At 72.3% G+C, this 57671-nt stretch carries 42 protein-coding genes, 1 tRNA gene and 1 pseudogene; 34 read left to right on the plus strand and 10 right to left on the minus strand.

The window, feature by feature from the left end; translation table 11 throughout:
• Nucleotides 1-132: 132 nt before the first annotated feature.
• The 26 genes from ACZ63F_RS12935 (at nucleotide 133) to ACZ63F_RS13060 (ending at nucleotide 27794) form a co-directional block, all read left to right on the plus strand.
• Entirely contained in the window at nucleotides 133-543 is a 411-nt protein-coding gene (locus ACZ63F_RS12935) for a nitroreductase family deazaflavin-dependent oxidoreductase (protein WP_352365638.1), read from the plus strand.
• Entirely contained in the window at nucleotides 540-1130 is a 591-nt protein-coding gene (locus ACZ63F_RS12940; protein WP_469710555.1) for an NADPH-dependent FMN reductase, read from the plus strand. The genes ACZ63F_RS12935 and ACZ63F_RS12940 overlap by 4 nt, the downstream gene beginning before the upstream one ends.
• A gap of 251 nt (nucleotides 1131-1381) precedes the next feature.
• Nucleotides 1382-2686 (plus strand): cation:proton antiporter, encoded by a 1305-nt coding sequence (locus tag ACZ63F_RS12945; protein WP_469710557.1) that lies wholly within the window; start codon nucleotides 1382-1384, stop codon nucleotides 2684-2686.
• 156 nt (nucleotides 2687-2842) lie between these two features.
• Entirely contained in the window at nucleotides 2843-3502 is a 660-nt protein-coding gene (locus tag ACZ63F_RS12950; protein WP_469710559.1) for a hemerythrin domain-containing protein, read from the plus strand.
• A 66-nt stretch (nucleotides 3503-3568) separates the two neighbouring features.
• Nucleotides 3569-5038, plus strand: a complete 1470-nt coding sequence (locus ACZ63F_RS12955) for an MFS transporter (RefSeq protein WP_469710561.1) — start codon at nucleotides 3569-3571, stop codon at nucleotides 5036-5038.
• Nucleotides 5039-5185: 147 nt separating this feature from the next.
• The gene (locus ACZ63F_RS12960; protein ID WP_469711359.1) at nucleotides 5186-6106 is read left to right on the plus strand and encodes a MarR family winged helix-turn-helix transcriptional regulator; all 921 of its coding nucleotides are present in this window, start codon (nucleotides 5186-5188) and stop codon (nucleotides 6104-6106) included.
• 172 nt (nucleotides 6107-6278) lie between these two features.
• Nucleotides 6279-7994 (plus strand): NAD(P)/FAD-dependent oxidoreductase, encoded by a 1716-nt coding sequence (locus ACZ63F_RS12965; RefSeq protein ID WP_469710563.1) that lies wholly within the window; start codon nucleotides 6279-6281, stop codon nucleotides 7992-7994.
• A 31-nt stretch (nucleotides 7995-8025) separates the two neighbouring features.
• On the plus strand, nucleotides 8026-8595 hold the full coding sequence (locus ACZ63F_RS12970) for a flavin reductase family protein (RefSeq protein WP_469710564.1): 570 nt from the start codon (nucleotides 8026-8028) through the stop codon (nucleotides 8593-8595).
• Nucleotide 8596: 1 nt separating this feature from the next.
• Nucleotides 8597-10360, plus strand: coding sequence for an acetyl/propionyl/methylcrotonyl-CoA carboxylase subunit alpha (locus ACZ63F_RS12975; RefSeq protein WP_469710566.1), 1764 nt, complete (start codon nucleotides 8597-8599; stop codon nucleotides 10358-10360).
• A gap of 26 nt (nucleotides 10361-10386) precedes the next feature.
• Nucleotides 10387-11325: a hypothetical protein gene (locus tag ACZ63F_RS12980; protein ID WP_469710568.1), complete on the plus strand. Its 939-nt coding sequence runs from the start codon at nucleotides 10387-10389 to the stop codon at nucleotides 11323-11325.
• An 82-nt stretch (nucleotides 11326-11407) separates the two neighbouring features.
• Complete coding sequence (locus ACZ63F_RS12985; RefSeq protein ID WP_469710570.1) at nucleotides 11408-12865, plus strand: FAD-dependent monooxygenase; 1458 nt, start codon at nucleotides 11408-11410, stop codon at nucleotides 12863-12865.
• Nucleotides 12866-12987: 122 nt separating this feature from the next.
• The gene (locus tag ACZ63F_RS12990) at nucleotides 12988-13317 is read left to right on the plus strand and encodes a TcmI family type II polyketide cyclase (RefSeq protein WP_352365657.1); all 330 of its coding nucleotides are present in this window, start codon (nucleotides 12988-12990) and stop codon (nucleotides 13315-13317) included.
• Complete coding sequence (locus ACZ63F_RS12995) at nucleotides 13314-14588, plus strand: beta-ketoacyl-[acyl-carrier-protein] synthase family protein (protein ID WP_469710572.1); 1275 nt, start codon at nucleotides 13314-13316, stop codon at nucleotides 14586-14588. Before ACZ63F_RS12990 ends, ACZ63F_RS12995 begins: the two co-directional genes overlap by 4 nt.
• Nucleotides 14585-15793 carry a ketosynthase chain-length factor gene (locus tag ACZ63F_RS13000; protein ID WP_469710575.1) on the plus strand — a complete coding sequence of 403 codons (1209 nt, stop codon included), beginning with the start codon at nucleotides 14585-14587 and terminating at the stop codon, nucleotides 15791-15793. Before ACZ63F_RS12995 ends, ACZ63F_RS13000 begins: the two co-directional genes overlap by 4 nt.
• Nucleotides 15794-16209: 416 nt before the next feature.
• On the plus strand, nucleotides 16210-16482 hold the full coding sequence (locus ACZ63F_RS13005) for an acyl carrier protein (RefSeq protein WP_469710577.1): 273 nt from the start codon (nucleotides 16210-16212) through the stop codon (nucleotides 16480-16482).
• Nucleotides 16483-16567: 85 nt separating this feature from the next.
• Entirely contained in the window at nucleotides 16568-17353 is a 786-nt protein-coding gene (gene fabG, locus ACZ63F_RS13010) for a 3-oxoacyl-ACP reductase FabG (protein ID WP_457698370.1), read from the plus strand.
• Between the two features lie 29 nt (nucleotides 17354-17382).
• Nucleotides 17383-18321 (plus strand): aromatase/cyclase, encoded by a 939-nt coding sequence (locus ACZ63F_RS13015; RefSeq protein ID WP_352365666.1) that lies wholly within the window; start codon nucleotides 17383-17385, stop codon nucleotides 18319-18321.
• Between the two features lie 3 nt (nucleotides 18322-18324).
• Entirely contained in the window at nucleotides 18325-20583 is a 2259-nt protein-coding gene (locus ACZ63F_RS13020; RefSeq protein ID WP_469710580.1) for an SDR family oxidoreductase, read from the plus strand.
• A gap of 4 nt (nucleotides 20584-20587) precedes the next feature.
• Nucleotides 20588-22144: an MFS transporter gene (locus ACZ63F_RS13025; RefSeq protein ID WP_469710582.1), complete on the plus strand. Its 1557-nt coding sequence runs from the start codon at nucleotides 20588-20590 to the stop codon at nucleotides 22142-22144.
• Between the two features lie 2 nt (nucleotides 22145-22146).
• Complete coding sequence (locus tag ACZ63F_RS13030) at nucleotides 22147-22602, plus strand: acyl carrier protein (protein WP_352365672.1); 456 nt, start codon at nucleotides 22147-22149, stop codon at nucleotides 22600-22602.
• Between the two features lie 8 nt (nucleotides 22603-22610).
• A complete protein-coding gene (locus ACZ63F_RS13035; protein ID WP_469710583.1) occupies nucleotides 22611-23459 on the plus strand; it encodes a 4'-phosphopantetheinyl transferase family protein in 849 nt (282 codons plus the stop codon).
• A gap of 7 nt (nucleotides 23460-23466) precedes the next feature.
• A complete protein-coding gene (locus ACZ63F_RS13040; RefSeq protein ID WP_469710585.1) occupies nucleotides 23467-25086 on the plus strand; it encodes an acyl-CoA carboxylase subunit beta in 1620 nt (539 codons plus the stop codon).
• Nucleotides 25083-25328 (plus strand): acyl-CoA carboxylase subunit epsilon, encoded by a 246-nt coding sequence (locus ACZ63F_RS13045; RefSeq protein WP_469710587.1) that lies wholly within the window; start codon nucleotides 25083-25085, stop codon nucleotides 25326-25328. The genes ACZ63F_RS13040 and ACZ63F_RS13045 overlap by 4 nt, the downstream gene beginning before the upstream one ends.
• Before the next feature lie 657 nt (nucleotides 25329-25985).
• Nucleotides 25986-26558 (plus strand): nuclear transport factor 2 family protein, encoded by a 573-nt coding sequence (locus ACZ63F_RS13050; RefSeq protein ID WP_469710589.1) that lies wholly within the window; start codon nucleotides 25986-25988, stop codon nucleotides 26556-26558.
• A 7-nt stretch (nucleotides 26559-26565) separates the two neighbouring features.
• Complete coding sequence (locus ACZ63F_RS13055) at nucleotides 26566-26874, plus strand: acyl carrier protein (protein WP_351500880.1); 309 nt, start codon at nucleotides 26566-26568, stop codon at nucleotides 26872-26874.
• 266 nt (nucleotides 26875-27140) lie between these two features.
• Complete coding sequence (locus ACZ63F_RS13060) at nucleotides 27141-27794, plus strand: GAF and ANTAR domain-containing protein (RefSeq protein ID WP_469711363.1); 654 nt, start codon at nucleotides 27141-27143, stop codon at nucleotides 27792-27794.
• Nucleotides 27795-28009: 215 nt separating this feature from the next.
• Here the strand turns inward: ACZ63F_RS13060 and ACZ63F_RS13065 are convergent, their stop codons facing one another.
• The 5 genes from ACZ63F_RS13065 to ACZ63F_RS13085 all read right to left on the minus strand — a co-directional run bounded on the left by ACZ63F_RS13065 (nucleotide 28010) and on the right by ACZ63F_RS13085 (nucleotide 40920).
• The gene (locus tag ACZ63F_RS13065; protein ID WP_469710591.1) at nucleotides 28010-32353 is read right to left on the minus strand and encodes an FtsK/SpoIIIE domain-containing protein; all 4344 of its coding nucleotides are present in this window, start codon (nucleotides 32351-32353) and stop codon (nucleotides 28010-28012) included.
• A gap of 34 nt (nucleotides 32354-32387) precedes the next feature.
• Nucleotides 32388-34397 (minus strand): metallophosphoesterase family protein, encoded by a 2010-nt coding sequence (locus ACZ63F_RS13070; protein ID WP_469710592.1) that lies wholly within the window; start codon nucleotides 34395-34397, stop codon nucleotides 32388-32390.
• Nucleotides 34394-39679 (minus strand): FtsK/SpoIIIE domain-containing protein, encoded by a 5286-nt coding sequence (locus ACZ63F_RS13075; protein ID WP_469710595.1) that lies wholly within the window; start codon nucleotides 39677-39679, stop codon nucleotides 34394-34396. The genes ACZ63F_RS13070 and ACZ63F_RS13075 overlap by 4 nt, the downstream gene beginning before the upstream one ends.
• A 138-nt stretch (nucleotides 39680-39817) precedes the next feature.
• Nucleotides 39818-40429 carry an SLATT domain-containing protein gene (locus tag ACZ63F_RS13080; protein WP_469710597.1) on the minus strand — a complete coding sequence of 204 codons (612 nt, stop codon included), beginning with the start codon at nucleotides 40427-40429 and terminating at the stop codon, nucleotides 39818-39820.
• Nucleotides 40430-40847: 418 nt separating this feature from the next.
• A tRNA-Arg gene (locus ACZ63F_RS13085) sits at nucleotides 40848-40920 on the minus strand.
• 321 nt (nucleotides 40921-41241) lie between these two features.
• Here ACZ63F_RS13085 and ACZ63F_RS13090 point away from each other — a divergent pair.
• The 5 genes from ACZ63F_RS13090 (at nucleotide 41242) to ACZ63F_RS13110 (ending at nucleotide 48183) form a co-directional block, all read left to right on the plus strand.
• Nucleotides 41242-42849 (plus strand): dynamin family protein, encoded by a 1608-nt coding sequence (locus ACZ63F_RS13090; protein ID WP_469710599.1) that lies wholly within the window; start codon nucleotides 41242-41244, stop codon nucleotides 42847-42849.
• A gap of 39 nt (nucleotides 42850-42888) precedes the next feature.
• Nucleotides 42889-45102: a YfjP family GTPase gene (locus ACZ63F_RS13095; RefSeq protein ID WP_469711365.1), complete on the plus strand. Its 2214-nt coding sequence runs from the start codon at nucleotides 42889-42891 to the stop codon at nucleotides 45100-45102.
• A gap of 279 nt (nucleotides 45103-45381) precedes the next feature.
• On the plus strand, nucleotides 45382-45855 hold the full coding sequence (locus ACZ63F_RS13100; protein ID WP_469710601.1) for a single-stranded DNA-binding protein: 474 nt from the start codon (nucleotides 45382-45384) through the stop codon (nucleotides 45853-45855).
• 462 nt (nucleotides 45856-46317) lie between these two features.
• Nucleotides 46318-47763: a Cys-Gln thioester bond-forming surface protein gene (locus tag ACZ63F_RS13105; protein ID WP_469710603.1), complete on the plus strand. Its 1446-nt coding sequence runs from the start codon at nucleotides 46318-46320 to the stop codon at nucleotides 47761-47763.
• Between the two features lie 24 nt (nucleotides 47764-47787).
• Nucleotides 47788-48183, plus strand: coding sequence for a hypothetical protein (locus ACZ63F_RS13110; protein WP_469710605.1), 396 nt, complete (start codon nucleotides 47788-47790; stop codon nucleotides 48181-48183).
• An 11-nt stretch (nucleotides 48184-48194) separates the two neighbouring features.
• On the opposite strand, the gene ACZ63F_RS13115 is transcribed toward ACZ63F_RS13110, so the two are convergent.
• The gene (locus tag ACZ63F_RS13115; RefSeq protein ID WP_469710608.1) at nucleotides 48195-49280 is read right to left on the minus strand and encodes a zinc-dependent alcohol dehydrogenase family protein; all 1086 of its coding nucleotides are present in this window, start codon (nucleotides 49278-49280) and stop codon (nucleotides 48195-48197) included.
• Nucleotides 49277-50071 carry a ferritin-like domain-containing protein gene (locus ACZ63F_RS13120; protein ID WP_469710609.1) on the minus strand — a complete coding sequence of 265 codons (795 nt, stop codon included), beginning with the start codon at nucleotides 50069-50071 and terminating at the stop codon, nucleotides 49277-49279. The genes ACZ63F_RS13115 and ACZ63F_RS13120 overlap by 4 nt, the downstream gene beginning before the upstream one ends.
• Nucleotides 50072-50475: 404 nt before the next feature.
• On the opposite strand from ACZ63F_RS13120, the gene ACZ63F_RS13125 reads away from it, so the two are divergent.
• On the plus strand, nucleotides 50476-50697 hold the full coding sequence (locus ACZ63F_RS13125) for a hypothetical protein (protein ID WP_469710610.1): 222 nt from the start codon (nucleotides 50476-50478) through the stop codon (nucleotides 50695-50697).
• A 643-nt stretch (nucleotides 50698-51340) separates the two neighbouring features.
• On the opposite strand, the gene ACZ63F_RS13130 is transcribed toward ACZ63F_RS13125, so the two are convergent.
• Nucleotides 51341-51505, minus strand: a complete 165-nt coding sequence (locus ACZ63F_RS13130; RefSeq protein ID WP_469710612.1) for a hypothetical protein — start codon at nucleotides 51503-51505, stop codon at nucleotides 51341-51343.
• Between the two features lie 251 nt (nucleotides 51506-51756).
• On the minus strand, nucleotides 51757-52572 hold the full coding sequence (locus ACZ63F_RS13135; RefSeq protein ID WP_469710614.1) for a phosphotransferase family protein: 816 nt from the start codon (nucleotides 52570-52572) through the stop codon (nucleotides 51757-51759).
• Between the two features lie 200 nt (nucleotides 52573-52772).
• Between ACZ63F_RS13135 and ACZ63F_RS13140 the strand changes: the two are divergent.
• Nucleotides 52773-54013 (plus strand): annotated as a pseudogene (locus ACZ63F_RS13140) (IS256 family transposase).
• 117 nt (nucleotides 54014-54130) lie between these two features.
• Here ACZ63F_RS13140 and ACZ63F_RS13145 read toward each other — a convergent pair.
• Nucleotides 54131-56431 (minus strand): YncE family protein, encoded by a 2301-nt coding sequence (locus ACZ63F_RS13145; RefSeq protein WP_469710616.1) that lies wholly within the window; start codon nucleotides 56429-56431, stop codon nucleotides 54131-54133.
• A gap of 223 nt (nucleotides 56432-56654) precedes the next feature.
• Between ACZ63F_RS13145 and ACZ63F_RS13150 the strand changes: the two genes are divergently transcribed.
• Complete coding sequence (locus tag ACZ63F_RS13150; RefSeq protein WP_469710617.1) at nucleotides 56655-57011, plus strand: hypothetical protein; 357 nt, start codon at nucleotides 56655-56657, stop codon at nucleotides 57009-57011.
• Nucleotides 57012-57671: the final 660 nt, after the last annotated feature.

Below are 57671 nucleotides of genomic sequence, written 5' to 3' on the forward strand. Positions count from 1 at the left end.
CCCCCCCCCCCCCCCCCCCCCCCCCCCCCCCCCCCCCCCCCCCCCCCCCCCCCCCCCCCCCCCCCCCCCCCCCCCCCCCCCCCCCCCCCCCGCCGCCATGGAATCGACGTGCCCTACGGAGGGACCTGAGACATGCCGATCGACAGGAAAGTCGCCCGCTTCAACCGGCGGTTCGCCAACCACTTCGTCGGGCCGCTGTTCAGCCGGCTGCCCGGTTTCGGGAAGGTGCACCACCGCGGCCGCAAGTCGGGGCGCGAGTTCGCCACCCCCGTCAAGCTGTTCCGGCGCGGTGCGGACATCGTCATCACACTGCCGTACGGGCCGGGCTCCGACTGGGTCAAGAACGTACTGGCGGCGGGCGGCTGCGAGATCACCACGCGCGGCCGCCGGATCCGGGTCACCGCGCCGGTGGTCTTCACCGACGACGGTACGACGAAGATGCCCGCCCTGACCCGGCGGATCCTCTCCCGCGTCGAGGCCACCGAGTTCCTCGCGCTGACGCCGGTCGCAGAACCGGCGCGGCTGCGGGCGGCCCGGCCGTGACCGCCGCCGGTCCGGTCACCCGGCCGGTCCGGGTGGCGCTGCTGGTCGGCTCCGCCCGCGACGGGCGGCTCGCCCCGGACGTCGCGGGCTGGTTCGCGCGGGTCGCCGCCCGCCGCGACGACCTGGTCCTGGACGTGGTCGACGTGGCCGAGCACCTGCTGCCGGCGAGCCTCGACGAGGCCGACCCGCGGGCGGCGGCGCTGCGGCCCCGGCTGGGCGGGGCTGAGGCGTACGTGGTCGTCGTACCGGAGTACAACCGGAGCGTTCCGGGGCCGCTGAAGACCCTCATCGACAGCTTCCAGACCGAGTGGCAGGCCAAGCCGGTCGGGTTCGTCGGCTACGGCCTCGGCATGGCGGGCGGGGTGCGGGCGATCGAGCATCTGCGGCAGATCTTCGCCGAGTTCCACTGCGTGGGGATGAAGGACGTCGTGACGTTCCCGCGGGTGCTGGAGCACTACGGTGCCGACGGCACGTTTCCCGCGGAGCCGGAGGGTGCCGAGGCCGCGGCCAAGCTGATGCTGGACCAGCTCACGTGGTGGGCGACGGCGCTGCGCGACGCCAAGTCCGCGCGCCCCTACGGGACGTGAGAGTTCCGGCGCCGACAACGCGCCCCGCAAGGGGGCGCGGGGAACTGCGCGGCCAGCCACGTCGGACCTGCGGCCGTCCCACCACGGAGCGCGGCACTTCGTGCGCATTTCGCGGTGCCTCGCATGGTTGTCGGGCGACCGCGGCGCCGTCGTGGCTGATCGCGCAGTTCCTCCCCCAGCCTTCGGCCGGGGGGACCCCCAGCGCCCCTGACGGGGCGCGTCACCTGATCCCCCTTCATGAGGAGAACGCGATGGCTGCCGCCGCCCCCGACCCGCTCACCCCTCTTCTCGTCGCCGTGCCCGTGGTGATCCTCGCCTGCAGGGCCGGGGCCCAGCTGCTCAGGCGGCTCGGGCAACCCCCCGTCGTCGGCGAGATACTCGTCGGCATCCTGTTCGGCCCGTCCCTGCTGGGCTGGCTCTGGCCCGGTGCCCAGACGTGGCTGTTCCCGCAGTCGGCGCTGCCCTACATCGGCGTGCTCGGGAACATCGGCCTGCTCGTGTTCATGTTCCTCGTCGGACTCGAACTCGACCTGAAGTCCCTGCGCGGCCACAGCAGAACGGCCGTCGCCGTGTCCCAGGCCGGGATCGCGCTGCCGCTGCTGCTCGGCACGCTGCTCGCCCTCGGCATGTACGGCGACTTCGCTCCGCCCGGCACCGAGAAACTGCCGTTCGTGCTGTTCATCGCGGTGTCGATGAGCATCACCGCGTTCCCGGTGCTGGCCCGCATCCTCACCGACCGGGGCCTGTACCGGACCCGGATCGGCGCGCTCGCCATGGCCAGCGCGGCCGTGGACGACGTCAGCGCCTGGTGCCTGCTGGCCGCGGTGGTGGCGGTGACGAAGAGCCACTCGCCGCTGGAGGCCCTGACCACCGCCGGGTACGCGCTCGTCTTCGCCGCCGTGATGTTCCTCGTCGTACGGCCGCTGCTGGCCAGGTGGGCCGCGCGGGCGGAACGCCGGTACGCCGACGCGGTCGTGCTGGTGGTGCTGTTCAGCGGGCTGAGCCTGGCCGCGTTCGCCACCGACCGGATCGGGGTGCACGCGCTGTTCGGCGCCTTCCTGTTCGGCGTGGTCACCCCGCGCGGCAGCCGGCGGATCGAGGTCACCGCGGCCCGGATGCGGGCCTTCGCGGTGCCGGTGCTGCTGCCGCTGTTCTTCGTCAGCACCGGTCTGAAGACCGACGTGGGGCTGCTCGGCGGCAGCGGCACCCAGTGGCTGTGGGCGGGGGCCGTGCTCGCCGTCGCCGTGGCCGGCAAGTGGGGCGGCGGCACGCTCGCCGCACGGCTCTCCGGCCGGGACTGGCGGGACTCCATGTCGCTGGGCGCGCTGATGAACTGCCGTGGCCTGACCGAGCTGATCGTGCTCAACATCGGGCTCGGTCTCGGGGTCATCGGGCCGGAGCTGTTCACGGTCCTCGTGCTGATGGCGCTGCTCACCACGGCCATGACCACCCCGGCGCTGACCCGGATCCGCAAGGGGATCGACGAGGAGCCCGAGCGGGAGACGGCCGGAACCGGCCAGGACGAACCCGCTCTGGAGATCGCGAGAACCCGCTGACCTGCGCCTGCGGGCGGGGCAGCGGCGTCAGCCGCCGACCGGCGAACAGTTCCGGCCCTGATGGTTGGAAGATTGCTAGTTGGAAGCTTGATGGATAAGCAAGTTGACGATACTCTCGCAGTACGACGCAGCAGTGAGGCAGTGAGGGAGAGAACGATGAGCCAGGACTTCAAGAACCTCGACATGACGATGATGTTCGCCATCCACGACGCGCTCCGCCGCGAGCTGGAGCGGATCGCCCGGATCACCGCGCGGGTCGACGAGGACCCCCGGCACGTCCTGAGCACCGCGGTCGGCTGGGAGCTCTTCAAGAAGTTCCTGACCGTCCACCACACCTCCGAGGACGTGAAGATCTGGCCGGTCATGGAGACCGCGCTGGCCGGCCAGAGCTCCGAACTGGCCCTGCTCGCGGACATGGAGGCCGAGCACGGCGTCATCGACCCGCTGCTCGCCGACATCGACGCCGCCCTCGCCGACCGCGACTCCGGCCTGGAGCGCCTGACCGGCCTGACCGACACCCTCCACACCAAGCTCGGCGCCCACCTCGACCACGAGGAGCGGGACGCGCTGCAGCTGATGGACATCACGCTCTCCCAGGAGCAGTGGCAGGACTTCTCCGCCGAACAGCGCACCCGGATCGGCGACGACTCCGCCCGCTACCTGCCCTGGATGCTCGACGACATCGACGCCGCGAAGGTCGCGCACATCCTCGGCAAGATGCCCGAGCCGCTGCGCAACGCCTACGAGAACGACTGGCGCAAGGCCTACGAGGACCTCGCCATCTGGACCCCCAGGACCGCCACCACCAGCCGCTGACCGGATCCCCCCGGGTTCCGCTCCGCCCGACACCCCCCAACCCTGAGACAGACACGGAGACATCTCATGTCGCTGCAAGACCGCACTCAGGCCGTCCCCAAGGCCGCGGCCCCGCCGCAGCAGGACGGCAAGCTCGGACTCGCGTTACTCGTGATCGCCGCGGCCCAGCTCATGCTCGTCCTCGACAACACGATCGTCGCCGTCGCCCTGCCCAGCATGCAGAGCGCCCTCGGGCTCAGCGAGTCCGGCCTCGGCTGGATCGTCACCGCCTACGCCCTGGCCTTCGGCGGTCTGCTGCTGGCCGGCGGCCGCGCCGGTGACCTCTTCGGCCGCCGCCGGGTCTTCCGCACCGGCCTGGTGCTGTTCACCGCCGCCTCGCTGCTCGGCGGCCTCGCCCAGAGCGGCGAACTGCTCATCGCCGCCCGTGTGATCCAGGGTGCGGGCGCCGCCATCGCCGCGCCCACCGCCCTGTCGCTGCTGGCCACCACCTTCCCGGCCGGCCCCGCCCGCAACAAGGCGCTCGGTGTCTACGGCGCGATGGGCGGCCTCGGTTCGGTCGTCGGCCTGCTGCTCGGCGGCGCGCTCACCGAGTACCTGAGCTGGCGCTGGGTGATGTTCGTGAACATCCCGATCGCCCTGGCCGTCCTGTTCGGCACCGGCGTCCTCGTCGAGGGCGAGCGCGAGCGCGGCAAGGTCGACGTGCCCGGCGCGCTCACCGCCACCCTGGGCTTCGGCTCGCTCGTCTACGCCATCAACCGCGCCGGCGACAAGGGCTTCGGCGACAGCGTCACCCTGACCGCGCTGGGCGCAGCGCTCGTCCTGATCCTCGCCTTCGTCCTGATCCAGCGCGCGAGCAAGGCGCCGATGATCCCGAGCGGGGTGCTCGCCGACAAGAGCCGCGTCGGCGCCAACCTGATCATGTTCCTGGTCGGCGCGGGCATGCTCGCCACCTTCTACTTCCTCACCCTCTACATGCAGCTCGTCAAGGGCTACGCCCCGATGGTCACCGGCGTCGCCTACCTGCCCTTCGCCCTCGGCATGGGCATCGCGGCCGGCGGTGTCGGCCCGCAGCTGCTCGCCAAGCTGCCCGAGCGCAACGTGATCGCCCTCGGTCTGCTGATCGGCACCGCCGGCATGGTCTGGTTCAGCTTCATCGAGCCCGGTCAGACCCCGTGGGCCGCGCTGCTGCCGGCCCAGCTGGTGGCCGGTCTCGGCCTCGGCATGGTCTTCGTGGCCGTCACCATCGTCAGTGTCCGCGGGGTCGCCCCGCAGGCCACCGGCGCGGCCTCCGGACTGGTCAACACCGCCCAGCAGATCGGCGGCGCCATCGGCCTGGCGGCCCTCGCCGCGGCGGCCACCGCCATCACCGACCACGAGCTGCCGGGCAGCGTCCCGCACGCCCTCACCACCGGCTACTCGTACGGGTTCCTGCTCGGCGGCGGCTTCTACCTGCTGGCCCTGATCGTGGCCCTGGCCACCCTCCCGGGCACCCGCCCCCAGCACCAGGACGCCGAGCACCCGCCCGTCGCCCTGTGACCGACCCCGGCGGCCCCGCCCTGACGACCCGGGCGGGGCCGCCGGTTCCCCGGCGCCGCGCCGGTACCGGTACTGGTCGGGGGCCGTCGATATACTCGGGCAGGAGGTGCTGTCTTGCGGTACGAGAGCGACGACGATCGCGGTCCGGTGACCCGGGCCGAGCAGACCGCGGAGGTCCCAGGCGTCCTCCCGGACGCGCTCACCGACTTCATCGGCTACCTCCTGCGCCGCGTCTACGCGCAGTTCGCCGCCACCGACGACGGCGGCGGCAGCGACCCCCGCGACTTCCTGGTCCTCGACGCGCTCACCGGCCGCGACTGGGAGTCCCAGCTCGACCTCGCCGAGCGGCTCGGCATCAACCGCACCATCATGGTCGGCGTCATCGACCGCCTGGAGGCCCGCGGCGAGGTCCGGCGCACCCGCAACCCCGACAACCGGCGCCAGTACGTGCTCTCCCTGACCGACAAGGGGCGCGAGGCCGTCGAGGCCAGCCGGCGGGCGGTCGCCGAGCGGGACGCCCGGCTCACCGCCGTACTGACGGACGAGGAGACCGCCCGGCTCGACGAGCTGCTGGGCCGGCTGCTGCCCGAGTCCGCGCAGCCCCTCGTGCAGGGCACCGAGTACCTGGTCGGCCAGGCCCACCACCGGCTGCGCAAGCACGGCGACGACAAGCTGGCCGGCACCGGTCTGCGGGTGCGGCACTACGGCCCGCTGTCCGCCCTGGACGTGCTCGGGCCCATCGCCCAGCAGCGGCTCGCCGAACTGCTCGCCATCACCGGACCCGCCGCCTCCCAGCTCGTCGACGAACTCGTCAGGCTGGGCCTGGTGCGCCGCGGCCGCGACCCGCACGACCGGCGCCGCTACGCCCTCGAAGTCACCGACCTCGGCCGCGAGCAGCTCGGTGTCGTGGCCCGGGCCGTCGCGGAGCTCGCCGCGGACGTCTCCGCCATGCTCGGCCCCGGCGGCGAGGACGAACTGCGGGAACTCCTGCTGAAACTCCTCGCCCCGACACATTCAGGTCCGGCATTCGCCGAGAACACCAAGTCATCCGTTTCCGCCAGGGGTTGACCCTCTGGCCAAAGGATGTCACGCTTAATTCAGCGGATACTCCGTGCCCTTTTCCGGACCCTTTCCCAGGCTCTTCGCACCGCCCTTCCGAATTCCTTGCGGAAGGGCCGCGAGGGGCCTTTTTTCATGCTGATTTCCCGTTGCGCACCGCCCCTCGACGAAGGAGACAGTCATGGTCGCCCAGAAGACCGACGGCGCGCCGGAACCGGCGCGCACACCCGAGGACATGACCTTCGACGTCATCATCCTCGGCTCGGGTCTCGCCGGCTCCGTCACCGGTGCCGTCCTGGCCAAGCACGGCGCCAAGGTGCTGCTGGTCGACGCCGCCGCGCACCCGCGCTTCGCCATCGGCGAGTCCATGACCCCGCAGCTCGTGGAATGGATCCACATCCTCGCCGAACGCCACGACATTCCCGAGCTGAAAAGCCTCGCGAGCGTCGAGGCCTCCACCCGCGACATCGGCCCGACCTTCGGCACGAAGGCCCACTTCGGCTTCATGAAGCACGAGGTCGGAAAAGAGCCGAACCCGCGCGAGGCCACCCAGCTCGCCCTGCCGAAGATATTCCACCAGAACAGCCACATGTTCCGGCAGGACAGCGACTCCTTCATGTTCCACGTCGCCGTCAAGTACGGCTGCACCCCCCGGCAGAACTGGCGTGCGAACGAGGTCGACTTCGACGACGACGGCGTCACCGTCCTCGGACGCAGCGCCGCCCCCGGCGCCGAGCCCGAGCGGTACCGGGCCAAGTACCTGGTGGACGCCTCCGGCTTCCGCTCCCCGCTCGCCGACAAGTTCGACCTGCGCGACAAGCCCACCGCCCGCTTCAAGCACCACTCCCGCTCGATGTTCACGCACTACGTCGGCATCAAGCGGTTCGACGACGTCAGCGGCCACCCCCAGGACCTGCGCCCGCCGGCCGACTGGCACACCGGCACCATGCACCACCTCATCGAGCGCGGCTGGTTCTGGATCATCCCCTTCGACAACCACCCCAAGTCCCGCAACCCGCTGTGCAGCGTCGGCCTGACGATGGACGAGCGCACCTACCCCAAGCCGAAGGACCTCACCCCGGAGCAGGAGTTCCAGTCCTTCCTCGACAAGTACCCGGCGGTAAAGCGCCAGTTCGACGGCGCCACCCGGGTCCGCGAGTGGATCTCCACCGACCGGCTGCAGTACTCCTCCAAGCAGACCATCGGCGACCGCTGGTGCCTGATGTCGCACGCGGCCGGCTTCCTCGACCCGCTGTTCTCCCGCGGCCTGTCCAACACCATGGAGGTCGTCGACGCGCTCACCTCCCGGCTGATCCCCGCCCTCGAGGACGGCGACTTCTCCGCCGAGCGCTTCGAGTACGTCGAGCGCGTCGAGCAGGGTCTGCTCCAGTACAACGACGACCTGGTCAACAGCTCCTTCATCGCCTTCTCGCACTTCCGGCTCTGGAACGCGGTCTTCCGGGTCTGGGGCTCCTTCATCACCCCCGGCACCATGCGGCTGACCCGGGCCCGCCTCAAGCACTTCAAGGACCACGACACCCGCCACTTCGACGAGCTGGAGAACGTGTCCCACCCCGGCCTGTGGTGGCCGCAGAGCGACTCCTTCAAGCGGATCCTGGAGGCCACCGCCGAGACCTGCGAGAAGTACGAGGCCGGCGCGCTCACCGGCGACGAGGCCGCCGACATCGTCTTCGGGCTGCTCAAGGAGTCCCCGGTCGTCAACCCGGTCTTCGGCTGGAAGGACGAGGAGAAGCGGTTCATCTACCCCTCCACGCTGACCATGGCCCGCTTCCTGTACTGGGCCTCCGTCGAGGCCCCTGCCGAGATGAACAGCGTCGGCCGCGAGTTCCTGCTCGGCATCCTCAAGGCCGGTGCGAAGGTCCGCAAGCTCCTCTGACCCCTCCCAGCCAAGCCAGAAAGGGATCCGCATGTCCGCAGCAGCGCGGTCGCTGACCCGCGCCGAAGAGACCCGGCCCGTCGAACCGCTGGATCTGCGCCGCGTGTGCGGCCTGTTCACGACCGGCGTCACGGTCATCACCACCGGCCCCGACGGCGACGCGGACGGCACCACCGTCAACTCGTTCACCTCGGTCTCGCTGGAACCCCCGCTGGTGCTGTTCTGTCTGCACCACCAGTCCCGGCTGCACACGCTCCTGGAGCGCAGCGGCGGCTTTACGGTCAACTTCCTGTCAGGACGGCAGCAGCCGCTGGCCCGGCACTTCGCCGGACGCCGGGCCACCTCCGGCGCCGGCGCCTTCGAGGGCGTGCCGCACCACTTCACCGAGGACGGGCTGCCCGTGCTCAGCGAGGCCCTCGCCCACCTGACCTGCACCACGGTCGACGTGCACACCGCAGGGGACCACGACATCGTCATCGGCGAGGTGGTGGAGCTGGGCGTCCCCGAGCACGGCCTGGAACCGCTGATCTTCTTCGACGGCTCCCTGGGCCCGCTGGAGACCGGCGCGGACCGCTTCCAGCACGCCCGGCAGGCGTCCTGACATGCGCAGGGTGCTCATCGCCAACCGTGGCGAGATAGCCGTACGCGTGGCCAGAGCCTGCCGGGACGCCGGGATGTCGAGCGTCGCCGTCTACGCGGACCCGGACCGCGACGCCCTGCACGTCCGGGCCGCCGACGCGGCCTTCGCGCTGGGCGGTGACACCCCGGCCACCAGCTACCTGGACATCGGCAAGGTCCTGCGGGCCGCCCGGGAGACCGGCGCGGACGCGGTCCACCCCGGCTACGGCTTCCTCTCGGAGAACGCCGAGTTCGCGCAGGCGGTCCTGGACGCGGGCCTGACCTGGATCGGCCCGCCGCCGCAGGCCATCCGCGACCTGGGCGACAAGGTGGCCGCCCGGCACATCGCCCAGCGCGCCGGCGCCCCGCTGGTGGCCGGGACCCCGGACCCGGTGAGCGGCGCCGACGAGGTCGTGGCGTTCGCCGAGGAGCACGGCCTGCCGATCGCCATCAAGGCGGCCTTCGGCGGCGGCGGGCGCGGGCTGAAGGTCGCCCGCACCCTGGAGGAGGTGCCGGAGCTCTATGAGTCGGCGGTGCGGGAGGCGGTGGCCGCCTTCGGACGCGGCGAGTGCTTCGTGGAGCGCTACCTGGACCGGCCGCGGCACGTGGAGACGCAGTGCCTCGCGGACCGGTACGGCAACGTCGTGGTCGTATCGACCCGTGACTGCTCGCTGCAGCGCCGCCACCAGAAACTGGTGGAGGAGGCTCCGGCACCGTTCCTGACCCCGGAGCAGACCGCGGAGCTGTACCGGGCGTCCAAGGCCATCCTGCGCGAGGCCGGCTATGTCGGTGCGGGCACCTGCGAGTTCCTGGTCGGCCAGGACGGCACGATCTCCTTCCTTGAGGTCAACACCCGCCTCCAGGTCGAGCACCCGGTGACCGAGGAGGTCGCCGGCATCGACCTGGTCCGCGAGATGTTCCGCATCGCCGACGGCGAGGAGCTCGGCTACGGCGACCCGGAGCTGCGCGGCCATTCCTTCGAGTTCCGCATCAACGGCGAGGACCCCGGCCGGGGCTTCCTGCCCGCCCCCGGCACGGTGACGGTCTTCGAGCCGCCGTCGGGTCCGGGGGTACGGCTGGACGCCGGCGTGGAGTCGGGCAGCGTGATCGGCCCGGCCTGGGACTCGCTCCTCGCCAAGCTGATCGTCACCGGCCGCACCCGTGCCGAGGCGCTGGAGCGGGCCGCGCGGGCGCTCGACGAGTTCCGCGTCGAGGGGATGGCCACGGCGATCCCCTTCCACCGCGCGGTCGTCAGGGACCCGGCCTTCACCGCGGCCCCCTTCCGCATCCACACCCGCTGGATCGAGACCGAGTTCGTCAACAAGATCGAGGCCTTCGCGGCGGCCCCGGCCGCCGGTGCCGAGACCGAGCAGGCCGGGCGCGAGACGGTGGTCGTCGAGGTCGGCGGGCACCGTCTCGAGGTCTCGCTGCCGGCGGTGCTGGGAAGGGTGCCCGACCGGACGCTCGTGGCGGCCGCCGCCGCGCCCCGGTCCCGCCGCCGCACCGCCGGCGGTGCCGCGCCCGCCGCCTCCGGGGACACGCTCACCTCCCCCATGCAGGGCACCGTCGTCAAGGTCGCCGTGGCCGAAGGGCAGACGGTCGAGAAGGGCGACCTGGTCGTCGTACTCGAGGCCATGAAGATGGAGCAGCCGCTCACCGCGCACCGCTCCGGCACCGTGACCGGGATCGCCGCCGAGGTGGGCCAGGCCCTCGCCGCCGGTGCCGCGGTCTGCGACATCAAGGACTGATCCAGACCCATCGAGGACTGATCGTTGTGGCAGCACTCACCTATTCCGACGCCATGAACGGTGCCCTGGAGCGGCTGCGTTCCGTGGGGTACGAGCACGGGCGCAGCTTCGTCAACCACGCGCCGATGGCCGCCGAGGCCCTGGCCCACATGGGGTACGCCGACGAGGTGCCCGGCTGGGTGGAGGGCCATCTGCGCGGCCACACCTTCCACGACGTGCCCGAGCGGCGGTTCGCCCTCGACCCGGCCGACGAGGCCGACTGGCGGCAGGCGCTCGGCGCGTTCGGCCGGGTCGCCGACTGGACCGCCCTGTTCGAGCGGGAGCTGGCCGAGGGCGAGTGGACCGATGTCCTGGCCCGCTGGTGGCCCCGGCTGCTGCCCGGCCTGTCCGGTGTGCTCACGCACGGCGTGATCCGCACCGCGCACGCGGTCCGGGCGGTGGTGACCGCCGGGCCCGACAGCCGCCTGCAGCTGGCCGAACTGGCACACGGGCTGGGGTACTGGGCGGCCAGGTACTCCGAGGGCGGAGTGGTGGTCCAGGAGGGCGCGGGCGAGGGCGGTGACGTCCTGGGGGCGCTGGACGAGCTCGTCGCCGAGTTCTCCGGGATCTACGCCACGCTCTCCCTCCCGCACCCGATCCCGCTGATCCACTCGGTCACCGGGCCCGCCGCCGTACGGCTGGTGGTGGAGCACCTGCCGGCGGAGCAGCGGTGGCCGTCGTACCGGGTGGCGCGGGCCGTCAGCCGCACGATGCTCGACTGGTTCCACGCCGTGCCCCGGCCCGCGGCCCCGCTGCCGGACGCCCCCGACCCGGCCGCCCTGTTCGCCGAGGCCGTCCAGATCGGCGACGAGCACGCCATCAAGCTCGCCGAAGTCGCCGTACGGCACGAGGCGCTGGCCCCCGACCCGCGGCACGCGGCCGCCGCGCACGCCGCCAACCGGGCGATCGGCCGCCTGTACCGCTGACAGCCGCTGACAACCGCTGACAGTTCGTCTTCGCCGACGGTCTCCCCGACGGGGCCGTACGGAACCGTTCCCGAGGAGTGTCATGGACGCACAAGTCATCGTCGTGGGCGCCGGTCCTGCCGGCATGATGCTCGCGGGCGAGCTACGGCTCGCGGGCGCCGACGTCATCGTCCTGGAGAAGCTGCCCGCGCGCACCGGAGAGTCGCGCGGCCTCGGCTTCACCGCCCGCACCATGGAGGTCTTCGACCAGCGCGGACTGCTGCCCCGCTTCGGGGACATCGAGGTCAGCAACGTGGGCCACTTCGGCGGCCTGCCGGTCGACTTCGGCGTCCTGGACGGTGCCCACCAGGCTGCCAAAACGATCCCGCAGTCGGTCACCGAGACCGTCCTCGAGGAGTGGGCCGGCCGGCTCGGCGCGGACATCCGGCGCCGGCACGAGGTGCTGTCCGTCAAGGAGAAGGAGGACAGCGTCGAGGTCGAGGTGCGCGGCCCCGAGGGCGTGCACCGGCTGCGCGCCGAGTACCTGGTGGGCTGCGACGGCGGCCGCTCGACCATCCGCAAGGCCGCCGGTTTCGACTTCCCGGGAACGCCGTCGACGCTGGAGATGTACCTCGCCGACGTGAAGGGCATCGAACTGGAGCCCCGGATGATCGGGGAGACCCTGCCCGGCGGGATGGTCATGGTCGGCCCGCTGCCCGGCGGCACCACCCGGCTGATCATCTGCGAGCGCGGCACCCCGCCGCAGCGCCGCGACAAGCCGCCGACCTGGGCGGAGGCCGCGGCGGCCTGGCAGCGGCTGACCGGCGACGACATCTCGCACGCCGAGGCGGTGTGGGTGTCGTCGTTCGGCGACGGCACGCGGCTCGTCACCGAGTACCGGCGCGGCCGGATCCTGCTCGCCGGCGACTCCGCGCACATCCACCTGCCGGCCGGCGGGCAGGGCATGAACACCAGCATCCAGGACGCCGTGAACCTCGGCTGGAAGCTGGGTGCGGTGGTGCGGGGACGGGCGCCGGAGACGCTGCTCGACACGTACCACGACGAACGGCACCCGGTCGGGGAGCGGCTGATGATGAACACCCGGGCGCAGGGGCTGCTGTTCCTGTCCGGTCCCGAGGTGCAGCCGCTGCGGGACGTGCTGAACGAGCTGATCCGGTATCCGGAGGTCGGCAGGCACCTGGCGGCGATGGTGTCCGGCCTCGAGATCCACTACGACGTCGACGGGGGCGGCCATCCGCTGCTCGGCCGACGGCTGCCGAACGTGCCGCTCGCCGGGCACAAGAGGGTGGCCTCCAGCACCGAGGCGCTGCGCGGCGGGCGGGGTGTGCTGCTCGACCTCGCCGACAACGCGCGGCTGCGGGAGCGGGCCTGGGCCTGGCGGGACCGGGTGGACGTGGTGACGGCGGAGGCGGCCGACGGCTCGCTCGCGGGTACCACGGCTGTGCTGGTGCGGCCGGACGGGTACGTGGCCTGGGCTGCGCCGGGTAGTCATGCGGATCTGCCGATGGCCCTGGAGCGGTGGTTCGGGCCGGAGCGGTGAGGACGCCGCCGAGAGTGCCGTGATCCGTCGTCGCGCGGGTGCGGCGCCGTCGTGGCTTGTCGCGCAGTTCCCCGCGCCCCTCAAGGGGCGCTTTTTGCTGGACTCTTTCAAGGAGTGAACCCATGCACAGCACTCTGATCGTCGCCCGGATGGAACCGGGGAGCAGCGCGGAAGTCGCGCGGCTGTTCGGGGAGTTCGACCGGACCGAGATGCCGCACCTGATGGGCACCCGGCGCCGGGAGCTCTTCGCCTACCGCGGGCTGTACTTCCACCTCCAGCACTTCGACACCGACAACGGCGGTGAGCTGATCGAGGAGGCCAAGACCGACGCGCGGTTCGTGCGGATCAGTGAGGACCTCAAGCCGTTCATCCAGGCGTACGACCCCGCCACCTGGCGGTCTCCCGCCGACGCGGTCGCCACGCGCTTCTACGACTGGGAGGGCCGGGCGTGAACGCCAGGCGAGTGGTCATCACCGGGGTCGGCGTCATCGCCCCCGGCGGTGTCGGCACCAAGAACTTCTGGAACCTGCTCAGCGAGGGCCGCACCGCGACCCGCGGCATCACCTTCTTCGACCCGTCCTCCTTCCGGTCCCGGGTCGCCGCCGAGGTCGACTTCGACCCCGAGGAGCACGGGCTGAGCCCGCAGGAGATACGGCGGATGGACCGGGCGGCCCAGCTGGCCGTCGTCAGCGCCCGCGAGGCCCTCGCCGACAGCGGGCTCGACCTGTCCGGCGCCGACCCCTACCGGGTCGGGGTCACCATCGGCAGCGCGGTCGGCGCGACCATGGGGCTCGACCAGGAGTACCGGGTGGTCAGCGACGGCGGCCGGCTCGACCTCGTCGACCACACCTACGCCGTCCCGCACCTCTACAACTACCTGGTGCCCAGCTCGTTCGCGGCGGAGGTCGCCTGGGCGGTGGGCGCGGAGGGCGCCGCCACGGTGGTCTCCACCGGCTGCACCTCGGGCCTCGACTCCGTCGGGCACGCGGTGGAGCTGATCCGGGAGGGCTCGGCCTGCGCGATGATCGCCGGCGCCACCGACGCCCCGATCTCCCCGATCACCCTGGCCTGCTTCGACGCCATCAAGGCCACCACCCCGCGCAACGACGACCCCGAGCACGCCTCCCGCCCCTTCGACGGCACCCGCAACGGGTTCGTGCTGGGGGAGGGGTCTGCCGTGTTCGTCCTGGAGGAACTGGAGGGGGCGCGGGCGCGCGGGGCGCACATCTACGCCGAGATCGCCGGGTACGCCTCCCGATGCAACGCCTTCCACATGACCGGGCTGCGGCCCGACGGCGCGGAGATGGCCGAGGCCATCACGGTCGCCCTCGACGAGGCCCGCCTCGGCCCCGAGGCGATCGACTACATCAACGCGCACGGCTCCGGCACCAAGCAGAACGACCGGCACGAGACCGCCGCGTTCAAGAAGAGCCTCGGCGACCACGCCTACCGGACCCCGGTCTCCTCGATCAAGTCGATGGTCGGGCACTCGCTCGGCGCGATCGGCTCCATCGAGATCGCCGCGTCCGTCCTCGCCATGGAGCACAACGTCGTGCCCCCGACGGCCAACCTGCACACCCCCGACCCCGAGTGCGACCTGGACTACGTCCCGCTCACCGCCCGCGAGCACCGCACCGACGCGGTGCTCACCGTGGGCAGCGGGTTCGGTGGCTTCCAGAGCGCGATGGTGCTCGCCCGACCGGAGAGGAGCGCGGCCGCATGAGCACGCGGACCGTGGTGACCGGGCTCGGCATCGCCGCGCCCAACGGCCTTGGCACGACCGACTACTGGGCGGCCGCCCGCGCCGGGAAGAGCGGGATCGGCCGCATCACGCGGTTCGACCCGTCCGGGTATCCGGCGAAGCTGGCGGGCGAGGTGCCCGGGTTCAGCGCCGCGGAGCATCTGCCGAACCGGCTGCTCGCCCAGACCGACCACATGACCCGCCTCGCGCTCGTCGCGACGGACTGGGCGCTGGCCGACGCGGAGGTCACTCCGGCCGACCTGCCCGCCTACGACATGGGCGTCGTCACCGCCAGCTCCTCCGGCGGCTTCGAGTTCGGGCAGGGGGAGCTGCAGAAGCTGTGGAGCCAGGGCAGCCAGTTCGTCTCGGCATACCAGTCGTTCGCCTGGTTCTACGCCGTCAACAGCGGTCAGATCTCCATCCGCAACGGCATGAAGGGCCCCAGCGGAGTCGTCGTCTCCGACCAGGCGGGCGGCCTCGAAGCCCTCGCGCACGCGCGCCGGCAGATCCGCAAGGGGACGCGGCTCATCGTCTCCGGTGCGATCGACGCGTCCATCTGCCCGTGGGGGTGGGTGGCGCAGCTCGCCAGCGACCGGCTGTCCACGTCGGAGGAGCCGGACCGGTCCTACCTGCCGTTCGACTCCGCGGCGGCCGGGCACGTGGCCGGCGAGGGCGGCGCGATCCTGATCCTGGAGGCCGAGGAGACGGCCGTACGGCGCGGTGCCCGGGTGTACGGGGAGATCGCGGGGTACGGCGCGACGTTCGACCCGGCACCGGGGAGCGGGCGGCCGCCCGGGCTGCGCAAGGCGATCGAGCTGGCCCTCGCGGACGCGGGGGCGGACGCGGCCGACGTCGACGTGGTGTTCGCCGACGCGGCGGCCGTGCCGGAGCTGGACCGGGTGGAGGCCGATGCGATCGCCGACGTGTTCGGGCCGCACGGGGTGCCGGTGACGGCGCCGAAGACGATGACCGGGCGGCTGTACTCGGGAGCGGCGCCGCTGGACGTCGCCACGGCGCTGCTCGCCGTCCGGGACGGGGTGGTGCCGGCGACGGTGAACGTCTCGCCGGAGGCCGGCTACGACCTCGACCTGGTGGTCGGTGAGCCGCGCCTGACGGAGGTACGGACGGCGCTGGTGCTGGCGCGGGGGTACGCCGGGTTCAACTCGGCGATGGTCGTACGGGCGTAGCGCTCCCGCCGTAGGGGTTCGGACCGTGGCGCAGCTGCGGGTTCGTCGTGGCCGGTCGCGGAGTTCCCCGCGCCCCTGGAGGGCGCTGCCCAGCCGCGTCCTCCATGCATGGCTGCGGGCAGGCGTGCCGCCCACGACCGTGGAGCCCGTGCGGTCGCGCGGCTGCGGGTTCGTCGTGGCCGGTCGCGCAGTTCCCCGCGCCCCTACGGGGCGCTGCCCCAGCCGCGGGCAGTCCTGCCGCTGGGGCGGCACGGGTGGGCGCGGCGGCACCCGGCAAGCGCCGGTGAGCGTCCCCACCCCCCCAGCCCCCCGTGAATCAAAGAGACCCGTCCGTCCTCCCGGCCCCCTTCCTCTCTCCCACGTCCGGGGCCGGCAGGGCGGGCGTTTTCATTCTCAGTCGTGAAAGGAAGATCACCGTGGCCACCCAGTCCTTCACCCTCGACGACCTCAAGCGGATCCTGCTGGAGGCCGCCGGCGCCGATGAGAGCGTCGATCTCGACGGGGACATCCTCGACACCGACTTCGAGGAGCTCAGCTACGAGTCCCTCGCCATCCTGGAGACCTGCGGGCGCATCGAGCGGGAGTACGACATCACGCTGGACGACACCGTGGTGACCGAGGCCAGGACGCCCCGCGAGCTGCTCGCCGTCGTCAACGCGCAGCTCGGTGACGTCGCCGCCGCTGCCTGACCTTCTCCCCACCCCCTCCGGCCGCCGGCGCCCGTCCTGACCGGGCGCCGGCGGCTCCCCCATGCCCTGAAAGGGAGCTGCAGACATGTCCGAACAGCAGCAGAGGGTCGCCCTGGTCTCCGGGGCCACCAGCGGAATCGGTCTCGCCTCGGCGCGGCTGCTGGCCCAGCAGGGCCACCGCGTCTTCATCGGCTCCCGTGACGCCGGGAACGTCGAGCGGACCGTGAAGGAACTGCGCGAGGAAGGGCTCGACGTCGACGGTGCCACCCTCGACGTGCGGTCCGCGCTGTCCATAGAGAACTTCGTGCGCGCTGCCGTCGAGCGGTACGGCACCGTCGACGTGCTGGTCAACAACGCCGGCCGCTCCGGCGGCGGCGTGACCGCCGACATCGACGACGAGCTCTGGTACGACGTCGTCGAGACCAACCTCAACAGCGTCTTCCGCCTCACTCGCGCCGCCCTCACCACCGGCGGCATGCGGGAGAAGAGCCGCGGGCGGATCATCAACATCGCGTCCACGGCCGGGAAGCAGGGCGTCGTGCTCGGGGCGCCGTACTCCGCCTCCAAGCACGGCGTGGTCGGTTTCACCAAGGCCCTCGGCAACGAGCTGGCCCCCACCGGCATCACCGTCAACGCCGTCTGCCCGGGGTACGTGGAGACGCCCATGGCGCAGCGGGTGCGCGCCGGTTACGCCGCCGCCTACGACACCAGCGAGGACGCCATCCTCGACAAGTTCACGGCGAAGATCCCGCTCGGCCGCTACTCCACCCCCGAGGAGGTCGCCGGTCTCGTCGGCTACCTCGCCTCCGACACCGCCGCGTCCATCACCGCGCAGGCCCTCAACGTCTGCGGCGGCCTCGGCAACTTCTGAAAACCCCGGCACCCTCTAGGAGTTCACCCATGTCCGAGCCGAAGGAAGTCGAGCACGAGATCACGGTCTCGGCGCCGGCCGCCGAGGTCTACCGGCTGATCGCCGACGTGGCCAACTGGCCGCGGATCTTCCCGCCGACCATCTACGTCGACCACCTGGAGCGCTCCGGGAACGAGGAGCTGATCGGGATCTGGGCCACCGCCAACGGCGAGGCCAAGAACTGGACCTCGCGTCGCGTCCTGGACCCCGAGGGCCTGCGGATCACCTTCCGCCAGACCGTCTCCACCCCGCCCGTCGCGAGCATGGGCGGCACCTGGATCATCGAGCCCGCCGGCGAGGGGGCCTCGCGGGTGCGGCTGCTGCACGACTACACCGCCGTCGGCGACGACCCGGCCGGCCTGGCCTGGATCGACGAGGCGGTCGACCGCAACTCCCGCTCGGAGCTGGCCGCGCTGAAGACGAACGTCGAACTCGCCACCGCGTCGGAGGAGCTGACGTTCTCCTTCGAGGACACCGTGCGGGTCGACGGGGCCGCCAAGGACCTCTACGACTTCGTCAACGAGGCCGACCGCTGGTCCGAGCGGCTGCCGCACGTGGCGACCGTCCGGCTCACCGAGGACACCCCGGGCCTGCAGACCCTGGAGATGGACACCCGCGCCAAGGACGGCTCGACGCACACCACCAAGTCGTACCGGGTCTGCCTCGACGGCCGGAAGATCGCCTACAAGCAGACCACCCTGCCGGCCCTGATGAACCTGCACACCGGCTACTGGACCTTCCGCGAGACCGACGAGGGCACCTTCGCCTCGTCGCAGCACACCGTCGTGCTGCGCCCCGAGAACATCGCGAAGATCCTCGGTCCCGAGGCGGGCGTCGCCGAGGCCCGGGAGTACGTGCAGGGCGCGCTCAGCACCAACAGCCGCGCCACCCTGAACCACGCCAAGGCGTACGCCGAAGCGAGGCGCTGACCGATGGCCGGTGCCGACGCGGTCGACACGCACGTCCTGGTGGTCGGCGCCGGACCCGTCGGGCTCATGCTCGCCGGGGAACTGCGCCTCGGCGGCGCCGACGTGACCGTCCTGGAACGACTGGCCGCCCCCACCACGGAGTCCCGGGCGTCCACCCTGCACGCACGCACCATGGAACTGCTGCACCAGCGCGGACTGCTGGAAGGACCCGGCGGCTTCGCCGACCCCGGGCCGCCGCCGAACGAGCCCCGCGGCCACTTCGGCGGCCTCCCCCTCGACCTCACCCTGCCCAGCAGCCACCCCGGGCAGTGGAAGGTACCGCAGACCCGCACCGAGGTACTCCTCGGCGCCTGGGCCGAGCGGCTCGGGGCGCGGGTGCTGCGCGGACACGAGATCTTCGCCCTCACGCAGCACCCGGACCACGTCACCGTCGTGGCCGAACACCAGGGCACCCGCCGGGAGTTCACGGCCCGCTACGTCGTCGGCTGCGACGGCGAGCAGTCGGCCGTACGACGCCTCGCGGGCATCGCCTTCCCCGGCAACGACGCCGAACGGGAGCTGATCCGCGCCGACGTCGACGGCATCGACGTCCCGAACCGGCGCTTCGAACGGCTGCCGAACGGGCTCGCCATCGCTGCCCGGCGCGGCGACGGCGTCACCCGGGTGATGGTCCACCGCTTCGGCACCCCGCCGCGCGCCGGCGAGGCCGGCTTCGCCGACATCGTCGCCGCCTGGCGGGACGTCACCGGCGAGGACATCGGCCACGGCACCCCGCTGTGGGTGAACTCCTTCGGCGACGCCTCCCGGCAGGCCGAGCGCTACCGCGCGGGCCGGGTGCTGCTGGCCGGCGACGCGGCCCACCAGCAGATGCCGATCGGCGGCCAGGCCCTCAACCTCGGCCTCCAGGACGCCGTGAACCTCGGCTGGAAGCTCGCCGCCACCGTCCTCGGCCGGGCCCCGGCGGGACTCCTCGACAGCTACCACGACGAACGGCACGCCGTCGGGCGTCGCGTCCTGTCCGCCATCCGCGCCCAGGCCCGGCTGCTGCTCGGCGGGCCGGAGGTGGAGCCGCTGCGTTCGGTCGTCGGCGAGCTCACGGCGTACGAGAAGGTCCGGACCCATCTCGCCGGGACGATCAGCGGCCTCGACGTGCGGTACGGGGACGACGACCGGCAGCCGTTGATCGGCGCACGGCTGCCGGAGGTGCGGCTCGACTCCGGGGCGACCACGGCCGAACTGCTGCACTCCGCCCGCGGGTTGCTGCTCGTGACGGACCCGGTGCTCGCCGGGGCGGCGGGGGGCCGGTCGGCGTCCGTCGACACGGTCGTCACCCGTCCCGCGGAGCCCCTGGACGGCCTCGCCGCCGTGCTCGTACGCCCGGACGGCTACGTCGCCTGGGCCGGCCCCACCGCGGACGGCCTGCACGAGGCACTCGGCCGCTGGTTCGCACCCGACCCACGCGCCCCCCACACACCACAACCAACCGTCAGGAGAAGGAAGATGGGCAACCTGGCCGGAAAGACCGCCCTCATCACCGGCGCCAGCCGGGGCATGGGCCGGGCCACCGCCGAACGGCTGGCCGCCGACGGCGCGCTGGTCGCCGTGCACTACGGCAGCAGCGCGGAGGCCGCCGCCGAGGTGGTCGCCGGGATCGAGCAGGACGGCGGGCGGGCCTTCGCCGTCGGCGCCGAACTGGGCACCCCCGGCGACGTCCACGAACTGTTCCTCGCCCTGGAGGCGGGGCTCAAGGAGCGCACCGGCGAGACCGAGCTGAACATCCTCGTCAACAACGCGGGCGTGATGGGCGGGGTCAAGGCCGAGGACACCACCCCGGAGGAGTTCGACCGGATCTTCGCCGTCAACGCCAAGGCACCGTTCTTCGTCATCCAGCGGGCGCTCGCCGACATGCCCGACGGCGGCCGGATCGTGAACATCTCCTCGGGGCTGACCCGGTTCGCCAACCCGGACGAGATCGCCTACGCCATGAGCAAGGGCGCGGTGGAGCAACTCGCGCTCCACTACGCCAAGCTGCTGGGCCCGCGCGGGATCACCGTGAACAGCGTCGCGCCGGGCATCACCCGCAACGGCAACCCCCTGTTCGACATCCCCGAGGCCGTCGAGGCCATGTCCGCGCTGTCCGCCTTCAATCGCGTCGGCGAGCCGCAGGACGTCGCCGACGTCATCGCCTTCCTCGTCTCCGACGACGCCCGCTGGGTCACCGGCTCCTTCGTCGACGCGAGCGGCGGCACCCTCCTCGGGTGACGCGGTGACCAGGACCCTTCCGGCACCGGTCGCCGCGGGCGCGGACGAGCGGTTCGGCTCCCGGCTGTGGGGGCTGCTGCTCGTCCTCGCCGGCAACATGCTCATCGACGCCCTGGAGGTGTCCGTGGCGGTGGTGGCGCTGCCCGCCATCGGCACGGACCTGGGACAGCCGCCGACCGTCACCCAGTGGGCGATGACCGGCTTCGCCGCCGGCTTCGGCGGCCTGCTCCTCTTCGGCGCCCGCGTGGTGACCGTCCTCGGCCGTCGCCGCGTCTACCTCGCGGCCCTCCTCGCCTTCGCCGCCGCCTCCGTGCTCAGCGCCCTCGCCCACGACCCCTGGCTGCTCCTGGCCACCCGCCTGGCCAAGGGCTTCTGCGCCGCCCTGACGGCCCCCACCGGCCTCGCCATCATCACCTCCACCTTCCCGGAGGGCCGCCCCCGCTCCCGAGCGGTCTCCGTCTACACCCTCTTCGGAGCAGGCGGCTTCACCACGGGCCTCCTGCTCTCCGGCTGGCTGACCGAGACCTCCTGGCGCTGGGCCTTCGCCTTCCCGGCCCCGGTGGTGCTCCTGCTGTTCGCGTGCGGGCTCCGCCTGATTCCCAAGGGCGACGACGAGAGCGACCCGAAGGGGCCGGATGTTTCGGCGGGGGGCGCCAAGAGCGCCCCGAAGGGGCGCGGGGAACCGCGCGACCAGCCCCCACGGCGCCGCACCCGAACGGCCACCCGGTCCTTCGGCATCCCCAGCGCCCTCACCCTTCTGGGAGCCCTCCTGGCCCTCGTCCAGGGCATCACCCAACTCCCCGCCCACGGCTGGACCGCCCCGCAGGCCACCGCCCCCCTCACCGCGGCCGTACTCCTCCTGCTGCTGTTCCAGCAGATCGAGCGCCGCTCGGCCGACCCCCTCCTGAACACCGGCCCCCTGCGCGGCAACCCCGCCCTCATCCGCTCCGCGATCGGTGCCGCCTGTCTCAACGGCTCCTACCTGGGCCTCCTGTTCGTCCTGACGTACCAGGCCCAGACCCTCGCAGGCTGGTCCCCCCTCCGTACGGCGTTCGCCCTGCTCCCGGCCGCCGCGCCCCCGGCGCTCACCGCGCTGGCCTCCGGCCGCCTGGTCGCCAGGTTCGGCGCCCCGCGCCTCATCGTGGCCGGCGCGGCCTGCGCGTTCGCGGGCGCCCTGCTGCAACTCCGGCCGCACGCTTGGCCGTTGGACTACTCGGGCCGGATGCTGCCGACGCTCCTGCTGGTCGGCGCCGCCTTCGTGCTCTCCTTCGCCGCGCTCAACATGCAGGCCATGTCCCGCCTCGCCCCCGCCGACCGGCTCACCGGCAGCGGCCTGTACCAGACGGCCGTCCAGCTCGCCGCGGTCCTCGCGGTCGCGCTCGCCGCCGCCCTGCTCGCCGCCCACGCGCCGGCGCACGGCGCGGGTCCGGCCGCCGCCGCGGCGGCCTGCCGGCCGGCGCTGACCCTGGTCGCCGCCCTCGGCTTCCTCGGCCTGCTCGTCGGCCTCACCGGCCTGCTCCGCACCCGACCCCCAGCCTCCTCACCACACCACGGGGAATGACCATGGACCAGACAACGCAGACCTGGGTCTTCGACGACCTGGACGACGACCTCGACGATCTGGACTACGAGTTCGAGCGCGACCAGATCGTCGAGGTGGTGCCGCCCAGCCTGGCGCACCTCGCCTCCGTCGGCCTCGCCGAGCGCACCCGGCTCATCGACGCGTACGTGCGCGGTGAACTCGCCCGGGTGCTGCGGGTGGCCCCGGAGAGCATCGACACCGTGGGCCGCCCGATGAACAGCCTGGGCATCGGCTCCATCAACGGCCTGGAACTCCAGCGCCGGATGGAGGCCGCGCTGCGTGTCGACGTCAACCTCAACCGGCTGCTGCGCGCCAACAGCGCGGCCGAGCTGGTCGACTGCCTCGCCGGCCAGCTCGGCCCGGAGGACAGCCCGCACAAACACGCCGCCCGCGGCGAGCACCACCTGGTCGCGCACCGCGTGCCGAGCCCGAGGTGATCGGGGAGATGCCGGTCCTGGAGTTCGGCACGGCCACCCTTGCCGCCGCGCCGAGACTGCCCGCCGCCGGCCAGCTGGACGTCTGGCTGGTCCGCCGGGCCGCCCTGGAGACCGCGGCCGAGCTGCTCGACCTGTCCGAGCTGAGCGAGGCGGAGCGCCGGCGGACCGCGTCCTTCGTCCGGCCCGCGGACGGGGTGACGTACGCCTCCGCGCACGTCGCCCTGCGCCGGCTGCTCGGCGGCTACCTGGGGCTGCCCCCGCAGGACGTGCCGTTCGTGCGGGAGCCCTGCCCGGGCTGCGCCGAGCCGCACGGACGGCCGGCGGTCGTGCACCCCGACCCGCCGCTGCACTTCTCCCTCGCGCACAGCCACGGCATGGCCGTGGTCGCCGTCTCCCGTACGGTCGTCGGCGCCGACGTGGAGCGGCTGCCGCGGGCCGAGACCGTCGAGGTCTGCACCCCGGCCCTGCACCCGGGGGAGCAGGCCGAGCTGGCCGCGCTCGGCGACGCCGGGGAGCGGCGTGCCGCCTTCGGGCGGCTGTGGACCCGCAAGGAGGCCTATCTCAAGGCGCTCGGCACCGGGCTCTCCCGCGATCCCGGCCACGACTATCTGGGTGCCGACCCGCAGCGCAGGCCGGCCGGCTGGACGCTGCTCGACCTGCCGTCCGGGCCCCGGCACAACGCGGCCGTCGCGGTGCGCGGCGCGGCGCCGGACCAGGTCACCGTGCGCTGGGTGCCGCCGGCCGCGCTGTACGCGGGCGAGACGGTCGACCTGGACGCCGACGGGACGGTGGGCGTGCCCGTGAGCGCGCCCGCGCCCGTGGGCGTGACCACCCGAGTATCCGACTGGGGAGCGTGACCCGCCAATGTCACTCGAACAGAAAGCCGGTCCAGCAGCCGGCCGCCCGAGCCTGCACGATCGTGAGCACCGCGGCCAGTGGACCGCCGCCGAGCGCATCGAGGAGCTCGGCCTGATGAAGGAGGCCGCCCGGCACGGCGACCCCCTCGCCACCGAGCGTCAGCACGCCAAGGGCAAGCTCACCGCGTACGAACGCATCGAACTCCTGCTCGACGAGGGGTCGTTCAACGAGGTCGAGATGCTCCGCCGGCACCGTGCCACCGGCTTCGGCCTGGAGAAGAAACGGCCGTACACCGACGGGGTGATCACCGGCTGGGGCACCGTCCACGGCCGTACCGTCTTCGTCTACGCGCACGACTTCCGCATCTTCGGCGGCGCCCTCGGCGAGGCCCACGCCCAGAAGATCCACAAGATCATGGACATGGCCATGGCGGCGGGGGCCCCGCTGGTGTCGCTGAACGACGGCGCCGGCGCCCGGATCCAGGAGGGCGTCTCGGCGCTCGCCGGCTACGGCGGCATCTTCCAGCGCAACACCCGCGCCTCCGGGGTGATCCCGCAGATCAGCGTGATGCTCGGGCCGTGCGCGGGCGGCGCCGCCTACTCGCCCGCCCTGACCGACTTCGTCTTCATGGTGCGGGACATCTCCCAGATGTTCATCACCGGTCCGGACGTGGTGAAGGCGGTGACCGGAGAGGAGATCACCCAGAACGACCTCGGCGGCGCCGACGTCCACGCCGGCGCCTCCGGGGTGGCCCACTTCGCCTACGACGACGTGCGCAGCTGCATGGAGGACGTACGGCACCTGCTGTCGCTGCTGCCGTCCAACAACCGTGACCTGCCGCCCCGTTCGGCAACCACCGACCCGGCCGACCGCCGTACCGACCGGGTGGTGGAACTGGTCCCGGACGATCCGGGGCGTGTCTACGACATCCGGACCGTCATCGAGGAGATCGTCGACGACGGCGACTACTTCGAGATCCAGCCCGGCTGGGCCACCAACGTGGTGTGCGCGCTGTCCCGGCTGGACGGCGAGGTCGTCGGTCTCGTCGCCAGCCAGCCGGCCTCGTTCGCCGGGGTCCTCGACATCGACGCCAGTGAGAAGGCTGCGCGGTTCGTGCAGTTCTGCGACGCCTTCAACATCCCGCTGGTCACCCTGATCGACGTCCCCGGCTTCCTGCCCGGCGTGGACCAGGAGCACAACGGGATCATCCGGCGCGGCGCCAAGCTGCTCTACGCGTACTGCAACGCCACCGTGCCGCGGATCTCCCTGGTGCTGCGCAAGGCGTACGGCGGCGCGTACATCGTCATGGACTCCCGGTCCATCGGCACCGACCTCGCCCTCGCCTGGCCGTCCAACGAGATCGCCGTGATGGGCGCCGAGGGCGCCGCGAACGTCATCTTCCGCCGGGAGATCGCGGCCTCGGACGACCCCGAGTCGACCCGCGCGCAGAAGATCAAGGAGTACCAGGCGGAGCTGATGCACCCCTACTACGCGGCCGAGCGCGGTCTGATCGACGACGTCATCGACCCGCGGGAGACCCGCTCCACCCTCATCCGCGCCCTTGCGATGCTGCGCAGCAAGCAGGCCGACCTGCCGTGCCGCAAGCACGGCAACCCGCCGCAGTGAGCGCGCCGGAGAACCCGGACGGTGCGGAGGCCGCCCTGGTCATCAAGGTCGTGAAGGGGCAGGCGAGCCCCGCCGAGCTCGCCGCCCTCACCACCGTCCTGATCGCCCGTGCCGCAGCCCTGGCCGCGCTGGACCCCCGCCCCCTGGAGCCCCGCCCGGTAGCCGGCTGGCGCCGCCCGGAACGCCTCTCCACCCACCGAGACCCCCGCGGCTGGCGCCTCACCGGCACCCACGCGGCCTGACGACCGCCCACAGGAGCGCGGCAAACCGCGCGACCAGCCACCGAGGTCCCGTCACGTCAGTTCCGGCTGACCGGTCCTCTTGCGGTTCGGTAGTGCCCCCGAAGGGGCGCGGGGAACTGCGCGCCCGGCCACGACGGCGCGGCGGCCGCCCGAGGTCCTGTCACGTCAGTTCCGGCCGACCGGTCCTCTTGCGGTTCGGCAGTGCCCCCGAAGGGGCGCGGGGAACTGCACGCCCGGCCACGACGGCGCGGCGGCCGCCCGAGGTCCTGTCACGTCAGTTCCGGCCGACCGGTCCTTTTGCGGTTGGGCAGTGCCCCCGAAGGGGCGCGGGGAACTGCGCGCCCGGCCACGACGGCGCGGCGGCCGCCCGAGGTCCTGTCACGTCAGTTCCGGTCGACCGGTCCTCTTGCGGTTGGGCAGTGCCCTAAAGGGGCGCGGGGAACTGCGCGCCCGGCCACGACGGCGCGGCGGCCGCCCGAGGTCCTGTCACGTCAGTTCCGGCCGACTGCTCCTTTTGCGGTTCGGCAGTGCCCCCGAAGGGGCGCGGGGAACTGCGCGCCCGGCCACGACGGCGCGGCGGCCGGGCGACGGCCTGTCGCGGCGCTTCCAGCCGACCGGCGCCCCCGTATCCCCTACAGAATCGGAGTCCCGGCCCCCATGACCTCCCCCTCCCTCGACCGCACCGACACGGTCACCGAACTCCGCTCCGAACTCGACGCCCTGCGCGCCGAGTTCGGCGCCCTCGCCGACCGCGCGGCGGTCGCCGAGCTGGTCGACCGCTACATCACCCTGCTCGACACCCAGGACGACCACGGCTTCGACCCCACCTGGCCGGCCACGGTCTTCACCCCGGACTGCCGCCTGGAGTTCCCGGTCGGCACCGTCGAGGGCCGCGACCGGGCCGCCGCCTTCCACCACGACCGAAAGTCCCGGTTCGCCCGCACCCACCACCTGGCCGCCAACTACGGCATCCGGGTGTCGGGGGACACCGCCCGGATCCGCGTCCACCTCGTCGCGTCCCACGTCCACCACGAGGACGGCCCGGACCCGGACGGCCGCTTCGACATCGGCGGCTACAGCGAGGGCGAGGCGGTCCGCACCCCGGACGGCTGGCGGCTGCACCGCTGGCGGTTCCGGCTGGTGTGGTCCGACGGCGCCGGCCCGCGTCCCGGCCCCGACCCCCGCGAACTGCGCAGTTCCCAGCCCCGACCACGCCACCCGAAAGGATGATGAGACCGTGTCAGGCACACCGACGACCGCGCTGAACCTGGGCGCCCTGCGCGACACCTCCGGCGACGACCGCAGGCAGGCGTTCGAGACGTTCCTCTGCCGCAACCTCGCCCAGCACCTGGACATCCCCCCGGCCCACCGCATCGCCCGCAACCGCCCCCTCTACACCCAGGGCATCGACTCCCTCACCGCGCTGACCCTCCAGCGCACCCTGGAGTCGGCCCTGAACATCCCGGTACCGGCCCACCACCTGCTGCGCGAGCAGTCGGTGGGCGAACTGGCCGCGACCCTGAGCGAGCTGGTCGACCGGACCTGAGCCCCATGGCGACGCCACCGGTGGGACGACGACGGCACGGCCACCGGTGGCACCGGGCACACCCGCCCGCTGACAACGTTGTCCCGGTCGCCCGCAACGCGCAGGCCGTGCCGGAGGATCCAGCCGAGGCGCGTGCTCCTGTGCCACGGGCGGCTCGCCGGTATGGTCCGGTGGGCGTGGCATGCTGAGGGCGCGGTTTCGACGCAACCGACCGGGAGGTGACGGGCGTGGAGGACTGGGCCCGGTTCGCGCAGCAACTGGCCGCGATGGCGCGGGACCTGCTGGCGCAGGAGTCGGTCGACGCCACCCTGGCCCGGATCACCGGCTCGGCCGTGGAGCTCGTGGAGGGCTGCGACGCGGCCGGCATCCTGGTGCTGCGCGGCGGGAAGGTGCGGACGCTCGCGCCCACCGAGCAACTGGTCGTCGACAGCGACCGGTTGCAGGAGCGGCTGGGCGAGGGCCCCTGTTTCGACGCCGCCCGCACCCGGGAGGGCGAGCGGGTGTTCCGCATCCGGGACCTCACCCGGGAGCAGCCGAGATGGCCCGCCTTCGCCCCCGAGATCCACCGCCTCGGCGTAGGCAGCATGATGGGCTTCCTGCTGTACACCGAGGACGAGGAACTCGGCGCGCTGAACATCTACTCCCGTCGGCCCGGCGTCTTCACCGAGGCCAGTGAGCTGGCCGGCTGGCTGCTGGCCTCGCACGCGGCGGTCTCCTTCTCCGCCGCCCGCACCCAGGCCCAGCTGGAGCAGGCCGTGGCCACCCGCCACCTGATCGGCGAGGCCATGGGCATCCTCATGGGCAGTCACCGCCTCACCGAGGAACAGGCCTTCGACGTGCTGCGCCGTTACTCGCAGGAGAACAACGTCAAGCTTCGCGAGGTCGCCCGCCGGGTCTGCGACCAGGGCAGTCTGTCCTGAGGCGGGGCCCCGGCCGTCAGCCGAGGCCGGGCAGCGGGCGCCGGTCCGGCCGCGAGGCCGATTTCCGCTGGGCAGGAGAACTTTCCGGCTCCGGCAACGGCTTGCCGCCCGGCCACCGAAAACGCCGCCGAGTGCCGCGCTCCACTGCTCCAGGCAGACGTCGGCGTCCTGGGAGGAGCGTGGAACCGGCCTGTGGCCGGCGGACGCGGCCGAGGTCACGGCGGAGTGATGACGGTGATGAGCCTGCCGTCTCCGAGGTGCAACAGGCCTCTGCCGGGCGTGATCGGGCCGCCGACCATGCTCCGTGTCGTGCGGATGCCGGTCAGCTCGCCGGAATCGGAGATCTGCGGAGAGAGGAGAAGGCCGCGGCGGCCCTTCCGCACGGCGACCAGCCAGCCGGCGAAGGTACTGCGCAGCTCCTCCTCGTCACCGGCGATGATCAGGGACAGACCCCGGTCGGCGCCGTGCGAGACGATCCGTGTGAAGACGTGTTCGGCGGCGCTGTTCCTCAGCAGATCGGCGTCGTCCACCAGCACCGCGATCGGCGCGGAGCACTCGGCCGACTCGATGGCCTGCTGGAGCTCACCAGCCCCGACATCCTCGCCGAAACACTTCAGCACCCCTTCTCGGTGTTCCAGTTCGCGCAATGGAGAGGGAGACGGCGTGACGATGACGAGACGTGTGCCCTGCCGTTGGTACGACCGCGCCAGGTTCATCAGCGCCGTGCTCCGGCCGGACTTGCGCGGACCGGCCACGACAAAGGTCGGCTGGCCCTGGGCAAGGTCGGGTCCGAGGCCCATGAGCTCGTCACCGCCCACGCCGACCAGGCCCCACAGCCTGGAGCGCGACCCCTGCGGATCGCGCATCTCCCAGGCATCCGGGAAGGTGATCCGGGCGGGCAGGGCGTCGATCCGGAACGGGCGGCGGCCGGGGGCAAGGCCGGCGTCGCGGGCCGCCGCGGCCTGCGAGATCGCGCTGAGAGCGGCGGCCTGGCCCGGGCCGGTGGGGTCCGCGCCGAGCAGCGCGAACTGGGTCTCGGTGCCGTGCTCGGCACGGAAGCCACGGCCCGGCGGGATCGCGTCGGGCATCGTGCGCGGGCGGAGGCCCAGCAGTGAGTAATCCAGTTCGTCGGTGAGGCGCAGCCCGTACTTGTTCTCGGTCAGGCTCGCGATCCGGCCGCTCAGGAGTACGCGGTCACCGGTCAGAACCAGGTGGATGCCGACGCTTGCGCCCTCGCGCAGCATCTCCAGCAACTGGTCGGTCAGCGCCCCGTGATCGACCTCGCCGAGCTTGGGGAGCCACCCTTCCCAGCGGTCGAGCAGCACCATGATGTGCGGCAGCCGCTCGTCCGCCGGGACCATGGCCCGTTGCTCGCCGACATCGGCGAACCCCTGCTCCCGCAGCAGGCTCTGGCGTCGTTCCAGTTCGTTCGTCAGCCGGGAGACGAGGCGGACCGTACGCTCCGTTTCGTTGCGGCCGACAACGGCACCGCAGTGCGGCAGGCTCGTCAGCGCGTTGAGCGCACCGTTGCCGCAGTCGATGCCGTAGAGGTGTACGTCGGCGGAGGAGTGCGTACGGGCCAGGGCGCCGGCGATCGTCCGCAGGAGTTGCGAACGGCCGCTGCGCGGGGCGCCGGCGACGAGCAGATGCCCGAAGTCCTCGAAGTCGATGGTGACGGGGCGGCGCCCCTGCTCGGCGGGCAGGTCCGCCAGGCCGTACGCGACCGGTGGCAGCCCGCCCGGCGACGGGGTGACGGCCGGCGGCTGGATGTCGTCGAGCAGCAGTGTGCCGGGGAGCGGAGGCAGCCACGGGCTGTGCTGAGGCGGGATGCCGAGCGCCCGGGCGGCGTCGCGCACCGCCTCCACCAGGACCTGGAGATCGCCGGCCCGGTCGTCCTGGTCGGCCCCTGCCGCCGTCGGCCGGCTCTGCACCGGCCGGCCCAGGTCCGCCCACCGCAGCCGGGTCGCCCATGGAGCGGCCGGCGCCGGGCCGACGGCACGCGGCCGACGGCCACCGACCCGGGCGGACTGGAAGGGGATGACGGATGTCTGCCCGAGGCGCACGTAGCCGCGGCCCGGGGTGTTCCTGGGAATCTCTCCCGCGTCGGGCACCCCGATGACGTCGCCGGACTCTCCGGCGTCGGTCACGCGCAGGGCGATGCGCAGATTGGTGTTGGCCCGGATCTCGGGGGAGACGACGCCGCTCGGCCGCTGGGTCGCCAGGAGCAGATGGATGCCGAGCGATCGGCCCCGCTGGCCGATCCGGACCAGCCCGGTGAGGAACTCCGGCAGGTCGCGTACCAGCGAAGCGAACTCGTCGATGACGAGGAGCAGCCGGGGCAGTGGAGCACGGTCCGGATCCCGCCGTACCAGGTCCTGATAGTCCTCCAGGTCCTTTGCTCCGGCCGAGGCCAGGATGTGCTCGCGCCTCTTGAGTTCGGCGGCGAGCGAGGCCAGGGCCCGTTCGGCCAGGCGCGGCGCGAGGTCGGTGATCACGCCGACCGTGTGCGGCAGCCGTACGCAGTCCCGGAACGCCGAGCCGCCCTTGTAGTCGACCAGCAGGAAGTTCATGTTCTCGGGAGTGTTGGCCGTGGCCAGCGACGCAACGAGCGTCTGCAGCAGTTCCGATTTGCCGGAACCCGTCGTACCGGCGATCAGTCCGTGGGGCCCGTCCCTGCGCAGGTCGACGCGGAGGGGACCGTCGTACGACTCGCCGATCACCGCCAGCGTCGACAGTCCGCCGCCCTCGCGCCAGCGTGTGACGATCGCGTCGCTTGTCGGCGGTTCCAGCGCCAGCACGTCGAGCAGCCGGCAGTCGTCGGGCAGGGCCGAGTAGGTCGTCTCGTCGGCAGGGTGCCGCAGCGGGGCCAGGGCACGCGCCAGGCGGGTGCTCCACGCGGCGGAGACGACATCGGGCCGCACGCCGCGCCGCCGACCGGCTCCCGCCTGTTCCACCCTGAGGCGAAGGCCCGCCCCGGTCTCGCTCCCGGCCTCGGCGACGGCCACCGCCCGGCACTCACCGGGGAGAAACCGCTCCTCGGAGTCCAGGCAGATCGCATAGACGGAGACCGCCGGGCCCTCGCGCAGCAGCCGTACGACACCCGGCATGGACCGCAGCCGTCGGGAGTTGTCCCACACCACGACGATGTCGGGTTCTCCGGCCTGCTGCTGCCCGCCGTTGCCCGCGGCGGACCGCAGGCGAACGTCCAGGAGCATGATCAGCTCGCTGACCCGGGCGCCGATGGACTCCGCGTCCGCGCCGATCAGTACGGTGGCGCGCTGGTCGGCGTACGGGCGGGCGTGCGGCAGCCAGCGCAGCCAGTCCCAGCTCTCCCGGGCCGCGTGCTCGGTCAGTACATGGATCCGGACGTCCAGTGGGCTGTGCAGTGCCGCGGTCTGGGCCACCGCCCACCGGCCGAGCGCCCGGACCGGGCCGTCCGGTCCGGCCATGCCGATCACGCCGAGCTCGCGCAGGGGCAGCGTGACAGGAACATCCACGTGGTGGGGAGACCTGCCGTACTCGACGCCGTCCACCCGGAAAGTGTCGGTGAAGACAGCCCTGGACGGTTCCTTGTCGGTGCCCACACGGAGCAGCAGATGGTCGTCGTCGCCCCGGCGGCGTTCCCACAGCGCCGCTCTGGGACCCGTGGCCAGGGACAGGACGGCGGCGGGGGAGGGGGCAGCGGTCCGAAGACCGGTGAGTTCGGTCCGCAGCGCGGCTTCCGCCGTCCTGAGGTGCCGCTCCTCGTTCGGCGGTCGGCTGTCGTCGCGGGTGAGCAGCTGCCGGTACCGCTGCGCGAGTCGTACGACATGGCCGGAGCCGGAGGACAGCTCCAGCGACGGGCCGGTCCAGCGGTCGGGTGCCAACAGCCGCGGCGGCCGGTCGACATAGTAGCCCGTCCCGTCCTCGGTGGGCCGCAGCACGGCGTCCGGCGGTGTGTAGCCGACCAGTTCGAGCAGGCTGCCGCCGACGGACAGCTGCGTGTCGAACGGCCAGTCGACGCGCACGGGGCCGCCGGACCGTTCCCGGGGCCGGTGTCCGCTGCGCTGCCGCAGGGGCATCCCGTCCAGCGTGGCCTGATCGTCGCCGACATGCGCCTGCACGCTGCAACCGCCGTCCGGGCCGACGGTGAGGGTCAGGGCGCGTTCCGGTAGCTCGGGGTCGGCGATCCGGACGTGGTCGGCCGGGCCGCTGCCGATGTCCGTCCGGCCGAGCCCGAGCCGGTGTACGGCCCCCGCCCCCGGACCGCCGGAGACGCGCAGCTCCACGATCCCGGTGACCTCGCGTGGCGGGCAGCCGGCCGGCGTGTACAGGCTGACGACGGCACCTTCCCTGAGCGGGGAACGGGCGAGCGGCACGGTCGTGTCCACGGCACGGCCGTCGACGTACATCGGCGGTGCGGGCTCGTCCCCGACGCTCCCGGAGTCGCCCGCGCCCGCGCCGAGTTGACGCTCCAGCACGCGGGCCACCGCTCCCGCCGGCGTCTCCGGTTCCGCGTCCAGGACCACGTCGGCGCGGTCGCCGTTACGCGGATCCACGACCGTCAGGGTCAGATGCATGGGTGTCCACCTCCCGCAGCTCGCTCGACTCGACTCAGTTCGGCGCGGAACCGGCCGGGTCGGCGGACAGTTCCTCGACGTCGCATTCGTCGGCGGCTCCCGGTCGGAAGGCGATGGCCAGGTCGTCCTTCCAGTGGCCGTTGCGGAACCGGATGGCGCGTACCGCCAGGGTGTGGCCGCCGCCCTCCCGGGCGACGAAGACCTCGTTGTAGCCGTTCTCCTCGTTCGAGTGCACGCTGGCCAGGGCCGGGGCACCGGCGATGCGGGTCGTCCACGCGCGTCGCCGGCCGTGGCCCCGGTCCCGGTCGATCAGCCGCTCCGAGGCGAGGAAGCCGAGGTGCGTGTGGCCGTGCAGCACCAGACAGGTGTGCGTCTCGGCCAGGTACAGCTTCGCCTGGCCCGCGTTGACGACCCCGGCGTACGGCGCCACCTCCACGGCCGGGACGGGGGAGAGCGGATGGTGCACGACGGCCAGGGTCACGCTCCCCTCCTCCCGCTTGAGCCGGGTGAGCACCTGGTGGGCCACGACGCCGGGGTCGTGGCGTTCCAGCTTTCCCATCACCTCGCTGACCTGGGTGGCGTCGGCGGACCCGAGTTCGTCGATGAGCTCCCTGACCTGCTGACGGCCCTCGTCGCTGGCCGGTTCGCCGCCGGACTCGGCGGAGCCCAGAAGCGCGATGCGCAGGCCGGCGTCCGCGAACCGGACGTACAGCCGGCGGGCGGCATGGTCCTCCTTGTCGAGATCCGGATGCGGATAGCCGTGGAAGGTGCGTGCGAACCACTCGTGCCGTGCCGAAGGCCGCGCGTCCAGGCATCTGTCCCAGGACACGTCGTGGTTCCCGCCCACGAGCACGACCCGCGGATCGTCCCGGCGCAGGTCGGGGTGGTCGGCCAGCAGCTCCTCCAGGTGCCGTAGCCACTCCAGGGCCGACCGGCCGTGTTCGTCCTCCGGCCGGTCCACCAGGTCGCCCGACACGATCACCAGGTGCGGGGCCCGGCCCTGTTCCGCGAGCCGCCGGACGTGTTCGAGATAGCTGTCCAGCGGGGTGCTCCGGTTCCCGGTGAGCCGGGCCACGCTGGCGCCCGCCTCCGTCGGGTCCTTGCGGTCCACGTTCATCCGGAGCCGGCCGCCGAAGTGCAGATCGGAGACGTGGTGCACCCGCAGCACGTCCGGCAGGTGACGGGTCAGCACGGGGTCGTCGGCGAACGGCCGCAGCACCCGCATGGCCTGCTCGTCGTGGCCGTCGGAGCCGATGGCGATCCCGGCCCGGCGCCAGCGTTCGCGGCGCAGGACGGCCCGCTGCTCTGCGGACAGGCCGTTGTGCAGCCACTGGTCGATGTACTGGTGCGTGTCGGCCGCCTCGCAGGCCAGGCGGGAGAGCTCCGCCATGTCCGTGCGCAGGTCCGGCGCGGACTCGGCCACCTGGAGGGCGAGTTCCAGCAGAAAGGGTGTGAGAAGCCAGCCGGGCTGTGCGGAACGGAGCCCGGCCACCACGTCGGGCGCCCACTGAGGCGTCCGCGCCGCCATGGCCGCGGCCTCCTCGTCGGTGAGCGGCGGCGGGGACAGCTCGTCCTTCCACGCGTCCACTCCCAGATGCGGGGCGAGCAGCGCGTGTTCGGCCGGGGTGGCGAAGACGACGGGCACCGCGCCCTCCTCCCGCAGCCGCTGAAGGCCCGCCGCCAGCGTGGCCGGGTCCCGGGAGGCACCGCTCGACGGGTGGAGGGCCGGCTCGTCGATCAGCACCACCTCGCCGTCGAGCCGCGGCGGGGCCGCCCGCTCGTCCGTCAGACAGGACAGCCCCTCGGCGCGAACCCTGTGTGCGGAGCGCACGTCAACCAGCCGGGTGCTGCCGCCGGGCCGGACCTGCTTCACGGCCCCGGCGAGCCAGCTCTTGCCGGACCGCCGGGGCATGACCACCAGCCATGCGGCGTCGTTGGGAGGAGCGCCGTCCACCAGCCTGGCCGCCCAGGCGGGCACGTGCGCCCCGCGGAACCTGATGTCATGGGCCGGCTCGAAGGTCCTGCCGGGCCAGTAGTGGCTCATCGGTACTGCTCCTGCTGTTCGTCGGCCAGTTCGAGGCGCCAGTGCCTGATCCACGCGAAGAAGGGGCGGTCGTCGAGCCAGCCCCCGGACAACACCATCAGCCCGACGTCGCGCAGGTCCTTCCGCTGCGCCAGGGTGGGATCGTCCGGAACGGAGCCGGGCTCGCTCAGCAGCGCCTCGCGGCCCGCGCGCCCGATCTCGCTCCAGCGCGAACGGAAGACGTCGCTCCTGCCCACGATGAGCTCCTTCTCGATGAACGCCCTGAGCGCGTTGCGGGAGTCGAGCGCGGGCAGCCTGCTGTCGCGGGCCGCCCGCACCAGGGCCTCGCCCACCACCTGGAGATAGAAGGGCCAGGGGCCCACCTCGGTGAGGATGCGGTCCCCGGCGGCGTGCGGGATGTTCAGCCCCTCCTGCCGTGCGGTGCCCACCAGGAAGGTGCGGGCATCCGCCTGGGCGAGGGGGCCGAGGGAGATGCGGGTGACGTCGTTGCCGAAACTGGAGCCGGGCGCCTTGAGCGCATGCCGCGTGGCATCGCCCCAGTCCTTGTCGGTGCCGCAGTGCACGAGCCAGGCCCCGGCCTGTCCGAGGTCACGCAGCCAGGCCACGGCCGCAGGGTCGTAGCTGGCGAGCCGGCCGACCTCGTCGAGGAGCAGGACCAGCCGGGACGCTCCGGCGGAGTCGGCTGCCAGGTCCAGCAGTCTGTCGGCGGGGCGGGGATGGTCCGCCAGGGCGGGCATGAGCCGTACGGCAAGGTCGTCCTGTGTGCCTTCCCGGTCCTGGTGGGAGAGTGTGACCACTTTCTGCACATTGCCCATGCCGTCGGAGCGCATACGCTCCTGGAGCGCCTTGACGATCCATGACTTGCCGGCTCTGCGCGGTCCCAGCAGCGCGGTGGCGGTCCCGTCCCGGTAGTGGGCGTAGAGCTGGGCGAACACGTTCTCCCTGCCCACCGGCCTGCCCTCCGGGCCCAGTGAGAAACGGTCCGCGATCAGTGCGTCGCTGAGGATCCGGAACGGTTGGCGCGCCAGCGGCACGTCCGTGTTCCGGGTCCGGCTCCGGTCCGCCGTCTCCTGTATCGGCACGTCGGGCAACGCGATCTGCGCCTCGGCTCCGGAGCGCGCGTAGACCGCCCGGCCGGGGCCCAGCACGGGCGGCAGCCGATCGACGGACAGTCCGGCCCGCTCGTACTGAGCGGGGTCGGTCTGCCTCAACACCAGTGTGGTGGTGTCCGGAACGTCTTCCGGCAGGCCCTCGCCGCCGGTGAGGGCGACGCACACCCCGGCACGGGAGTCCCGGAGCAGGTCGGTCAGACCGGTCAGGCAACTGCTGTTGTTCGCCGGCCGTGCCCAGGCCAGAAAGGAATCCCACCCGTCGACCAGAAGGACGAGATACGGCAGCCGCTCCCCGTCGGGCTGTTGGCGCCGGTACGGATGCAGGCTCCTGAAGCCCATCCGCGCCAGCAGTTCCTGCCTGCTCCGGACCGTGCTGACCAGTTTGTCGATGAGACGGTGCGCCCGCTCCGGCTCGGTCCGCGGATTCACGACGGCGCCGCAGTGGGCCATACCGGTCAGCGGACCGAGGGCCCCCGCACCGCAGTCGAGTGCGTAGAGATGGACGTCCTGCACGCTGTACTGGTCGGCGACCGCGGCGGCGAGGGTGAGCAGCAGCTGGGTACGACCGCTGCCCGCGCCGCCGGAGACAAGGAGATGCCCGTCGCCTCCCAGGTCCCAGGCGGCCTGCTCGTACCCCTGGGCATCGGGTGTGTCGAGCAACCCGAAGACGACGGGCATCAGCGTCCCGGACCGCGGCCGCACCGGCCATGGGGCGTTCCGTCCGGCAGCCTGCTCCGGTGCCCGGCCCAGAGCCTCGCTCAACTGGACCGACACCGGCAGCGGGTCCGGCCAGGGAAGGTGCGGTGCAGGCAGGTCCAGTGCCTCGGCCGCCTCGGCCATGGTCCGTACGAGCGCGCTGAACTCGGCTCCCCCCGGGGCCGCCTGAGCCGGCGGTCCGGCGGGCGACGCCTCCTGCGCGCCGGTCCAGCCGAGCCGGTGGACCCGGACGGAGGACCCCCGGCCGTGCGGTCCCTCGTAGCCCTGTCGCGGCGCTTCCCACCGCGCGAACCGTACGAGTTCCGGTGTGCCCGCGGCCCTGCACACGTAGCCGAACTCCGCTCGCGAAGGGTCCAGCCGGGCGGCTGCCGGGGTGTCGATCAGCAGTTCGCTGTCCACGCCGTCGGCGAGGCGCAGGGCGACGCGCAGCGGCGCGAACGCGAGGATGTCGAGCTGTTCCGGCGCCGTCAGGGCATCGGCCGGCCGCCGGGTCGCGAGGACGAGATGGACCCCGAGCTCCGGGCCGCGCCGGGCGGCACCGACCAGCCCGGACACGAACTCCGGCAGTTCCTCCCGCAGTACCGCGAGATCGGAGACGACGACCACCAGCCGCGCCAGGGACGGCAGTTCGACGCCGGACTCCCGGATCACGCCGTACTGCTCGAAATCCCGGGCCCCCGCCTCCTTCACCATCTCCTGGCGGCGCGTCAGCTCGGCGGTGAAGGCGGCCAGTCCCCGGGCGGCCGAGTACCGGTCGAGCCCGGTGTGCACGCCGACCGTGTGCGGCAGTTGCGCCGCCGGACCCAGAGACTCCCCGTTGTCGTGGTGGACGAGCAGCAGGTTCAGTTCGTCGGGGCGGTTCGCCAGTGCCAGCGAGGCCAGCCAGGCACACAGCAGGTCGTCCTTCCCGGAGCCGACCATTCCGGCCACCAGGGCGTGCGGTCCGTCGGCCCGCAGATCGAGGACGAAGGGACTGCCGGCCGAGCCGCCCAGGACGGCCACCGCGGACCGTGGTGTTCCGGCCCAGCGGTCGAGGACTCCGTCCCGGGTCGGCGGCGCCAGGTCGAGCAGGTCCAGCAGGCGTTCGGGCGGGGCGTCGGGGGCCGGAATCCCGGCGGACCGGTCGCGCAAGGGCGCGAGCAGCCGGGCCACGGCCTCCAGCCGGGCCGGTTCGATGCCGTCGGGGGTGAACGCGGTCGCCCCGGAGGCTGTTTCCAGTATCGCGGCGTGGCCGTCCCGGCTCACGCGGGTCCGGCACCAGCCGGGCAGCTGTCCTGCCTCCTCGGCGAGGCAGACGACGTACACGCCTGCCTCCGGGCCCGTGCGCAGGACCTCCTCGGCCCAGGGCGTGGCGTGCAGCGCGGACAGGTCGTCGAGGACGACCACCAGTTCGTCGTCGCCCCAGAGCGATCCCGCGCCCCGCCCGCTCCGCAGCCGTTCCCGGATGATCAACGCGATCTCGGCGAGATGCCGGGCGTGCCCGGCGGGGTCGTCGCTGACGCGCACCTGTTGCATGCCCCGGGACACCAGTCCGTCGGGCGGCAACCAGCGGACGAAGCGCCACCACTGCTGCCCGGACTGGTCGGTGAGCACACGGACGGCCACGTCCGACGGTGGGTGCAGGAGCACCGACTGCGCCACCAGCCAGGTGGCCAGTCTGCGGCGGAAGCCCGCATCGGCGGCCACCCCCAGATGCCCGCCGTGGGTGTCCCGTAACGCGACGGTCGCCGGCCGGAGCCGGCCGAGGCCGAGGCCGAGACGGAGCACGAGGCGGTCCGGGTGGTCAGGCCCGCGCTCCCACAGCCGGGTCCGCGCTCCGAAGGCCTCGGCGACGAGCTGGTCCGGCTCGGGGAAGCGCGGGTCCTCCGCGACGGGCCGCCCGGCGTTCCGCGGATCCTGCGCCGCTCGGCGGGGCCGACGCCCGAACAGACCGGCGCCGCGTCCCGCGGGCTCGTCCACCAGGGCCGTTCCCGGCGGGTGTCCGGCACCGGACTCCACCCACCGCGGCCGTTCGAACCCGAGGGTTCCACCGGCCGCCGCGGACACGTACAGGTCACGGAACTGGGCGAACTCCGGTGCCGACGTCGCCGTCAGTTCCCCGCCCGGGACGTCGTCCGCCCGAGCGGGGACCGTGGAACGGGGAGGGGAGCCAGGGGGCTGGGGACGAGTGCCGAGGAAGACCCGGCTCCCGTCCCGCAGCGGTGTCCGGCCCAGCGCCTCGTCCGGTGCCAGCCGCTCTCCCTCGCTGCTGAACAGATCGGCGGGGCCGCGCCGCCCGGCGAGGCGGGCGAGCTGTTCCACGACGTCCCGGACGGGCGCGGCGTCATCCGCCTCGACGACGACATCGTGATCCGCCTCGCCGGGCACCACGACAGTGAGCCGCCGACGCGAGAGCCCGCCCGGCGGCTGCGTCCACCCGTGCCCGATGCCGGGTGGAACGGGGCCGGCCGACCAGGAGAGCGGCTTCGCCGCACGGGTCGCCGGCTCGATGCGGCCCGGCCGGTCCGGGCGGGGCGGCGTCTCGTCCGGTGCGGCGTCCAGGCCCAGCAGGGGAGCGCGGACCCGGCCGTTCCGGGCGATCTCGAGCGCGTAGCCCGCACCGGGAAGGTCGTCGCGTGCCGTACCGACCAGGACACGGGGGCCCATCACCCCACCGCGGGCGGTGAGCCGAGCGAGCTGACGCGCTTCGGAAGCCGACGGTTCTAACCCGACGAGGATGACGTGCGGCGCGCCCAGGACGTCGCCGGGATGCCCGGTGCGCGGTGCCCAGCCGGTGAGCACGGCGTCGTACTCAGGCTCGGCCGCTGAGCCGGCGTACCCGGTTTCGTACTCCGGACCGGTACCGGGGACGCCGTACCCGGTACCGAACTCCTGCTCCCGGCCGAACTCCGGATCCCACCCCGGCTGCGCTGCCCGAACCGCCCGTCGCGCCTCGGACTCCATCGCCGCGACCAGACCGGCGACGTCGGGAAGTACACGCACCCGATCCGGAAATGCGGAGAGGAGATCACCTGCCAACCCCACGCACGTGACCCGTACCTGCCGTGACCACTGCGTCGCGGCCAACTCCGTGGCGATCCCCTCGAGAAGGGCGCCCCTGAGCCTCGCGGGGCCGGTCACGGCGGCCAGCCCCGACCCGGCTTCCAGATTCAGCAGCAACCGCAGCCCCGGGCCCGTGCCCACCGTCACAAGACAGGGGTAGTACCCGGGGACGCCGGAGGTGTCCGCACCGTCGTACGACGTCACGCCCTCGCGGTCGAGGAACCACTGCCGGGAGTGCGGGCCCGCCCGCCACCGGTCGGGCAGCACCGTGGTGGGGGCGTCCACCAGCTGCACGACGATCTCGTCGTGCCAGAGCCAGACGGCACTGAGCCTCGGCAGTAGGAACCCGGGCTCGGCGAGATCGCGCAGGGCCTGCTCCAGCAGCCGGGCCCCCGTCGGGTCGGCGCGCACCAGCAGACTGTCCGTCGGGCTCGCGTCTGCCTGTGGGCCGAACACGTACCGTGCACGGCTGGTTGAACGGAGGGAACGTGACATGGCGCTTCCTCGGGGACCGGCGAGGAGGGGGACGGCGGGCGAACGGCGGACCACTCAGCGTCCCATACCCACGACCTCCCCCGCCCCAGTCCCGGTGTCCCGATGCCCCGGAACGACGGCCTGGTCCTGCAACTGCTGAAGCCCGGCCCTGAACTCCGCGTTCCAGTCCGCGGTCTCCGCGTCCAGATGCCGTCGGACCGCGCCGACGAGACCGCTGATCAGGGCCATTCTCCGCTCGATCGCGGTCTGTTCGGATTCTTCGGTCACGCCGCGCAGCAGCTCCGCCGACCAGGCCAGCCGGAATGCGTTCAGCTCGCCGCGCAACGCCTGCGCGGCGGCGATGTCGCGCATCCAGGCCGTGGAGAGCCCGAAGAAGTGGTCGAAGCCCTTGCAGCCCGCGGCGGCGGCCAGGAAGACATATCCCCAGCTCTGGATTCCGGACCCCGTGGCCGCGCCGATCAGGGGGATCACCGTGCCGGTCGTCGCGAGCACGATCATCAGGCCACGGATGACGCGCGAGCCCTGACGCTTGAGCCGCTTGTCCGCGAGGTACCAGGCGATGGCGTCCTCGGCCTCTTGTTCGGCCCAGGCACGCAACGCCTGTACCGACTCCTGCCGTTCGAGCGGTGTGCTCGCCGCGAGCGCGGGAAAAGGCCTGCTCAGCAAGTCCCTTCCGGCCGGTCGGCGCTGGTCCGAACCGACACCGTCGACTCTCCCCGTTCGATCCGTCAACTCACCCTCCCGGCAGGGCCTTCGGCCACGAGGGTAGCCCACGGAGGGCCGGACGACTTCCTGCCGCAGCAGCCCCGGGCGAGTACCCGAGTGCGTTCGGTTAAGAGCGCGAGGGCTGCTACGGCTGCCTGCCGTGGACCGGCAACCTCAGGCGGGGGGTTCGGTCAGGAACGACGAGATCTGCTCGCACCGTCCGGAGAACATTTTGCGCCAGACCGAGACCGGCGATCCCGACACCCGGTTCACCAGGGGCCCGCACGCGGAATACGGCCGGCGGGAGACGGAGTGAGAGGACGCTCTCGCGACCGGGTCCGCCGGGGGCTACGCACCGTACCCATGCAGATGCTGTGGGCGCCCCCGGCAGGACTCGAACCTGCGGCCAAGCGCTTAGAAGGCGCCTGCTCTATCCACTGAGCTACGGGGGCCGGCTGTGCTGGCCTCGTACGCACTGCCCTGGTGGGGGCGGGTCCGTGACGTTGCCGGGGACAAGGATAGAACTCCCCGATCCGTGTCCCTGATGCTTCGCCTCCGTGGCTCAATGTGGAGGTTCGGTGAAGCGGTCCTGATAATCGCAGGCAGGTACGAATCGTGCATCGCTTTTGGCGCCCGACGCACCGGGTGTTGTGCACTCGTTATGCCTGGACTGTGCCTCCGTCCCAGTCGCCCCTTCCGCCCGTTGTGTCCTGTCGGCGCGCAGACATGTCTATATGCTTCAGAATTCCCCTAAAATTGGGCATTCTTCGCATGTGGTGACCTTGGACGTACGGCCTCAGCTGCTCGACACACTTTCCGCCCTGCGCGACCGTGTCGCTGCCGCACGCTTCCCGCTGCCCCTGGCGGGGGCTCCACGCGCGCGTGCCAACCGCGACGAACTGCTCGCACAGCTCGACGACTATCTGGTGCCCCGCCTCAGAGAACCCGAAGCGCCACTTCTGGCCGTGGTGGGCGGGTCCACGGGTGCCGGCAAGTCGACCCTCGTCAACTCACTGGTGGGCCGCCGGGTCAGCGAGGCGGGCGTGCTGCGGCCGACCACCCGCACCCCGGTCCTGGTCTGTCATCCGGAGGACCATCACTGGTTCAGCGGCATGCGCGTGCTGCCCGACCTGACCCGGGAGTGGGTGCCCCACCAGGAGCCCAGCGACGACCCCTTCCTTCCCGGCGACAATCCGGCGCGCGTACTGCGCGTCGAGACCGCCGACAGCATCCCGCGCGGCCTCGCCCTGCTCGACGCCCCCGACATCGACTCCCTGGTCGTCGACAACCGCGTTCTCGCCGCGGAACTCATCTGCGCCGCCGACATCTGGGTGATGGTGACCACGGCAGCCCGCTATGCCGACGCCATCCCCTGGCACCTGCTGCGCACCGCCAAGGAGTACGACGCCACCCTGGTGACCGTCCTCGACCGGGTCCCGCACACGGTCGTCTCGGAGGTCTCCCGGCAGTACGGCGCCCTGCTCACCAAGGCCGGACTCGGTGACGTACCCCGGTTCACCGTGCCCGAGCTGCCCGAGTCGGCCTGGGGCGGCGGCCTGCTCCCGGCCACCGCGGTCGCCCCGCTGCGCGCCTGGCTCCTCCACCAGGCCCAGGATCCCGGCGCCCGCAGCCACACCCTGGCCCGCACCGCGCACGGCCTCCTCGACTCCCTCAAGGCCCGCATGCCCGAACTGGCCGGCGCCGCCGCCGCCCAGTACGCCGCCGCGCTGCGCCTGACCTCCGCCGTCGACACGGCCTACGACAGCGAGCACGCGCGTCTGCGCGGGCGCCTCCAGGCCGGAGCCGTCCTCGCCGGCGACGCCCTCAAGCGCTGGCGCGCCTACCCGCTCGACTGCTCCGCCGAGGAACTCCTGGACGCCCTGGTGGAGAGCCTCGCCGCCCTGCTGCTCTGCTCCGTCACCGCCGCCGACGAACGTGTCGACGACGCCTGGCGCCGCGAGCCGGCCTCCGCCGCCGCGGGGCTGACCGACCGCGACCCGTCCCTGGAGAGTGCCGAGCACCGCATCGGCCTCGCCGTCCGGCGCTGGCGCCGCGAGCTGGAGGAGTACGCCGAGGACGAGGTGCGCGAGCTCGACCGCAGCGTCGCCCCGGACCCCGAGGTGGTCGCCGCCCTGGTCGCCACCGCGCTGCTCGGCGGCCGGCGTACCAAGATCGCGGGGGAGCGGCTCGCCGAGCGCATCGGCGCCCACGGCGCGCTGCGGCTGCGCGACCGCGCGGGACGGCTGCTCTCCGAACACGTGGACCGCGTTCTGCACGCCGAACGCGAGCGCCGCCTCGCCCCGCTCGACGCCCTCGACGTGCACCCCGAGCCCCAGGCCGAACTCATCGCCGCCCTGTCCGTCCTGCAGAAGGAGAGGTGACCGGTGACCGCCGTCACTGACCACGACCACACGGATCGCATGGAACGCATGGATCACACCAGTGACTTCACCGGTGACTGCGCGAGCGACTTCGAGGCGGGACCGGCCGCGGCGGACACCGCGCCGGACGCCGTACGGGAGTCCTCGCGGGAGCCGGCACGGGAGTCCGTACGGGACCGGGACCGTGCCCCGGCCGGCGACCGGCACCGGGACGAGGCCGGGAAGGACCTCAAGGAGACGCAGGGGCAAGCGGACACCGCCGAAGCTCCCGAGGTTTCCGGAGCACCGCAGGCCCCCGCGGCCCCCGCGGCGGCCGAGGCCGCCGAGCCGGCCGCCGAAAGCGTCCCGCACGCACGCGTGCGGGAGCAGCGGGAGCCGGCCGACGACCGCCCGCCCCCCACCGGCGACCGGCCGCCCGCCGCCGCTGACCGCTCGGCCGCCACCGGTGACCGCTCGGCCGCCACCGGTGACCGCCCACGCGCCGCCGCTGACCGCTCGGACGCCACCGGTGACCGCTCGGCCGCCGCCGAGGACGATCCGGCCGGCGACGACGTCTGGGACGACGGCCTCATCGCCCGCCGGGTCACCGAGACCGCCAAGGCCGCCGTCCCCGTCGTGGAGACCCGCGGCCCGGGCGCCCCGGCCCCCGCCCCGCTCGCCTACGACGGCCCCCTGCGCTCCCGCCTCGACGCCCTGCGCGAGCTCGTCGGCCTCTCCCGCACTCGCCTCGACAGCAACACCCTCGGCGAGGCCGGCCGGGTCCTGGACGAGGCGGCCACCCGGCGCCGGCTCTCCGGCCAGCACACCGTCGTCGCCCTCGCCGGCGCCACCGGCAGCGGCAAGTCCCAGCTGTTCAACGCGCTCGCCGGAGTCGCCATCTCGGAGACCGGCGTGCGCCGGCCCACCACCTCCGCACCCATCGCGTGCACCTGGAGCGACGGCAGTGCGGCGCTCATCGACCGGCTGGGCATCCCGGGCCGGCTGCGCCGCCGCCCCGTGCACAACCCGGAGGCGGACGCACAGCTGCGCGGGCTGGTCCTGATCGACCTGCCCGACCACGACTCGGCCGCCGTCGAGCACCGCGCACAGGTCGACCGGATCCTGAAACTCGTCGACGCGGTGATCTGGGTCGTCGACCCCGAGAAGTACGCCGACGCCGTCCTCCACGAGCGCTACCTGCGGCCCATGGCCGGCCACGCCGAGGTCATGTTCATCGTCCTCAACCAGACCGACCGGCTGCCCGGCGAGGCCACCGACCTGGTCCTGGACGACCTGCGCCGACTGCTCGACGACGACGGCCTCGCCCTCGGCGAGTACGGCGATCCTGGCGCGACCGTGCTCGCGCTGTCCGCGCTCACCGGCGACGGCGTCGGCGAACTGCGCGAGGTGCTCGGCCAGTTCGTGTCCGAGCGGGGCGCGGCGGCCCGCCGGGTCGCCGCCGACGTGGACGCCGCCGCGGCCCGGCTGCGGCCCGTCTACGCCACCGGCAGGCGCGCCGGGCTCAGCGAGGAGGCGCGCGAGGAGTTCGCCGGGCGGCTCGCGGACGCGGTCGGTGCCACCGCCGCCGGCGAGGCCGCCGAACGGGCCTGGCGGCGCAACGCCAACCGGGCCTGCGGCACACCCTGGCTCCGGCTGTGGCGCTGGTACCAGAAGCGCGGCGAGCCGCCCACCGGACGCCTGCAGAAGGCCCAGCCGGAGGTGGAGGCCACCGCGCGGCAGCGCGTCGAGCAGGCGGTGCGCACGGTCTCCGAGCGGGCCTCGGCCGGACTGCCCGCACCCTGGGCGCAGGCGGTGCGCGAGGCGGCCGTACGCGGCTCGCAGGGCCTTCCGGAGGCGCTCGACGACCTGGCCGCGCGGGCCGGCCTGCCGCCGGGGCGGCCACCGCGGCCGGGCTGGTGGCCGGTGGCGGTGCTGGCCCAGGCCGCCATGACGCTCCTCCAGGTGGTCGGCGGACTGTGGCTGATGGGGCAGATCGCCGGGGTGACGGCGCCCAACCTGGGCGTTCCGGTGCTGCTGATGGTCTCCGGGATCATCGGCGGCCCGCTGGTCGAGTGGGGCTGCCGGATGGCGGCCCGCGGCCCGGCCCGCCGGTACGGCCTGGAGGCGGAACGCCGGCTCCGCGAGGCCGCGGCCGGCTGCGGGCGGGCCCGGGTGCTGGATCCGGTGGCGGCGGAGCTGCTGCGCTACCAGGAGGTGCGGGAGCAGTACGCGCGGGTGACGCGGACGGGCGCCGGAGTGGCCGGAGTGGGGTGAGGCCGGCGGGCGGGGCGGGGCGGGGCCGCGGCCGGGGTTCGGGCCTGGGCGGGGCTCCGTCCGGGGGGCCGGGGTCACTCGCGCGGGTGGCGGGGTTCTCCACAGGCCGGCGGTGGTCCACAGCGCTCGGCGGGCCCGCGCCGACGGCGGCAGTCTGGACCCACGGCGACCGCGACCGGCGTCCCGGGCAGGCGGTCGCCGTGGTGGACACAGCCGTACGGGACGGCCCCGTACGCGGATCCGCCCGGCCGTGGCGGCCGGGCGAGGGAGGGGTTCGTGATGAACGAGACGATGGTCTGCGCGGTGGGCAACGTGGCGACGCAGCCGGTGTTCCGGGAGCTGGCGGCAGGCCCGTCGGCCCGGTTCCGGCTGGCGGTGACCGCGCGCTACTGGGACCGCGAGAAGAACGCCTGGACGGACGGCCACACCAACTTCTTCACGGTGTGGGCCAACCGGCAGCTCGCCACCAACGCGGCGACCTCGCTGACGGTCGGCGACCCGGTCGTCGTCCAGGGGCGGCTGAAGGTGCGCGCCGAGACCCGGGAGGGCCAGCAGTGGACCTCCGCCGACATCGACGCGGTGGCGATCGGCCACGACCTCGCCCGCGGCACGGCGGCCTTCCGGCGGACCGGCAGGCCGGACACGGCGGCACCCGCGCCACCGCGCCCGGAACCCGACTGGGAGACACCGGCGGAGTCCCCCGACCCGCCCGCCGGAGCGCAACCGGATCCGGTGGCGGCCGCCGCGCCGTGACGGGGCATGAAGTGACGTCGCGTCAAGGTCCGTCGGCGCCGGCCCATCCGAACGGCGGCCTCCTGGCCGCCCGCTGACATCCGTCGGCGCCCGTCGGCGCCCGCGGGCGCCCGGCGTTCCAGCCATCGACAGCCGGCTGACGGTCCCTTGGCGGCTCTTGGTGATCCCTGACGTCCCTTGACGTCCCGTGACGTCCTTTGACGTCCCTTGATGCCTCTTGACGGCTTATCGGCGAACGCGCTCCGAAGTGCCCGTCACCACGACCGGGGGGATTTGTCGATAAGGCCTGCTCGTTGGCGCCTCCGCGATAACGATTACGGATCGGATCGCTCATCGGACCATCTCACCGGGAAAGGGCGGTCCGGCTGATCCATAGGATGCCGGGCGTGGCCCCTGGGGCCGCTGATTCTGCTGGTGGGACCGCCCCCCGCGTCCAACGGGTCCTGCTCGAAGGGGAATTCTGTGCTCGCTGCGTTCTCTGGTCTCTCGGCGCCCAGCGCGTCCACCAGGCACTACGGCACCGCCGTGGCCGCGAGAGGCATGGTCCGCCTCGCCGCCGCGGCCCTGGTGTCCGGGCTGGTGGCCGCCGCCGCGCTGACCGGCGCCGGCCCGGCCGCGGCCGACGACGGGACCGCCCAGAGCCAGAGCGGGGCCACGGCGACCATGAACGGCCTGAAGACCTACGGCGCGGCCGTGGTCCACGGCGGCAGCGGCGACGAGCAGGTGGCCGCGGGCCTGTTCGAGATGTCCGTGGACGGTGGCGGCACGCTCCAGACGTACTGCGTCGACCTCCACAACCCCGCCCAGCGGGACGCCAAGTACCAGGAGACGGCGTGGAGCGGCACCTCGCTCGGCGCCAACAAGAACGCCGGCAACATCCGCTGGATCCTGCAGAACTCCTACCCGCAGGTCAACGACCTCGCCGCGCTGGCCCGCAAGGCCGGTGCCGGCAGTCTCACCGAGCAGGACGCGGCGGCCGGCACGCAGGTGGCCATCTGGCGTTACTCGGACGGCGCGGACGTCGACGCCGTCGACCCGCAGGCCGAGAAGCTCGCCGACTACCTGGAGAAGAACGCCCGCGGCCAGAACGAGCCGCAGGCCTCGCTGACCCTCTCCCCACCGGCCGTGTCCGGCCGGCCGGGCGGCCTGCTCGGTCCGGTGACGGTCCACACCAACGCGAGCACGGTCACCGTCGTCCCGCCGTCCGACGCAGCCCTCAGCGGCGTACGGATCACCGACAAGGCAGGCAAGCCCGTCACCACCGCCCGGGACGGCAGCGAGCTGTACTTCCAGGTCCCCGACGACGCTGCGGACGCCTCCGCCGAACTGAGCGTCCAGGCGTCGACGACCGTCCCCGTCGGCCGGGCCTTCACCTCCGCGAGCCGCAGCCAGACCCAGATCCTGGCCGGCTCCAGTGAGTCCACGGTCGCCGCGACCGCGAACGCGACCTGGGCGGACCAGGGCGCCATACCGGCACTGTCGGCCGAGAAGAACTGCGCCCGCAGCGGCGTGGACATCACCGCGGCCAACACCGGGGACAAGCCGTTCACCTTCGAGCTGGTGAGCACGGAGTACACCATCCCCGCCGACTCCTCGCGGACGGTGACCGTCCCGCTCCAGGAGGACCAGGCCTACGACTTCACGATCACCGACGCGAACGGCCTCGTACGCCGCTTCACCGGTGTCCTCGACTGCAAGACCCAGGGCGCCGACGCCGGCCTCGCCACCCAGACCCTCAGCGAGCCCAGCCCGGCCTCGGTGGGCGGCACCGCCTCCGACGTCAACCTGGCCGCGACCGGCGGCGACTCCGCGACCGGCGTGATCACGGGCGTGGCCATCGGCCTGGTGGTGATCGGCGGCGCGGTCCTGGTGATCCTGCGCCGGCGGGAGAACCAGCAGACCGACTGACTGCCGGACGGGCACTATGACCGCATGACCAACTCACCCGCGCCCCGCGGTGCGTCGTCGGACTCGGTCCTGTCCCTGTGGTCGCACGACTCGGTGCTGTCCATCGGCTCGGTGGGCTCCGTGCTCTCCATCGGTTCGGTGGGCTCGGCCCTCTCCGTCGGCTCGATCGGCAGCGCCCTCTCGGCGGGCTCGATCGGCTCGGCGCTGTCCCTCGTCTCGGCCGGGTCCTGGCTGAGCACGGGCTCCGTCCTCTCGGCCAACTCCCGCTGGTCCACCCTGTCCTGGCGCTCCTCCCGGGCCTTCCGCTCGACCGGAGCCGTCGGGGCCGTGGGAGCGGTCGGGGCCGTGGGAGCGGTCGGGGCCGTGGGAGCGGCCGCGGTGACCGCCCTGCTCCTGCACAAGGCCCTGCGCCCTCGCTAGGCGGCCGTTTCTCAGTCCCGGTCGTCCCGGTCGTCCCGGTCGTCCCGCCCGTCCTCGAAGACGAGAAACGGCTTGGCGCCGTGAGCGGTCGCCTCGGCGAACGAGACGGCTTCGGCGAAGCGTTCGAGCGGGAACGGCCGGCCCGGAGGGATGCTCAGCACTCCACCGACGACGAGGCTGCGGACCTCACACAGCGCGTCCAGCACCTCCGCGGGCGAGGCGGTGCCGAACCAGCGGTTCAGCCAGAACCCGCGGACCACTTTCGTCTCGTAGATGACCGAGCGCGCCGACACCGGGATGGTCAGCGCCGCCGGGTCGGTCTGCCGGTGGGTGGAGAGCGCGCCGTAGACCACGGTCTCTCCGCCCGGAGCCAGGGCCCGGGACACCTGGGCCCCCACGTCGCCCGCGACGCAGTCGGTGGCCTTGCGCACACCGGCCGGTCCCGCGATCTCGGCCACCCGCCGCACCAGGTCCTCGTCCTCGGTGCAGACGACCTCGTCGCCGCCCAGTGCCTTGATCTCGTCGACGGCGGCGCGCCGCCGCACCACGTTGATCGTGCGGATCCCCAGGTGCCCGGCCAGCTGGATGACGAGCCGGCCGACGGTGGAGCCCGCCGCCGTCTGCAACAGCCATTCACCCGGCTGCACGTCGAGCTCGCGCGTGACCAGGAGCAGCGCGGTCAACGGGTTGACGGCGAGCTGGCAGGCGTCGGAGTCGCTCAGCCGGCCGGGGATCGGCAGCAGCCGGTGCGCATCGGCGACGAGGTGTTCCTGCCAGGTGCCGTCGACCTGCGGCCCGGGAACCGCCGGGATCGCGACGTACACCACGCGCTCGCCGATCCTCAGCCCCTCGGTGCCCGGACCGAGGGCCTCGACACGGCCCACGCACTCCATGTACCCGCCGACCGCGGGGAACCCGGGGGAGAAGCCGTAGCGCCCGCGCAGCACGTGCAGATCACTGGCGTGGACCGGCGTCGCGTCCACCCGCACCAGCGCCTGGCCCGCCCCCGCCGTGGGAACGGGCCAGGACTCCACCCGCAGGACATCGGCCGGCTCGCCGGCCCTGCCGGCCACGAGCGCCCGCATGTACCGCGTCATGAACGACCTTTCGACCCTCCCAGCGTGCGCTCCGGCCCGAGGGCTGTCACGTCGAAGGGAGCGGCGGAATCCCCCGCAGGGCCCGGGCCGGGCACCAGCACGGCGGAGACCACCCCGTGGGACGAGGCCATGACATCCCGCACGAAGCGCAGGCGCCCGGTGCCGAGACGGCGCAGTGCCGCTCCGTGGTCCGCGGCGACGACGACGCAGACGGCGAGCAGAAGAAGCCGCCACAGGGCCATCACCGGGCGGCGGCCGGCACGGGGCAGCTCCGCCAGGGAGGAGTGCAGCCGCTCGCAGTGGAACGGCACGTGACGCTCCTCGTCGGACAGGATCCGCCCCGCCACCTCCGCGGTGAGCGCGTCATCGGTGCCGTCGCGCAGGGCCCGGTAGTAACGCAGCGCCACGACCTCCGCGATCATCAGCACCAGCAGCTCCATGCGCAGGCCCATGAGGCGCCGCAGCCGTACGAAGACCGCGTCGCTCCAGTGCCCGGCCAACGTCGGCACGCCCCCCGCGGCCAGCAGCCGGGCCAGCAGCCGGGCGTGGTTCTGTTCCTCGGCGACGAAGAGCCGGACCGCCTCCCCGTAGCCGGCGTCGCCGGCCTGGTCCGCCTTGCCGATCAGGTTGGCGCCGTCGCCGTCCTCGCCGACCTGGAAGCGCTGGATGCTCGCCCACACCGCCGGATGCAGCGTCGCGCCCCGCCCCCAGTCCGGATCACCCTGGGCATGCCTGCGTGCCCGCTCGTCCTCGAACCGCCTTGTCCACTCGGCGAAGCCGCCCGCACGCACCCGGTCTCCCCTCTCCGGACACGCCCACCGTGCCCCGGAGAGGGACGACGCAGCCCGGTACCAAAGCGTTCCGCGGGCGGCCGCTCTCCCGGCGCCGTCGGTGCCGCCTGCTCTACTTGCCCTACGTGATCCCAGGACCCGGTGACCGACGGAGACCGACATGGGCGTCGCTGGAGGAGTCGGGCGCAGCCCTGGCCGCCCGTGCCCGGACAGCGGGCGACCCCCTCTCCTGCCGATGCAGCCTCTGAAGCCACCCGCCGAAACCATCACAGAGCGGCCCACGGCCCCCATCCACCCCCTTCCTGGCCATGAAACCCCAGGTCAGTGGCAAGAAAGGGCTGTTCCCGTCCCGATCTGTGTTGGCGGCCACAGCGGCGGGGACACACGGGGGCGCATACTGAGCCATGACAAAGCCTGCTGCGCCGAAGCGTCATTTGCCCACCAGCCCCTTCAAGGCGGCGGTTACGCCCACCCCCAAACACTTCGCCGTGGGGGACCAGGTCACCCACGACATGTACGGCCTCGGCCGAGTCATCGGCATCGAGGGCGGAGTCGCGGCGCTCGTGGATTTCGGCTCGGCGCAGATGCGGATCCTGAGCCCGTACGCGAAGATGACCAAGCTGTAGGACCGTTGTGCCCGGTCACGGCACACCCGGGCCCCTTCAGGGCTCGTAACGAAAGAGAGTGCTCTCATCGATCTGACGTCGCTGTTCTCCGCCCCGGAGGGGCAACCCCGTCGCCCCGCCGCGGCATCGCCGCCTCCGTCGGCCAACCCCTTCCAGGCCCCTGACTGCGGGGAAGACGAGACCTCACCGCTCCAGGACACGCAGGATCCCGCCTCGAGCACGCGTGTGGCGCGGCCCGACGCGCAGCGGTCTCGGTTTCCGTCTCACTGAACCCCCGGGCATGACCGTCCAGCCGAACCCGCAGCGCTCCGGGCACCGACGGCCCGCCGCCTCAACACCACGCTTGGCAAGCGTGGTGGAGATCCGAGCTCCGGCAGGCGTCGGCCCATCCGGATGTCAGGGTTCGGTTGGACTTCGCCGCCCGCCGGTACATGCCACCAGCGCGCCGCCGTCCTGACCGAGGAACAGCATGAACCTCCAGGATCGGTCGGCAGCCCTGATCCGGCCGCGCCCCGACAGACGGTCGGGTGACCGCCGCCACCGCTGAACCCCCAGGTCACAGCCCCCGACCAAACGGGTTGCCACCCGAGGCTGGGCGTCAGGCAAGATGAGGAACGACAGGCATCCGCTGCACCGGGGCTGCCTAGATCCAGATCGACCAGACGCCTGCGACTGTCGCGATCACGACACCGGCGCCGGCGAGCCAGGCGGGACCACGGAGATCTTCCATCGCCTGCTCCCAGACAAGACGCTGTGCCCACTCGTAGCTGTACGTCAGGCGTCCCATGGTGAAGGTGGGCTGTCGCATAGCCGTCATGGCAGCCGACGGATCGGGGTAGGTGCCTTCAGGTTCATGGCTGGACCCTAGGCCTCTCCGCACGTTGCCGTGCCAGTCCTGGACAGAACGGCATGCTCACCCGTGCAGGAGCTGACATCCACCGCTGACATCAACGTCTGCGGACGGGGGCAGACAGTGACGGTTCCCTGCGGCTATGGTCACCGGCCGGTGACCCTGGTCACCTGCGCAACCTTCACTGTTATGAGAATGGGGCGCACACCTCAGGCGAGCAGATCCAGCAACCGACTGGCTTGCCGCTCTGCAGTGTCGGGCGGGTTTCTCGGATTGTTGGCGTCGTCGAAGGCCAGCAGGAACAACCAGACAAGTGCGAGAAGCCGACGGCAGTCCACCAACCGTGCCGATTCGGTTTTTGTCAGGTCGAAGTGCGCGAGAAATTCCTCGACAGCCAGCGGGTGTTCTACCCAGCTGCCCACGTGCTCAGTGATCTCCGCAAGCTCGAAAGCACGATCGCTGAGACCTGAGTCCTCAAAGTCGACGACCTGAACCTGGTCGCCGTCCCACAGGTAGTTTGCGAGGTTGCCGTCTCCGGGCCCGAAGACGTTGGGGACCTCTGGGCGACGAGCGGATTCCAAAGCCGACTGGGCGAGCCAATCCATGCCGCGGTCCATAGCGCAGCCCACCTCGTGGTTGACCCGAGGCCGAGCTTTCGGGAACCAGCAGTGCAGGTGGGCGATGAGCTCGTCTTGGCACCCCGGCCTGAGAGGTACCTTAGCCAGAACCGCAGGCGGCACGGCTTCGTGCATCCTCGTCACCGCGGCCGACAGCGCCTCGATCTGGTCGCCTTCGAGAGAGCGTCCACGCAAAGGCATGCCGACCAGCCTGGACATCACCACCGTAGGGTTTGCCGCTGAAAGATCCGACTCCCACGGATCAGGAGCCAGCCCAGGCGCATAGCTTGCGAGCAACGTCAAAGCCCGCCACTCGCGCTCACCTCGCTGACGATCCCTGCCCCGGAACCGCTTGGTCACCGAATCGGGCCGCAACTCGATGGCGTGAGTGCTCCATTGATCGGACATGAGAGCGATCCTGCCATCGCTGCCACGAACCGCGTGCCACACCCGTGCCAGCGGGGAAGACAGTGGGTTGCGTCCTGAGAAGTGGTGTACGGGCTCCCACCTGATCCGGGCGTTTGTCTCGGCGTTGGAGTGAGCGCCCGGATAGAAGAACGGCCACCGGCTGATCTTCGAGGTCTCGAAGCTCGAAGGAGATCAGCACGATGACCGCACCCGACAGTGTGCCCCTGTACGCCCTCGCCGAAGACAACCTCGCCGCGGCGAGTCCCGATCTGCTGCGCGCGATGCTCAAGACGTTCGCCGACGCACTCATGTCCGCGGAGGCCGACGCTCTCTGCAATGCCGAATACGGCCAGGTCAGCGAGGAGAGAGTCAACCACCGCAACGGCTATCGCCCACGTGAGTGGGATACCCGCGCCGGGACTGTCGAACTCGCCATCCCCAAGCTCAGGTCCGGCAGCTACTTCCCGCACTGGCTCCTGGAACGGCGGCGCCGGGCCGAGCAGGCCCTGATCTCGGTGGTCGCCACCGCCTACCTGCTCGGCGTCTCCACCCGCCGCGTCGAGAAACTCGCCGAGAGTCCCTCGGCGTCACCCAGCTGTCGAAGTCCCAGGTCTCCGCGATGGCCAAGCACCTGGACGAACAGGTTGCCGCCTTCCGCAACAGGCCACTGGAGGCCGGACCCTACTCATTCGTCTGGGTCGACGCGCTGACCCAGAAGGTCCGCGAGGGCGGCCGCGTCATCAACGTCCACGCCCTGATCGCGGTCGGCGTCAACACCGACGGGCACCGCGAGATCCTCGGCCTGGATGTCGCCACCGCCGAGGACGGCGCAGGCTGGCTTGCCTTCCTGCGCTCACTGATCGCCCGCGGCCTGTCCGGCGTCCAACTGGTCATCTCCGACGCCCACGCCGGCCTGGTGGACGCCATTGGCGCCGTGCTGCCCGGCGCCTCGTGGCAGAGATGCCGCACCCATTACGCCCGCAACCTGCTCTGTCAGGTCCCCAAGTCCGCCCAGCCCTGGGTCGCCACGCTGCTGCGGACCGTCTTCGAACAGCCCGACTCCGAGGCGGTCCAGTCACAGATGCGGCATGTCCTCGACGCCCTGGAGGCCAGATTTCCCAAGGCCGCCGAACACCTCGACGCCGCTCAGCACGAGCTGCTGGCATTCCCCGCCTTCCCCCGCGAGATCTGGCGGCAGATCTGGTCGAACAACCCGCAGGAACGGCTGAACAAGGAGATCCGCCGCCGCACCGACGTTGTCGGGATCTTCCCCGACCGCTCCGCCGTGATCCGCCTGGTCGGCGCGGTGCTGGCCGAGCAGAACGATGAATGGACCGAGGCCCGCCGCTACATGGGACTCGACCTGCTGGCCAAGGCCCGCCTCCACCTGATCGAGTCAGAAACCGACGAGACCGTCCTGCCCACCGAACTCACCGCATAGCCTCAAAACGAGATCACCGAGTGGCCGTCGATACACCACTCCAGCGGACGTGACCTACGTGGCCGCCGCGTGCCACGGACCGGAGCCGGTCACCAAACATCACCGCACTGCCCGACCTCATGAGGGGCGGCCGGGGCGGACGGTGAGGTAGGTCCACTGGCTCCACGCGCTGCCGGTCTGTGCGCCCTTGGTCGGCGGCGTGTAGTGGCCGCGGATGCGGTAGTGGTCGTTGCTCGCGAAGAGCTTCAGAGCCCGGCTGTAGCCGTACCAGCCGTCGGAGTACAAGCCGATGCAACTCTGCGAGGTGGCCTGGTGCCAGGCCCCCGAGTAGTAGTGCTCGACGTACACCGACATGCAGCCGCCGGACTGATGGGGAGTGACCTGCAGGTTGAAGCCCATGTTGACTTCGGACTTGTAGAAGACCTGGTAGGTGGTGGATCCGATGCGGGTGGTCCCAGTCGGCCACTGCATCTCCGTCCGGACCGTCGGCGTGAGTGTGGCACTGGTGGTCACCGTGCGCGGCGCGTAACGGTAGTCCCCCGCGAAGGCCGCGCTGAAGACGGTGTTGCGGGTGATCTTGTAGTACGCGACGAGATTTCCGTGCGCGTCGACCTTGCCACTCTTGAGCTGCGTCCGCGACGTGCCCGCGGGCTGGTCGTACAGCGTCACGGAGCGGGAGTTGTACGTGGGCCCCAGATGCGCGGTGACCTTGACGGTCGCGCCGGAGTGGTACGACTTCGCGTCGGTCGCCACACTCAGGGTCGGAGTGGCTCGGGACACCTGCACCTTCGCCGACGCCGTGACCGGGAGGTAGGAGATGCCACCGTCGTAGGTGAAGGCGTACGTGATCGCGCCGCCGACCTGCGGGGTGTCGTGGAAGGCGAAGCCGCCGCCGGCGGCGACAGGCACGGTGCCCACCGAGTAGCCGGAGGGGTGCGCCAGGTCGGTCTTGACGACGTGGACCGCGCCGGTCGTCACATGCGCATGCGGCCAGGTGAGGTGACCGGTGACGGTCAGCGGTGCGGCACGATCGGCGGAGGAGGGAGCGGACAGCGTCATGGTGGGCGCGTACTTGGCGACCGGGATGTCGAAGGTCCGGCCGGCCGGGGCGTAGTGGCCGCTTCCGGAGTAGTCGACGCGGAAGCTCAGTCGACCGGTGAGGGGTGCCGTGCCGTCGACGCGGTAGGAGCCGAAGAAGCTGACCGGGATCCTTGCCGGGGTGGCTGTCGGGTCCGGGACGAGCACGCCGTCCGGATCGGCGTCGTCGTAGCGCGTGATGCGTACGGTGCCGGGAATTATGGATTCTCCGGCGCCGAGGCTGAGGGTCGAATCGGGCGCCACCACGAACGAGTAGGCCTCGCCGGGGGCGAGCGGAGTGGTCCAGCTTCCGTAGAGCGTGACCGGCGCGATTTCCGGGTTACGAGAGATGTGGAGCGTCGGTGTTCCCCCGGAGGCGTCGACGGCCACGCCGTAGACCCGGCTCTCGTCCGGTGCCCAGGCGAGGTCGTGTGCGGCGGAGTTCAGGTCCCGGGCGAGGTCGTGCTCGGTGTAGTCGCCGTCCCCGGTTTCCGGAAACGTTGTGAACTCGCGATAGCCACTGGCCATGGTCCCGTCCGGGGCTACGGCGACAGCCTTGCCGTACAGCGGCATGGCGAACCGCCCGTCAACCGCCAGATCCGAGGTGCGGTACCGATTGACGGTCGGGTCCTGAACCGACGGAACCGCCAGATGCAGCCCGTCCGCCGTGACCGCGAAGTCGCTCAGGTCGGGGACGGGCAGCGCCTTCGCGGCCTGCCGGGTCAGCGCACTGCCCTCCGCCCGGTACGTGACGAAGGCGGAAGTGTCGCCCGTCTGCGCGGCGGCCACGAGCACGCCGGAGGGCGTCGGGGTCGTCGCCAGCAGGGGCGCTACGGCCCAACTGCCCGGATCCTGCCGCACAGTGACCGTACCGGCTCCGTCGACGGACCCGATGCCGCCGGCGCCTGCCGTGCCGTAGCCGAACCAGAGGGTGCCCCCGGCGACGGCCAGCGAGTCCGGATGGGCGCCCGCGCCCGTGCCGTAACGAGCCGACTCGGTCAGCTTCTCCGTGCTGATCGCCGCGATCGCGTCCTGGTCCGGGAGAGCCGCGTACAGTGCGGATCCGTCGTCTGAGAGGGCGAGACCGGTGGCACCCGGCTCACCGCTGATCATCGTCGGGTTCCCGCCGTCGAGGTCGGTGACCAGAATGCCGTCGGTGCCGGCGCCGCCGCTGATGAACAGGTGTCCGTGCGGCCCGTCCACGACCATGTGCGAGAAGTGCGCGATCGGCAGCGGTACGTCCGACGCCGCGTACGAGTCGACCGCGCCGGGACCGATGACAGTCGTCAATCCCACGAGCAGCGCCGCGGCGGTTGGCGGCGAGAATCGCGCCAGCTTCATGAAAAGCCCCCCACATGACTTTCACGATCAAGGCGCGCAACCTAGCACGGGGAAGGCCGGGCCCCGACAGCGGGTGGGGTGGAGGTCAGGAGCCGGTTCGCGGCACAAGTGCCGTCGCCTCCCAAGCTGATGGTGCCCTCGGCTGAGAGACCGTCCACTGTGCCTACATTGCCTGCTCTACCAGCAATGCCGGCCTGTCAGTGCGGTGTGAGAGCCTCCGGGCATGAGCTACGACTTGGCTGTGTGGGAGGGCGCGCGCCCGGCGGACGACAGGGCGGCCGGGCGAACTTTCACGGCCCTCTATGACCGCTACGTCGACGCGGAGGATGAACATCCCCCGACCGAGCGCATTGCGGCCTACGTCGCCGCGCTCCTGGAGCGGTGGTGCGATTTGACCGAGGACGTCGAGGACACCTCCCCCTGGTCGACGGGGCCGCTGATCGGAGAGGCAAGCGGCCCGCTTGTCTACTTCCCGATGCGGTGGAGTATGGCTGAGGAGGCTTCCACCTATGCGGCGGCCCTCGCGGACTCCATGGGGCTGATCTGCTTCGACCCCCAACACAACAGGCTCAGGCCTTGAAGCTGGGAGGCGGCTTGCGGCGCGCTGCCCAGTTTCCGTTCTCTCTAGGGTCATGGATCGGAAGGCTTCTGACATCCACGGCTGACATCAACGACGCCGGACGGAGACGCACGCCAGCGTTCCTGTCCGGCCCTCGCACCAGTCGACGGCAGCAGGCGGAGCGGACTCGGATCGAACTCCTAAAGCGGGTGTCGCAGGTTCGAATCCTGCCGGGACCCCTCTGCGCCTTCGGCGCCGGGGCCGTGCCCTGGGGCCGCAGCGAACTACGGCCCATGAGTTAAACACTGCCGCAGAGCGCCGGCCGAGGCCGGTTGGCCATCCGCTGGCCCTACGGCTCTCGTGCTACAGAAGACGGGGACTTACGACGTAACCTGCGCTACGGGCCATGCAGACATGAGGGGGGCTGCAGTGGCGGAGCGACGTGGACTGAGCAAGCGACACTGGTTCCAACTAGCACTGTTGACCATTCTCCTGGCCTTGACGGCGTGGAAGGCAATCAACGGTGACAAGGGGGCACTGGTTACGCTGGTCGCTTTGCTAGTGTTCGGGGCCTACGTCCTTGGGTACGTGATCGGCTTCCGCTCCGCCAAACGACGGCAGTCGGAACCCAGCGAAGATCCGCGCAGCGACACTGAAGATCCAGTTAGCTGAATCGGTCGT

Source organism: Streptomyces sp. NPDC104761, assembly GCF_055583445.1.

Coding starts and splice junctions, on each gene's coding strand:
- ACZ63F_RS12935 (WP_352365638.1), top strand. CDS start 133: ATGCCGATCGACAGGAAAGTCGCCCGCTTCAACCGGCGGTTCGCCAAC.
- ACZ63F_RS12945 (WP_469710557.1), top strand. CDS start 1,382: ATGGCTGCCGCCGCCCCCGACCCGCTCACCCCTCTTCTCGTCGCCGTG.
- ACZ63F_RS12950 (WP_469710559.1), top strand. CDS start 2,843: ATGAGCCAGGACTTCAAGAACCTCGACATGACGATGATGTTCGCCATC.
- ACZ63F_RS12955 (WP_469710561.1), top strand. CDS start 3,569: ATGTCGCTGCAAGACCGCACTCAGGCCGTCCCCAAGGCCGCGGCCCCG.
- ACZ63F_RS12965 (WP_469710563.1), top strand. CDS start 6,279: ATGGTCGCCCAGAAGACCGACGGCGCGCCGGAACCGGCGCGCACACCC.
- ACZ63F_RS12970 (WP_469710564.1), top strand. CDS start 8,026: ATGTCCGCAGCAGCGCGGTCGCTGACCCGCGCCGAAGAGACCCGGCCC.
- ACZ63F_RS12975 (WP_469710566.1), top strand. CDS start 8,597: ATGCGCAGGGTGCTCATCGCCAACCGTGGCGAGATAGCCGTACGCGTG.
- ACZ63F_RS12985 (WP_469710570.1), top strand. CDS start 11,408: ATGGACGCACAAGTCATCGTCGTGGGCGCCGGTCCTGCCGGCATGATG.
- ACZ63F_RS12990 (WP_352365657.1), top strand. CDS start 12,988: ATGCACAGCACTCTGATCGTCGCCCGGATGGAACCGGGGAGCAGCGCG.
- ACZ63F_RS13000 (WP_469710575.1), top strand. CDS start 14,585: ATGAGCACGCGGACCGTGGTGACCGGGCTCGGCATCGCCGCGCCCAAC.
- fabG (WP_457698370.1), top strand. CDS start 16,568: ATGTCCGAACAGCAGCAGAGGGTCGCCCTGGTCTCCGGGGCCACCAGC.
- ACZ63F_RS13015 (WP_352365666.1), top strand. CDS start 17,383: ATGTCCGAGCCGAAGGAAGTCGAGCACGAGATCACGGTCTCGGCGCCG.
- ACZ63F_RS13020 (WP_469710580.1), top strand. CDS start 18,325: ATGGCCGGTGCCGACGCGGTCGACACGCACGTCCTGGTGGTCGGCGCC.
- ACZ63F_RS13030 (WP_352365672.1), top strand. CDS start 22,147: ATGGACCAGACAACGCAGACCTGGGTCTTCGACGACCTGGACGACGAC.
- ACZ63F_RS13035 (WP_469710583.1), top strand. CDS start 22,611: ATGCCGGTCCTGGAGTTCGGCACGGCCACCCTTGCCGCCGCGCCGAGA.
- ACZ63F_RS13040 (WP_469710585.1), top strand. CDS start 23,467: ATGTCACTCGAACAGAAAGCCGGTCCAGCAGCCGGCCGCCCGAGCCTG.
- ACZ63F_RS13050 (WP_469710589.1), top strand. CDS start 25,986: ATGACCTCCCCCTCCCTCGACCGCACCGACACGGTCACCGAACTCCGC.
- ACZ63F_RS13060 (WP_469711363.1), top strand. CDS start 27,141: ATGGCGCGGGACCTGCTGGCGCAGGAGTCGGTCGACGCCACCCTGGCC.
- ACZ63F_RS13065 (WP_469710591.1), bottom strand. CDS start 32,353: ATGCATCTGACCCTGACGGTCGTGGATCCGCGTAACGGCGACCGCGCC.
- ACZ63F_RS13070 (WP_469710592.1), bottom strand. CDS start 34,397: ATGAGCCACTACTGGCCCGGCAGGACCTTCGAGCCGGCCCATGACATC.
- ACZ63F_RS13095 (WP_469711365.1), top strand. CDS start 42,889: ATGGAACGCATGGATCACACCAGTGACTTCACCGGTGACTGCGCGAGC.
- ACZ63F_RS13100 (WP_469710601.1), top strand. CDS start 45,382: ATGAACGAGACGATGGTCTGCGCGGTGGGCAACGTGGCGACGCAGCCG.
- ACZ63F_RS13110 (WP_469710605.1), top strand. CDS start 47,788: ATGACCAACTCACCCGCGCCCCGCGGTGCGTCGTCGGACTCGGTCCTG.
- ACZ63F_RS13115 (WP_469710608.1), bottom strand. CDS start 49,280: ATGACGCGGTACATGCGGGCGCTCGTGGCCGGCAGGGCCGGCGAGCCG.
- ACZ63F_RS13125 (WP_469710610.1), top strand. CDS start 50,476: ATGACAAAGCCTGCTGCGCCGAAGCGTCATTTGCCCACCAGCCCCTTC.
- ACZ63F_RS13130 (WP_469710612.1), bottom strand. CDS start 51,505: ATGCGACAGCCCACCTTCACCATGGGACGCCTGACGTACAGCTACGAG.
- ACZ63F_RS13135 (WP_469710614.1), bottom strand. CDS start 52,572: ATGTCCGATCAATGGAGCACTCACGCCATCGAGTTGCGGCCCGATTCG.
- ACZ63F_RS13145 (WP_469710616.1), bottom strand. CDS start 56,431: ATGAAGCTGGCGCGATTCTCGCCGCCAACCGCCGCGGCGCTGCTCGTG.
- ACZ63F_RS13150 (WP_469710617.1), top strand. CDS start 56,655: ATGAGCTACGACTTGGCTGTGTGGGAGGGCGCGCGCCCGGCGGACGAC.